Origin of the sequence: Streptomyces sp. NPDC001668, assembly GCF_042893155.1 — a bacterium.
Taxonomy (GTDB): domain Bacteria; phylum Actinomycetota; class Actinomycetes; order Streptomycetales; family Streptomycetaceae; genus Streptomyces.
The window spans coordinates 56417-112409 of the sequence record NZ_JBIAUQ010000008.1; the positions used below are offsets into that span (position 1 = coordinate 56417).

The window sequence follows — 55993 nt, forward strand, 5'->3', positions numbered from 1 at the left end:
CAGGACTCCTTCGTGCACGGGCTGCACGTGACCTTGCTGGTGAGCGCGGGGTTGTTGCTGCTGGGCGCGGTGATGGCGCTGCGGCTGCCGCGCACGATGCAGTGCGGCGAGGCCCCGGGGGCGGTCGAGCTTCCGGCGCCCAGGGAAGTCGCGGAGTCGCGCGTCTCGGCCTGACGGTTGTCTGGCTGTGCGGGAGGCCGCGCGGTAACGTCGCCCACGAAGCTTAATTAGCGCTGCTAGTTTCGAGTCGCCCGTCTGCCGGAGGATGTGCCATGCCCCCGTTCGACCCCGCCGACCCCCTCGGCATCGACGACCTGCTGGAACCGGAGGACCTCGCGATCCGCGAGACCGTGCGGACCTGGGCCGCCGACCGTGTCCTGCCGCACGTCGCCGACTGGTACGAGAAGGGCGAGCTGCCGCAGATCAGGGAACTGGCCCGGGAACTCGGGGAGATCGGCGCCCTCGGGATGTCGCTCAGCGGATACGGGTGCGCCGGCGCCTCCGCCGTGCAGTACGGGCTCGCCTGTCTGGAACTGGAGGCCGCCGACTCCGGGATCCGGTCCCTCGTCTCGGTGCAGGGCTCGCTCGCCATGTACGCGATCCACCGGTTCGGCAGCGAGGAGCAGAAGCAGACCTGGCTGCCCCGCATGGCCGCCGGCGAGGTGATCGGCTGCTTCGGGCTCACCGAGCCCGACCACGGCTCCGACCCCGGCTCCATGCGGACGTACGCCAAGAAGGACGGCACGGACTGGGTCTTGAACGGGCGCAAGATGTGGATCACCAACGGGTCGGTCGCCGGGGTCGCCGTGGTGTGGGCGCAGACCGACGAGGGGATCCGCGGGTTCGCGGTGCCGACCGGCACGGCCGGTTTCTCGGCGCCGGAGATCAAGCACAAGTGGTCGCTGCGGGCCAGCGTCACCAGTGAGCTGGTCCTGGACGACGTACGGCTGCCCGCCGAGGCGGTGCTGCCGGAGGTCGTCGGGCTCAAGGGGCCGCTGAGCTGTCTCTCGCACGCCCGGTACGGGATCGTGTGGGGCGCGATGGGGGCGGCGCGGTCGTGTTTCGAGACCGCCGTGGACTACGCGAAGACGCGGGAGCAGTTCGGGCGGCCGATCGGGGGCTTCCAGCTCACCCAGGCCAAACTCGCCGACATGGCGGTCGAACTGCACAAGGGGATTCTGCTCGCCCACCATCTGGGGCGGCGCATGGACGCCGGCCGCCTGCGTCCCGAGCAGGTCAGCTTCGGCAAGCTCAACAACGTCCGCGAGGCCATCGAGATCTGCCGTACGGCGCGGACGATCCTCGGTGCCAACGGGATCTCCCTCGAATACCCCGTGATGCGGCACGCGACGAACCTCGAGTCGGTGCTGACGTACGAGGGCACCGTCGAAATGCATCAGTTGGTGCTGGGCAAGGCGCTCACCGGGTTGGACGCCTTCCGGTGAAGACTGCCTGGGGCAGGGCCGGCGAGCGGCCCTGCCTCAGCTCTGGTTGAAGAAGCCGTCCGTGCGGTGCGCGGCCGGATCGCCGTTCACGATCTCCGTGTTGGCGGGGGTCAGCAGGAACACCCGGGTGGACACGCGCTCGATGGAACCGCGCAGCCCGAAGATCAGCCCCGCCGCGAAGTCGACGACGCGCTTGGCGTCACCGGCCTCCATCGCGGTGAGGTTCATGATGACGGGGACACCCTCACGGAAGAGTTCGCCGATGGCGCGGGCGTCCCGGAAGCTGTCCGGAGTCACCGTGCCGATCCGGCGGCCCTTCTCCTCGGCGACGTCCGAGGCCACCTTGACCCGGGGGTCGGTGACCCAGGCATCCCCGGGCTCGGTCCCTTCGGAGTATCCGTCGTCGTCGTAGTAACGCTCGTCATCGTTGTCGTCAACGAGGCCCAGCCAGGCACTCGCCTTGCGCACCGATCCCATGGACGCCTCCTCTCGCAGCGGTCTCTCTTGCTTCTGTTTCCCTATGGTCATCCATGATGCGGATCGCGCGCCAAGTGAATAGCCGCCGCGCGGGGGGTTTGTGACGGTACTGGTGCACAGCGAATACGTCGAGAGCCCAGGTACCCCAAGGGTCGTGTCCCATACGGCTGCTGACTGTGAGTGAAATATGATTCTTCACGGCGTACGGGTGAGGGCTGGGGCGTACGGGTGAACGCGGCGGCGGAGCCGAAGCCGCTGCTCAACGCCGTGACGGCCACGGGAGATCGACGTGGCCGCGGTCTCCGGGACCCGCCGTGATCGGCGTGCGGATATCGGTTCTGACGGCGGATCAGGCGGCGCAGATTTCTTTCGGCGGGAGAGACCGGGGCGGGGCCGCACACCGGTACGGCCCCGTGTCCCTAAGAGTGTTTAGCTTCCGGGGGCGAGATCCGGGACTTCGCTATCGCCGAGTCCGTGGTGCCCCACTTCTTGAGGATCCTGGCGTAGGTGCCGTCCTCGATGAGGTCGTTCACCGCCGCCTGGAAGGCCTTGGCCAGCGGGGTGCCCTTCTTGAAGGCGAACCCGACGTCCAGGCGGTGGTACTCGTTGAGGAACTTCACGCCCTGCTGGTGGGCCACCGCGTACCGCAGGCCGTTGATCGTGGACATCACGACATCGCTGCGGCCCTGCTGGAGCGAGGACCAGATGGCGCCCTGTTCGTTGTAGGTCTGCACCTTGTACGGCTTCTCGCACAGGTGCTTGTTGTCCTCCAGCGTGGCTTCGAAGGTCGTGCCCGCGCCGGTCGCCACGTTCAGACCGCACAGCTGCGTCAGGTCGGTGACCTTGGTGAGCTTGCTGTCGCTGCGGGTGGCGAAGCCCTGGCCGTCGTTGATGTAGGTGACGAAGTCGATCGTCCTGCGGCGCTCGTCGGTCACGCCGAAGTTGCCGACGCCGAGGTCGTACTTGCCGCTGTCGAGGGCCGGAAGGATCGCCTCGAAGCTCGCCTGCTCGGTCTTCAGCCTGATGCCGAGGACCTTCGCGACCGCGTTCGCGAAGTCGACGTCCTGGCCGGCCAGGGTCTTGCCGTCGTCCAGGATCGAGGTGCCCGGCGGCTGGCCGGAGACGCTGACCGCGAGAGTCAGGCTCGTGGTGCCGGGCGGCAGCAGTGCGGCCGCGGCCCCGTCCTTCTTGACCGCGGAGACGACGTCGGTGGTGGGGATCGCGTCGGACCGGGCCGACGCGGTGGCGGCGTCGTCCGTGCCGGATCCGCACGCGGTCAGGAACAGGGTGCCCGCGGTGATGAGGGCGAACGGGAAAATCAGTCGGTTGTGGGCATGCGTGAGTGTGCGCACGGTGAAGCGGTCTCCTGGAAGCGGGAACGCCGGGTGAGGGGAGGGCGCGTGCGAAGGCGGGTCGCGTGTGAAGACGGGTCGCGTGTGAAGGCGGAGGAGAACGCGAAAGGCGCCCCGCGAAGGCAGGGCGCGCAGTGGGTCAGCTCAACAGGAAGAGGACCACACGCGACCGAAGTCGATGTGGGAGCGCCTGACCAGCCACTGCTGTGGATGCATGGGGCAAGTGGAACAGGCATCCGGTGCGGCGTCAACCGACTTGAGATGTACCGCTCACAGTGTGGACAGCCTTGACAGCGCGGGGAAACGGCCCCGTAGTCTCGACGGACGCGGCCCTGCTGAGGGGCTCGGCCGCGTCCGTCGTATCCGTCGTGTCCGTGTGAAGGCATCCATCCGAGTTCGACCAACTCGATGTCACGGAGCCTTCGCATGTCCTCCGACACCCTCGCCCAAGCCCCCACCGCACCCGGCCTGACCGAACACGCGGATTCCCTGCGGATCGTCCCGCGCCGCCGGCTCGGCCAGTGGACGGCCGCCGTCGCCGTTCTCCTGCTGCTCGGCCTCGCCGTCAACTCCGTCCTGCGCAACGACGCGTTCCAGTGGGACGTCGTCGCGGACTACTTCACCACCGACGCCGTCCTGCGCGGCCTGTGGCTCACGCTCTGGCTGACCGCGGTGGTGATGACGCTCGGCTTCGTGCTGGGCGCACTGCTCGCCGCGGCCCGGCTCTCCGCCAACCCCGTGCTCAGAAGCGTGAGTTGGGGATACGTATGGCTGTTCCGGTCGATCCCGATCCTGGTGCAGCTGCTGCTCTGGTTCAACATCGGGGCGCTGTACCCGCGGATATTCGGGGTGCGGACGGTCGACCTGCTCGGCCCGGTCACCGTCGCCGTCATCGGCCTGACCCTGCACGAGGCCGCCTACGCCGCCGAGGTGGTGCGCGGCGGCATCCTGTCCGTGGACCGCGGGCAGATCGAGGCCGCGCAGGCACTCGGACTGAGCCGGTGGCGGCGCTGGTGGCGGATCGTGCTGCCGCAGGCGATGCGCTCCATCGTGCCCCCGGCCGGGAACATGCTGATCGGCACCCTCAAGGGCACCTCCATCGTCAGCGTGATCGCCGTGCAGGACCTGCTCTACTCCGTGCAGCTCGTCTACCACCGCACCTACCAGGTCATCCCGCTGCTGATGGTCGCCACCGTCTGGTACACCGTCGTCACCTCGGTGCTCGGCATCGGCCAGCACTACATCGAGAAGCACTACGCCCGCGGTGCGGAGCGCACCCGATGAGGCGCTCGCTGGTGATCGTCGGAGCCGGGCCGCGGGGGACCGGTCTGATCGAGCGGATCGCCGCCAACGCCCCCGAGCTGTACGACGGTTCGGGCCTGGACCTGCACCTGGTGGACCCGCACCCGCCGGGCGCCGGGCGCATCTGGCGCGCGGCGCAGTCGCCGCTGCTGTGGATGAACTCGCACGCCGAGGACGTCACCATGTTCACCGACGAGACGGTGGACATGGCCGGACCCGTGCGCCCCGGCCCCACCCTGCACGAGTGGGCCGGCATCGACGGCCGCACCTTCGCCGACCGGCAGCTCCAGGGCGCCTACCTGCGCTGGGTGCACGAGCAGGCGGTCGCCGCGCTGCCGCCGTCGGTGTCCGTCCACCACCACCCACGGCGGGCCCTGCGGGTCAGCGGACCGCCCGAGGGGCGCCAGGAGGTCTGGCTGGAGGGCCGTCCGCGCCCGCTCCTCGCCGACCTGGTCGTCCTCGCCCTGGGCCACCTCGACGCCGAACTCGACGACGAGCAGCGGGAATTGGCCGAGTACGCCCGCACCCACGGCCTCGTCCACCTGCCGCCGGACTTCACCGCCGACAGCGACCTGTCCGCGCTCGCACCCGGCGAACCGGTCCTGGTCCGCGGGTTCGGGCTCGCCTTCGTCGACCTGATGGCGCTGCTCACCGAGGGCCGGGGCGGGCGGTACGACGAGGACGAGGGCGTCTATGTGCCGTCCGGGCGGGAGCCCGTGCTGTACGTCGGATCGCGGCGCGGAGTGCCGTACCACTCGAAGATCGGCTACGACTGGACCGGCGAGCGGCCGCCGTTGCCCCGCTTCCTGGGGCCGGACCGGATCGACGAACTGCTCGCCCGGCCGGAGGGGTTCGACTTCCGGGGTGACGTGTGGCCGCTGGTGGAGAAGGAGCTCGGGTTCGCCCACTACCACCGGCTGTTCACCGTCCATCCGGAGCGGACCGCGATGTCCTGGGCCGACTTCGAGGAGAAGTACGCGGCCATCGAGGACGCCGTCGAACGGGAGACCCTGGTGGCCTCTGCCGTGCCCGGTCTCCGTGACCGGCTCGACCTCGCCCGGCTGGACCGGCCGCTGGAGGGTGTGCGGTACGCGACGCACGAGGAGTTCCAGGAGGGGCTGCGGCAGTACGTCGAGGCGGATCTGAGCCGCCGTCATGATCCGGAGTACAGCCAGGACTTGGCGGTGTTCCTCGGGCTGCTCTCCGTCTACGGTCAGCTGGTCCGGCTCGGGGACATCGGCGGCTGGTGGCACGGGTTCTTCAGCTATCTGGCCTCCGGGCCGCCCGGACCCCGGCTGCGGCAGCTGCTCGCGCTGTCCCGGGCCGGGGTGCTCAGGTTCGTCGGGGCCGACATGGAAGTCCGCGCCGAGGACGGGGTGTTCCGGGCGTCGAGCCCCACCGTGCCGGGCCACTCGGTCCAGGCGCGGGCACTGGTCGAGGCCCGGCTGCCCGAACCGACCGTCCGGCGGGCCCTCGATCCGCTGCTGCGCGCGCTGCACGCCGAGGGGGCCGCCGAGAGCCCCGACGGGCTGCTGCGCGTGGACCGCGCCGACGGGCGGGTCCTGGACCGGTCCGGCCGGCCGCACCCACGGCGCTTCGCTCTCGGGCCGCACACCGACGGCCGTACACCCGGCGCCTTCACCCGGCCGCGCACCGGCGGGCCCGCGTTCCGGCAGAACGACGCGACCGCCCGGGCCGCACTGCGGTTCCTCGGCGAGCTCGCCGGTCGAGCGGCCGCCTAAGTCACTGGAAGAGCAGGGGAGTACAGCGATGACCGTCATGGTCGACATCAGGTCCGTGCACAAGAGTTTCGGCTCGCTGGAGGTGCTCAAGGGCATCGACCTCGCCGTACCCGCCGGTGAGGTCACCGTGATCCTCGGTCCGTCCGGATCCGGCAAGTCGACGCTGCTGCGCACGATCAACCACCTGGAGAAGGTGGACAAGGGCGTGGTCAGCGTGGACGGGGCGCTGGTCGGGTACCGGCGCTCCGGCGACAGGCTGTACGAGCTGTCCGAGCGCGAGGTGCTCAGACAGCGCACCCGGATCGGCTTCGTCTTCCAGAACTTCAACCTGTTCCCGCATCTGACGGTGCTGGAGAACGTGGTCGAGGCCCCGGTGTCCGCGCTGAAGCGGCCGCGCAAGGACGCCGTCGAGGCGGCGCGACGGCTCCTGGACCGGGTGGGACTCGCCGACAAGGCGGACGCCTATCCGCGGCAGCTCTCCGGCGGGCAGCAGCAACGGGTCGCCATCGCACGGGCGTTGGCGCTGGAGCCCCGGCTGCTGCTGTTCGACGAGCCGACCTCCGCACTCGACCCCGAGCTGGTGGGCGAGGTCCTCGACGTCATCAAGGACCTGGCCCACCAGGGCACCACGATGATCGTCGTCACGCACGAGATCGGCTTCGCCCGAGAGGTCGCCGACACCGTCGTGTTCATGGACGACGGACGGATCGTCGAGCAGGGCCCGCCGGCCGCCGTGCTGGACGACCCGCAACACGCACGCACGCGGTCCTTCCTCTCGAAGGTGCTGTGATGCTGCATCTGTCCGCAGCCGTCGACCAGACCTCCGCCTACGACGCCGCCTCCTACGTGGCCCTCGCCCGGCTCGCCGAGCGCGGCGGGCTCGACTTCGTGACGCTGGACGACACCTTCGCCCGGCCGGGGCCTGACGCGCTCGGCGTGCTGTCCCGGGTCGCACCCGCCACCCGCCGGATCGGCCTGGTGCCCACCGTCACGACCACCCACACCGAGCCCTTCCACGTCCAGGCCGCCGTCGCCACCCTCGACTGGGTCAGCCGGGGCAGGGCCGGCTGGCGGATCGACGTCTCGGCCACCGAGGGCGAGGCCCGCCTCTTCGGCCGCCGGCTCGCGGCACCGGCCGAGGCGCTGTGGCAGGAGGCAGGCGAAGTCGCCGACGTGGCCGCGCGGTTGTGGGACAGCTGGGAGGACGACGCCGAGATACGGGACGTGCCCAACGGCCGCTTCATCGACCGGGACAAGCTGCACCACGTCGACTTCCAGGGCACGTCCTTCTCGGTCAGGGGCCCCTCGATCGTGCCGCGTCCTTTGCAGGGCCACCCGGTCCGGGTGGTCGACGCCACCGACGGGCCCGCCCGCCGGACCGCGGCCCGGTACGCCGACGTGGCCCTCGTCCGGGCCGCGAGCCCCGCCCAGGCAGCCGCCGTACGACATGAACTCCGTGCCGCCGCAGCCGAGTTCGGCCGGCGCCCCGACGAACTGCGGGTTCTCGCCGGTCTCCTCGTCGACCTCGGAGACGGCGAGCGGGCGGCCGAACCGGGCCACGGCGGAGGCGGCCCCCGCCAGACCGTGCAGGGACCGGTCTACCGGGGCGGTCCCGTCGACCTCGCCGAACTGATCGCCACCTGGCACGGCGAGGGCGTCGTCGACGGCTTCCACCTCACGCCCGCCGAACCCCTGCGCGACCTGGAACGGCTCGTCAACGGCACGGTGGCGCTGCTCCAGCACCGCGGACTGTTCCGCACCTTCTACCCGGGCAGCACACTCCGGGAGCACCTGGGGCTCGCCAGACCCGCCAACCAGTACGCCGTGCCCGGGGGAGCGTCATGAGCCGCAAGCAGATGCACCTGGCCGCGCACTTCCCGGGCGTCAACAACACCACCGTGTGGGCCGATCCGCGGTCCGGGTCCCAGATCGAGTTCTCGTCCTTCGAGCACCTGGCGCGGACGGCCGAGCGCGGTCTCTTCGACTTCTTCTTCCTCGCCGAGGGGCTGCGGCTGCGCGAACACAAGGGCCGTATCCACGACTTGGACGTGGTCGGGCGCCCCGAGTCGCTCACCGTGCTGGGCGCGCTCGCCGCCGTCACCGAACACCTCGGCCTCGCGGCCACCGTCAACGCGACCTTCAACGAGCCGTACGAACTCGCCCGCAGGTTCGCCACCCTCGACCACCTGAGCGGGGGCCGGGCCGCCTGGAACGTGGTGACCTCCTCCGACGCCTTCACCGGGGAGAACTTCCGGCGCGGCGGCTTCCTCGACCGGGCCGACCGCTACCCCCGTGCCGCCGAATTCCTGGATGCCGCACGGCAGTTGTGGGACTCCTGGACACCGGACGGGATCCCGCGGCCGTTCGCGCACCGCGGGCGGCACTTCGACATCGCGGGAGAGTTCACCCTGCCGCGCTCTCCGCAGGGGCACCCGGTCGTCATCCAGGCCGGGGACTCCGACGAGGGGCGGGAGTTCGCCGCCCGCGCCGCCGACGTGGTCTTCACCCGGCGGAGCTCGCTGGAGGACGGCCGCGCCTTCTACGCCGACGTGAAGCGCCGCCTCGCCAAGTACGGCCGTACGCCCGACGACCTGAAGATCATGCCCGGGGCCGGTGTCGTCCTCGGGGACACCGCGGCCGAGGCGCAGGAGAGGGCCGCCGAGATCCGGCGGCAGCAGACCTCTCCGCAGACCGCGCTGCTCACCCTGGAGCAGATCTGGGGCGTCGACCTGTCGGGGTACGACCCGGACGGCCCGCTCCCCGACATCGACCCGGTGGCCGACCCGGCGCTCACCCAGGGGCGGACCCGGCGCGGTGACACCGTGGTGATCGCCGAAAAGTGGCGGGCCCTGTCCCGGGAGAAGGGGCTGTCCATCCGGGAGACCGTGATCGAGGCGGGCGGGCGGCAGTCCTTTGTCGGAACCCCGGAGGCGGTCGCCGCCGAGCTCGACGCGTTCGTGCGGCGCGAGGCCGCCGACGGCTTCATCCTCGTCCCCCATCTCACCCCGGGCGGGCTCGACGAGTTCGTGGACAGGGTGGTTCCGCTGCTCCAGGAACGCGGTGCGTTCCGCACGGAGTACCGGGGAACGACCCTGCGCGCGCATCTCGGGCTCCCCGATCCCGCGGGCGACGGCTGACCGCCGGGGCGGACCGTCGGGGGCGGTTTTCGGCGATACGGCGAGCGGGGACGGAAACCCCCGATTCCGGTTTCCGTGGCCCTCCGTGCCGGACGCCTACGGTCGTACGACGGCCGACTCCGACCGGGCACCGTCGGCATCCCGCGCCGTCGCCGACCACGGCATCTGTCCTTGCCCGCCGCTCGGGGACGCCTTCGGTGCCGCCGTCGCGAAGGGGGAGCTGGACGTGATCCAGGGCGGGTCCGTTCCCTCCGAATGACAAAGGTCTTTCAAAGGTTGACGGCCGAAAGGCGCCCTTGCGCCGACCGTCCGTTCGGCCGAATACTCCCCCTCAGCGCTTGTCAGGAGCACGGCGTGTTCGAAAACCGGACGGCCGGGCCGCTGACTGCGCCTCACGGGCCCCGACCCCACGCGGGCCCCCGACTTCCCTTGGAGGGAACGAAACGTGAGGATCAAGCGCACCAACCCCCGCAGTGGCATCACGAGACGGACCCGGCTGATCGCCGGTACCACCGGCCTCGTGGCCGCGGCCGCGATCGCGGTCCCCAGCGCCAACGCGACCGCTGCGAGCCCGTTCAGCACGGCCGAACTCAAGAGCGCCAGCAGCTCGGTGCTCAAGGCGGACATCCCGGGCACCGCCTGGGCCGTCGACAGCAAGACCAACCGTGTGGTCGTCACCGTCGACAGCACGGTCTCACAGGCGGAGATCGCCAAGATCAAGGAGCAGGCGGGCAGCAACGCCGACGCGCTCACGATCAAGCGGACCCCGGGCAAGTTCAACAAGCTGATCTCCGGCGGCGACGCCATCTATGCGAGTAGCTGGCGCTGCTCCCTCGGCTTCAACGTCCGCAGCGGCAGCACCTACTACTTCCTGACCGCCGGTCACTGCACCGACGGCGCGGGCACCTGGTGGTCGAACTCGGGCCACACGACCACCCTCGGCTCGACGGCGGGGTCCAGCTTCCCGACGAACGACTACGGCCTCGTCAAGTACTCGTCGAGCTACCCGGTCTCGTCGATCTCCGGCACCGTCGGCAGCGTCGACATCACCAGCGCCGCCACCCCGTCCGTGAACACCACGGTCTACCGCCGCGGTTCCACCACCGGCATCCACAGCGGCCGGGTCACCGCACTGAACGCGACCGTCAACTACGGCGGCGGCGACATTGTCTACGGCCTGATCCAGACCACGGTCTGCGCCGAGCCCGGCGACTCCGGCGGCCCGCTCTACTCCAACGGCGGTGTCGCCTACGGTCTGACCTCCGGCGGCAGCGGCAACTGCTCCTCCGGCGGCACGACCTTCTTCCAGCCGGTCACCGAGGCGCTGAGCGCGTACGGCGTGAGCGTCTTCTAGAACCGCACCGGCCTGTGCAGCGGCCGGCACCTGGTGAGCCCTCGTACGCGTCCGTCGTACGGGGGCTCATCGCGGTCAGGGCGCGGCCGGTCCCGGGCCGGCGCACAGCCAGTCCAGTACGGCCGGCAGGGCTTCCAGAGCTCCGAAATGCCCGGTGTCCCGCTGGAGGACGGGGCGGACCCGGGGGATGCGGTCCGCCAGCCACGTGAAGTGGCCGACCGGGGAGAACCGGTCCTGGTCGCCGTGCCACAGCAGGACGGGCCGGGTGACGGCCGCCGGGTCGAAGCCCCAGTTGCTGAGCAGCGCGAGGTCGTCGTCCAGCCAGCCGTACGACGAACCCCGCACCGCCTCCCGGTAGCCGCGCAGCAGCGGCTCGCCGACCGCCGGGGTGGACACGATCCGCCGGTCGGAGTCGGTGAGCCCGTCGCGCAATGAGACCAGCAGCTGCGCGGGGTCGCGGCGGATGTCGGCCGCGCGGGCGGCGAGGCGCTCGGCGAAGGCGAGCGGGTCGGTGAGCGCCCGGGTGAACTCCTCGACGTGGGACGCGGCCATGCCGTCGAACCAGCTCAGGTCCCTGGCGTCCGGGGGCGCGGGTGACGCCAGCACCGCCGCCCGCCGCACCCGGGTGGGCAGCAGCGCGGCGCAGGCCAGGGCGTGCGGTCCGCCGCCGGCGTGGCCGAGCACCGAGAAACGGCCGAGCCCGAGGGCGCCGGCCAGCTCCGCCACGTCCCGGGCGGCGTCGGCCACCCGGCGGCCCGGGAGCCGGTCGGAGTCGCCGTAGCCGGGGCGGTCGTAGGCGATGAACCGGATGTGCGGGTGCGCGGCCACGACCTCCGGGGGTACGACGCCGAAGCGGCAGCCCGGGGTGGCGTGCAGCAGTACCACCGGCGTGCCGTCCGGGTCGCCGTACTCCTCGACCGTCAGCCGGCGGCCGTCTCGCGTCCTGATGCCGTGGACCACCCGTGTCCTCCGTCTCCCTTTGTGTACACAGCGGAGTTACCGTCGAAGTACACACCTTGAGCGCCTGGTTCGGACCCTGGGGGTCGCGATGGTCGAGGAGCTGGTGGCGGCGGGCGTGACGCTCGTGTCCGCCGGAGCGGTGTACGTGATGGCGGCCGCGCGGGTCGTCAAGCAGTACGAACGGGGCGTGGTCTTCCGCCTCGGAAAGCTCCGGCCGGAGGTGCGCGGGCCGGGGTTCACGATGATCGTCCCGGTCGTCGACAAGCTCCGGAAGGTCAACATGCAGATCGTGACCATGCCGGTGCCGGGGCAGGAGGGCATCACCCGGGACAACGTCACGGTGCGGGTGGACGCCGTCGTCTACTTCAAGGTGACCTCACCGGCCGAGGCGGTCGTCCGGGTCGAGGACTACCGGTTCGCGGTCGCGCAGATGGCGCAGACCTCGCTGCGGTCGATCATCGGCAAGAGCGAGCTGGACGATCTGCTGTCCAACCGCGAAAAGCTCAACCAGGGACTGGAGTTGATGATCGACAGCCCCGCGGTGGAGTGGGGCGTCACGATCGACCGGGTCGAGATCAAGGACGTCTCCCTGCCCGAGACCATGAAGCGGTCCATGGCCCGGCAGGCCGAGGCGGACCGGGAGCGGCGGGCGCGGGTCATCAACGCGGACGCGGAGCTCCAGGCGTCGAAGAAGCTGGCCGAGGCGGCCAAGGAGATGTCCGAGCAGCCGGCCGCGCTGCAACTGCGGCTGCTGCAGACGGTGGTGGCGGTGGCGGCGGAGAAGAACTCGACGCTGGTGCTGCCGTTCCCCGTCGAGCTGCTGCGGTTCCTGGAGAAGGCGCAGCAGGGGGTGGGAGCCGCGCCTGCCGCTGTTCAGCAACCAGTGCAGGAGCAACGTCCGTCTCTTGAGCCCCGGCCGGATCCGGATCCGGAAGGGTCGAATTCAAGACAGGACTAGACCTCGCGGGCTGATGAGGTGTTACTCGCTCGTAGCGTTTGCGGTGTGAACGGCCTGGGGTGACCGTGCTCTGTCAAAAATGGTGGGGGCGCGCAACCGCGTTCTACGCGCGTCCGGAAGTCACCCTTGTGCGCTCCCTGTGGGGTTCGGAAGAGTAAGGCCTCGTCAACCAGCCTTCCGGCCCCGAGATCCCCACAATCTCCCAGGCCGACCCCCCACAGGAGGACGCGAGTTGAAGCACCGACGCATACCCGGGCGGCGGATCGCCGTGACGGGTGCGGGCATTGCCGCACTGGTCGCCGCGGGAGTCACCTTGCAGACTGCGAACGCCAGCGAGACGCCGGCCTCGCCCGACGTCAAGACCCTCTCGGCCGTCGCGGCCGGAAAGCTCGCCTCCACGCTCGGGGCGGAACTCGGCGCGGACGCGGCGGGGACGTTCTACGACGCGAAGACCAGGAGTCTCGTGGTGAACGTGCTCGACGAGGACGCGGCGCGGACCGTGAAGGCGGCCGGGGCCTCGGCGAGAGTCGTCTCGAACTCCCTTGCCGAACTGAGGAGCGCGCGTACGGCGCTCGCCGACGAAGCGGCCGTTCCGGGGACCTCCTGGGTGACCGACCCGACGACCAACAAGGTCGTCGTCACCGCCGACCGCACGGTCTCCGCCGCCGAGTGGGCCAAGCTCACCAAGGTGGTCGACGGGCTGGGTCAGGTGGCCGAACTCCAGCGTACGAAGGGGGAGTTCAAGCCCTTCGTCGCGGGCGGCGACGCGATCAGCGGGTCCGGCGGACGGTGCTCGCTCGGGTTCAACGTGGTCAAGGGCGGCGAGCCGTACTTCCTGACCGCGGGGCACTGCACCGAGGCGATCTCGACCTGGTCGGACGCGAGCGGGAACAAGATCGGCACCAACGCGGCGTCCAGCTTCCCGGGCAACGACTACGGGCTGGTGAAGTACACGGCCGGCGTCGACCACCCCAGCGAGGTGGACCTCTACAACGGCTCCGCGCAGGCGATCACCGGAGCGGCGTCGGCGACGGTCGGCCAGTCGGTGACGCGCAGCGGGTCCACGACCCAGGTGCACTCCGGGAAGGTCACCGGCCTGGACGCGACGGTGAACTACGGCAACGGCGACATCGTGAACGGGCTGATCCAGACCGATGTGTGCGCGGAGCCGGGGGACAGCGGCGGCTCGCTGTTCTCCGGGAGCAGCGCGATCGGGCTGACGTCCGGTGGCAGCGGTGACTGCACCTCCGGCGGGGAGACGTTCTTCCAGCCGGTGACGGAGGCGCTGTCGGCGACGGGTACGTCGATCGGCTGACGGTCGCCCGGTGGTGCGTGGAGTCCCGTCCCCCCTTGCGCGCAGGGGTGGGGCGGGGCTTCCGCTTTGTGTGTCTCGGGTGGGCGTCTCGTGTGGGCGTCTCGTGTGGGGTCCGAAAGGTCGTTTTCGCAGGTGGGGGGCTGCTCGCACACGGTCGTACGCATGTTCGGTTTTTGGTCTATGGTGGAGGTGAGGCGATAGGGAACTGATGTTCGAGAGTGGGAGGTGCGGATGCCTGGCTTCACTCATCTGCACACCGTCTCCGGGTTCTCCCTGCGCTACGGCGCCTCCCACCCGGAGCGCCTCGCCGAGCGCGCCTCCGAGCGGGGGATGGACGCCCTCGCCCTCACCGACCGCGACACCCTCGCGGGTACGGTCCGGTTCGCCAAGGCCTGCGCGAAGGCGGGGGTGCGGCCGTTGTTCGGGGTGGAGCTGGCCGTGGCGGAGGCCGAGCCCGTACGGCAGGAGCGGCGCCGTGCTCCGGTGCGCGGCGGCGCCTTCGTCGACGAGTCGGCTCCCCGGGTCACCTTCCTCGCCCGGGACGGCGCCCGCGGCTGGGCCGACCTGTGCCGGCTCGTCACGGCGGCACACGCCGACAAGGGGGAGGGGGGCACGCCCCTGGTGCCCCGGGCCGAGAACCGGGGGGACGGGCTGACCGTGCTACTCGGACCCGCCTCCGATGTCGGCCGTGCCCTTGCCGCCGGCCGCCCCGACCGGGCCGCCCGGCTCCTCGTCCCCTGGCGGGAGACCTACGGCGACGCCCTGCGCCTCGAAACCGTCTGGCACGGGCGCGAGGGCACCGGGCCCGGCTCCCTGCGGCTGGCCGCCCGTACCGTCGGATTCGCCGCCGAACAGCGGATCCGGCCCGTGCTCAGCAACGCCGTGCGGTACGCCGACGCCGGCCAGGGCCCGGTCGCCGACATCCTGGACTCCGCCCGCCGCCTCGTCCCCGTCGGCGCCGTCAAGGAACTGGACTCCGGTGAGGCCTGGCTCAAGGACGCGGACGCCATGCTGGCCGCCGCCGAGCGGATCGTGGAGGCCGCGGGCTTCCGGCGCGAGACCGCGTACCGGCTGCTGGAACAGACGCGGGCGACGGCCGCCGAGTGCCTGGTCGACCCCGAGGACGACCTCGGGATCGGCACCGTCCACTTCCCCGAACCGCATCTCGTCGGCGCGGGCCGGCGCACCGCCCAGCGGGCGCTGGCCTCACGGGCGGCGGCCGGGATGGTGCTGAAGGGATACGCGGGCAGGCGCGCCTACTGGGAGCGGATGCACGAGGAACTGGACATCATCGCCCACCACGGCTTCGCCTCCTACTTCCTGACGGTCGCTCAAGTAGTGGACGACGTACGGGACATGGGCATCAGGGTGGCCGCCCGGGGCTCCGGCGCGGGCTCACTCGTCAACCACCTCCTCGGCATCGCCCACGCCGACCCCGTCGAGCACGGGCTGCTGATGGAGCGGTTCCTGTCCACGCGGCGGCTCGTGCTGCCCGACATCGACATCGACGTGGAGTCCGCGCGCCGCATCGAGGTCTACCGGGCGATCATCGGGCGGTTCGGGACCGAACGGGTCGCCACCGTCTCGATGCCGGAGACGTACCGGGTGCGGCACGCGATCCGGGACGTGGGGGCGGCCCTGTCCATGGACCCCGCCGACATCGACCGCATCGCCAAGTCCTTCCCGCACATCCGGGCCCGGGACGCCCGCGCGGCGCTGGAGGAACTGCCCGAACTCAAGGCGCTCGCGGAGGAGTTCCGGCGTGAAGGGGCGCGGTACGGCCGGATGTGGGAGCTGGTCGAGGCCCTCGACGCGCTTCCCCGGGGGATCGCCATGCACCCGTGCGGGGTGCTGCTCTCCGACGCGTCCCTGCTGCGCCGTACGCCGGTCGTGCCGACCAGTGGTGAGGGGCTGCCCATGTCGCAGTTCGACAAGGAGGACGTCGAGGACCTCGGACTGCTCAAGCTCGATGTACTGGGTGTGCGGATGCAGTCGGCGATGGCGCACGCGGTCGCGGAGGTGGAGCGGGCGACGGGGGAGCGGGTCGACCTGGACGCCGTACCGCCGGGCGACCCGGCGACGTATCGGCTCATCCGGTCCACCGAGACGCTCGGGTGCTTCCAGATCGAGTCGCCGGGGCAGCGGGATCTGGTGGGGCGGCTCCAGCCGGCCACCTTCCACGACCTCGTCGTCGACATCTCGCTCTTCCGGCCGGGACCGGTCGCCGCCGACATGGTGCGGCCGTTCATCGAGGCACGGCACGGGCGGGCGCCCGTCCGGTATCCGCACCCGGATCTGGAGCCGCCGCTGCGGGAGACGTACGGGGTCGTCGTCTTCCACGAGCAGATCATCGACATCGTCGACATCATGACCGGGTGCGGGCGCGGCGAGGCGGACCGGGTGCGGCGCGGGCTGTCCGACCCGGAGTCGCAGGGGCGCATCCGGTTCTGGTTCGCGCAGCACGCGGCGGCGAACGGCTACAGCGCGGAAACGATTCAGCGGACCTGGGAGATCGTCGAGGCCTTCGGGTCGTACGGCTTCTGCAAGGCGCACGCGGTCGCGTTCGCCGTACCGACGTACCAGTCGGCGTGGCTGAAGGCGCACCATCCGGCCGCCTTCTACGCCGGGCTGCTCACGCACGACCCCGGGATGTATCCGAAGCGGCTGCTGCTGGCGGACGCGCGGCGGCGCGGGGTGCCGATCCTGCCGTTGGACGTGAACAAGTCGGGGGTCGCACATCGGATCGAACTGGTGTCTGAATCACCTTCGGTGTGGGGACTGCGACTGGCCCTCTCCGACGTGCACGGCATCAGCGAGGCCGAGGCGGCGCGGATCGCCCAGGGGCAGCCGTACGCCTCGCTCCTGGACTTCTGGGAGCGGGCGCGTCCGAGCCGGCCGGTGGCCGGGCGGCTGGCCCAGGTCGGCGCCTTGGACGCGTTCGGCGCCAACCGGCGTGATCTGCAACTGCACCTGACCGAGCTGCACCGGGGCGCCCGCGCCGGCCGCGGGGGCCAACTCCCCTTGTCCGGTGGGCGCAAGACCGCCCCGGCCGGGCTGCCGGACCTGTCCTCCGTGGAGCGGCTCAGCGCCGAGCTGGGGGTGCTGTCGATGGACGTCTCACGCAACCTGATGGACGACCACCGGGAGTTCCTGGCGGAGTTGGGCGTGGTCAGCGCGCGGCGGCTGCGGGAGGCGCGGCACGGCGAGGCCGTGCTGGTCGCGGGCGCCAAGGCGGCCACCCAGACACCGCCCATCCGGTCCGGCAAGCGGGTCATCTTCTCCACCCTGGACGACGGCACGGGCCTGGTCGACCTCGCCTTCTTCGACGACTCCCACGACGCCTGCGCGCACACCGTCTTCCACTCCTGGCTGCTCCTGGTGCGCGGGGTGGTGCAGCGGCGCGGCCCGCGCAGCCTCAGCGTGGTGGGCGCGGCCGCCTGGAACCTCGCCGAACTGGTCGAACTGCGGGACGGCGAAGGCCTCGACGCGGTGGCGGCACGGCTGGCAGAGCCCTTGCCGGGGCGGGCCGGTGACGGGGCCGGTGACGCGGTCGGTGACGCGGCCGGTGACGCGGCCGGGGGTCCGACCGGCGATCCGACCGGCGGCAGGCGAATCCACATGCCGACGGGATACGAACTGCATCCGTGGGCCGATCTGCGACCGGCGGGTCAAGAGGCATCACAGGTACGGAAGTTGTGGCACCAGAGTCCGGGGAGTGCGGGATGACCATCCTCTGCGTACGTTTCCAGCTGCCGCCGACGCGGGAGGCGGCCCTGCCCGAACTGCTCGGCCTCCTGGAGGAGTTCACACCGGTCGTCGAGGCGCTGCCACCCGACCGGGCGCTGGCCGATCTGCGGGGCGCCGAACGCTACTTCAAGCGGGACGCCGTCGAACTGGCCTCGGTGATCCGGGTCCGCGCCCTCGCCCTGCACGGCGTCGACTGCGCGATCGGCGCCGGGCCCGGGCCGATGCTGGCCCGCATGGCGCTGAAGGACGCCCGCCCGGGGCTGACCTGCGCGGTCCCCGAGTCCATGGTCACGGACTTCCTCGCCGACCGGCCCGTCGCCGCGCTCCCCGGCGTCGGCACCGCGACCGCCCGCACCCTGTGCGAGTACGGCCTCGACACCCTGGGCCGGGTCGCCGCCGCCCCCCTGTCCACACTCCAGCGCCTGGTCGGCGCCAAGGCCGGCCGCGAACTGCACGAGAAGGCGAACGGCGTGGACCGCGGCCGGGTCGTCCCGAACGGCGTCTCCCGCTCCCTCGCCACCGAACGCCCCTTCACCCGCGACGAGTTGGACCCCGACCGGCACCGCCGCGCCCTGCTCTCCGCCGCCGAGGAACTGGGCTCCCGGCTGCGCGCCCTCGACAAGGTCTGCCGCACCCTGACCCTCACCGTCCGCTACGCCGACCGCACCGCGACCACCCGCAGCCGCACCCTCGGCGAACCGACGGCCCACTCGGCGGCCCTGACCAGGGCGGCCTACGGCATGTACGAGGCGCTCGGGCTCCAGCGCGCCCGGGTCCGCTGCATCGCCCTGCGCGCCGAGGGCCTCGACCCCGCCGAGCAGGCCTCCCACCAGCTCACCTTCGACCCCACCGACGACAAGCTCCGCCGCATCGAGGAGGCCGCGGACCGCGCCCGGGCCCGGTTCGGACCGCTCGCGGTACTGCCGGGGACGCTGGCCGCGTAGAGCGCGTAGAGCGCGTAGAGCGCGTAGAGCGTGTAGAGGTCGCACCTGGTCGCCGAGGAGGGTGCGCGAGGTCTCGGGGCGGGCCACCTCGCCTCCGGCCTCACCCGCCTGGCCCGGGTCGCGGAGGACTGTGCCGGTCAGCGCCTCCGTCCGCGAGGGTCTGCCTGGGCCCGGACCGCGCACCGGACGCGCGTCGTCACCCCGGCGAGTACCCCGCGGGTGGGCTGGACCAGGACCGTTCGGGGCGCGCAGTTGAGCGGACTCACGTTCGCTCGGTCCGCGGAAACGGTCAGTTGGCCCACGGCGGGGTGATGCGGGTGCCGTCCGCCAGTGTCGCCTCCAGGCCGATGGAGGTGGTGACCCAGGTGAGGGCGGTGTGATCGGTCGGGTTCTCGACGGCGAAGGTCACCCCGGGGGTGACGATCACCGTGTCGCCCGCGGTGATCCGGTGGCTGTCGCCGTCGAGGGTGATCAGGAGCTCGCCGATGAGCAGATGGAAGATCTCCTCGCGGCTCACGGTGTGCGCCGGCGCCTTCGTCCCCGCGGGGATCTCGCCGCGCCAGGCGCAGAGCTCCTTGGCGCCGCTGAGGGGAGTGGCGTACGAGACGAAACGGGCGCCGTGGATCTCATGGGTGACGGCTTCGGACGAGCGGACTACGGGCATGCGGGACCTCCGTGAGAATGGTCAAGCGAGAAATGGTCAAGCAGCTTGACTATATGACTCCATGGTCAAGCTGCTTGACCAATTCGTCAAGGGTGTTTCAATGCCTGGGTGCAGAACTCCGAAGCCCTCGCCCTGTCCGCCGTCCTGCTCGCCGCCGCCGGCGATCTGACCCAGCGCATCAACGACGGGGTCGTCGCCCGAGGGTTCGAGGCGCGGCCCGCCTGGGGCTTCGCGTTCACACGGCTCGCGCCGGACGGGGCCACGGTCACCGAGCTGGCCGCCCATCTCGGGGTGACCAAGCAGGCCGCCAGTCAGCTGGTCGAGGAGATCGTGCGCAAGGGATACGCCGAGCGGCGGCCGCATCCCGGGGACGCGCGGGCCCGGCTCGTCGTGCTGACCGAGCGGGGCTGGGCCTGCACCCGGGCGGCGGAGGAGGCCGCCGCGGAGGCCGTGCGGGCGTGGGTCGACGTACTCGGTGAGAGTGAAGTGCGCGCGTTGCGCGAGCGATTGGGGCGGATTGCTCCCTATGGTCCCATCAGGCCTGCCTGGTGACGGTTCATCAATGGGTGCACCCGACGTGGTTACCACTGGAAGTTTTTACTGACGCGTAACTTCACAAGTGCACTACCCGTCCGTAACTTTCGAATTGAACAGCATCCTCGTGATCCGGGTCACAGGGCGTAAGGCCATCGCAACTCCCTTGAGCCGCAAGGAGATCACCCGATGCTGCCCTGGAAACGACTGCTCAGACCCCTCGCCGCCCTGCTTCTGACCGCCGCGGTCGCCGTCGTCCCCGCCGCCGGAGCCGCCCAGGCGGCAGACGCCCCGAGCAGCGGCTGGAACGACTACTCCTGCAAGCCCTCCGCCGCCCACCCCCGCCCCGTCGTCCTCGTCCACGGAACCTTCGCCAACTCCGTCGACAACTGGCTGGCCCTCGCCCCCTACCTGGAGAACCGCGACTACTGCGTCTTCTCCTTCGACTACGGCCAGCTCTCCGGCGTCCCCCTCTTCCACGGCCTCGGCCCCATCGACAAGTCGGCGGAGCAGCTGAAGACCTTCGTCGACAAGGTGCTCGCCGCCACCGGCGCGCCCGAGACCGACCTCGTCGGACACTCGCAGGGCGGCCTGATGCCCCGCTACTACCTCAGGTTCCTCGGCGGGGCCGCCAAGGTGAACGCCCTCGTCGGCATCGCCCCCGACAACCACGGCACCACCCTGTCCGGCATCACCAACCTGCTGCCGTACTTCCCGGGCATCCAGGACCTGCTCACCACCAACACCCCCGCCCTCGCCGACCAGGTCGTCGGCTCGCCCTTCCTCACCAAGCTCAATGAGGGCGGCGACACCGTCCCCGGCGTCAAGTACACGGTCCTCGCCACCAAGTACGACGAGGTCGTCACGCCGTACCGGAGCCAGTTCCTCAGCGGGTCCGGCGTCCACAACGTCCTGCTCCAGGACCTGTGTCCGCTCGACCTCTCCGAGCATGTGGCCATCGGGCTGTTCGACCGGATCGCCTTCCACGAGGTGGCCAACGCCCTCGACCCCACCCACGCCACCCCCACCACCTGCGCGTCGGCCTTCAACTGACCGATGCCGGGGCCTGTCCGACCTGAGCCGCCGGTCAGGCCCCGGAGTTCATGTCGTCAACGGCCGTGCCGCCCACCGCGGCTCCCGGAGCGCTCCGGGGGCGTGCCGACTGCGTCGGGTCGTAGCCCGGCTTGGTCGCACGCTCGTCGCCGGCCAGTCAGCGCGGGCCAGGTCCAGCCCCTCCGCGGAGCACTGCGGGACCCGGCTGACCGGGTCGCCGATCGAGCCGTGCGCCGACGCGGGTGCGGTGTGCGGGCATGGGGGATCTCCTCGGAACCGGTACTGATGGGTGCCGGATCAAAGAAACCCTGAAATCCCCAGCCTGTGACGGTCGGTGGCGATCTTTATGGCCCTCTTAAGGGAGCGCTGAGACGGAGATCAGGTAGATAGCGTGCGCGCATGACGAACGAGGAGATCCGGCCCGCCGACGCGGGCGACGTGCCCGCCGTGAAGGCCGTGACCGACGCGGCGTACGAGCACTACATCGAGCGCATCGGACGGGTGCCACGGCCCATGGAGCGGGACCACGCGGCGAACGTGGCCGCGGGGCAGGTGTTCGTCACGGGCGACCCCGTGGTCGGGCTCGTGGTGGTCGAGGAGTACCCGGACCATCTGTACCTCGACAACATCGCCGTCCGGCCCGATGCCCAGAGACAGGGCGTGGGCGGACGGCTGCTCCGGTTCGTCGAGGCACGCGCGCGGGCGCTGGGGCTGCCCGAGGTCAGGCTCTTCACGAACGCGATGATGTGGGAGAACCAGGAGATCTATCCGAAGTTCGGTTATGAGGTCGTGGATCGGCGAGTGGACGGGCCCTACGACCGCGTCCACTACCGCAAGCGACTGGTCTGACACGGAGCATGCCTGCCACCGTCAGCCGTCGGGCCACCAGGTCCGCGCGATGTCCTTGCGGACCTCGGGTCGTCCCGCCGGGCGCTCGTCGGCCTCCTCGCGGATCCGGCGCGCGTCAGTCCTCTTCAGGGGCTTCTGCACGGTGGTACGGCGCATGGCTGCCTCCTTCAGTGCCTACCGTGTTCCGCGATTTCACGGAGGTAGACCCTTTGGGGGAGAGTTCCTCATCGGTCACTGGTCTGTCAGTGGCGGCTGTCACGATTCGAGTGTCAGTGGCGGGTGTCACTCTTGGGTGCATGACGGAGAACGGTGACAGCAGGGGCGGGGCGTCGGACGTGGACTGGGACGCCGAGGCGGCGTCCTTCGACGAGGAGGCGGACCACGGGTTGCGCGACCCCGACGTGCGGGAAGCCTGGGCCGAGCGGTTGCGGGGGTGGCTGCCGGAGAGAGCGTCCGACGTCCTCGACCTCGGGTGCGGGACCGGAAGCCTGTCGCTCCTCGCGGCCGAGCAGGGACACCGGGTGACCGGGGTGGATCTTTCCCCCGCCATGGTGGAGCTGGCCCGCGCGAAGCTCGCCGGGCGTGACGCGGTGTTCCTGGTCGGTGACGCCGCGGTACCGCCGGTCGGGGAGCAGCGGTTCGATGTCGTCCTGGTACGGCATGTGCTGTGGGCGCTGCCGGATCCCGGGCGGGCGCTGCGGCGGTGGTGGGGGTTGTTGCGGCCGGGCGGGCGGCTGGTGCTGGTGGAGGGGGTGTGGGGGGCGGTCGGGATACCGGCCGAGGTGGTGAGCGGGTTGGCGGAGCCGCTCGGTGGTCGTGTGCGGGTGGAGCGGTTGTCGGGGGACTCCCTGTTGTGGGGGAAGGACGTGGACGACGAGCGGTATGCGGTGGTGGTGACGGGCGGCTAGAGGGGTGGGAAGCGGCCCGCGCCCGTGGGGTGGGTCAGCTGCTCCAGTTCGTTCAGAGCCGCCCATGCCGCTGACGCCGCCTCGGGGTCCCTCTCCCTCAGACCGCTCTCCTCGAACTCGTCCTCGTCCAGGCGCAGCACTTCCGTGCCGTCCGCCGAGACCCACAGGTCGAGGTCCAGGTCCTCGACGGCCAACTCCGTGCCGTCGAGAGTCGCCGGGCGGGTGATGTCGCAGTACCAGCCCTTCAGGGTGCCGTCCGAGGAGCGGACCTCCTTGACGGCGTACCAGCGGTCGCGCCAGTAGTGCTCGGTGAAGACGTCGCCGGGCTCGAAGCGGACGAAGCCGAAGTCGCGGACGCCCTCCCCGGCCCAGCGGGCGCGGACCGTGACGCGGGTGCCGTCGTCGGTGAGGAGCTCGGCCGGGTAACGGATCTTCGTGCGGCCCGCCTTGAGCAGGACCACGTCCAGGAAGGGCTTCGGCTCAGGTGAGTTCGCGGACATGGCGTACCTCCGTGGCGCAGATCTCGTATCCGAACCACTTGTTGATCGCGAGCATGGGTTCGTTGGCGGCGTCGTTGCCGGTGAGGGCCTCCGTGCAGCCGGCGGCGCGGGCGCGGTGCAGGGAGGCGTTCTTGGCGAGCTTGGCGAGACCGCGGCCGCGGAAGGCGCGGGCGGTGCCGGTCATGGCGGTGGCGTAGCGGCCGGCCCCGTCGGTGTGGGCGGCGCTGAAGGCGGCCGGGCGGCCGTCGACGAGGGCGATCGTGGTCAGGGCGTGGTCGAGGAGAGGGTGCTTCCAGTTCTCCTCGAGCCACGCCTTGTAGTCCGTGAGCTCGGTGCCCACGTCGCTCGGTTCGTCCCCCGCGGTCTCCGCGTCCAGCCGGAAGAAGGGCAGTGGGTCGTCCGCGAAGTCGGCGGCGGTGCGCAGTTCGACACCCGGGGGAGGGGTCTGGAGCGGGGGCAGTGCGGTGTTCGCCAGGTCCAGGCGCAGGAAGTGCGCGGAGCGGCTGGGGCGATAGCCGTGCCGCTCGGCGAAGACACGGTTCTGCGGCTCGTCCAGGACCCAGGAGAACAGCTTGGTCGCCCCGTGCGCCGCCAGGTGCTCCTCGGCGGTGCGGACGAGGAGGGCGCCGGCGCCGCGCCGGACGCGGTCCGGGCGTACGTAGATGTTGTGGTAGCCCTGGCCCGGCTCCGGGCTGTCATGGGCGAGGCCGATCTGGGCCGTGCCGATCACCTCGCCGTCCTCCTCGGCCACGAGGGAGCGGTAGTGCGCGTCCGGGTGGGTGTGGAGGAGGCGGTGCAGCACGCCGGCCGGGGTCCACAGCGCGAAGGGAAGGGCCCGATGGCGCGCATGGGCGAAGCTCTCGACGTCGGCCGGGTCCTGGGGGCGAAGGTCACGCACGATCACAGTCATGAAGGCGCACGTTACGGGGGAGGCCTGCCCGGGTGCCTCTCATTTTCCGGTGGGTGCGGGACAATCGGCTCGTGACCTTGAAGATCCACATCGATGACAGCGCACCGCCGTACGAGCAGGTGCGGGTGCAGATCTCCGAGCAGGCGCGGGCGGGGGTGCTGCCGGTCGGGTACCGGCTGCCGACCGTGCGGGGGCTCGCCGAGTCGCTCGGGCTCGCCGCCAACACCGTCGCCAAGGCGTACCGGGTGCTGGAGGGCGACGGGGTGATCGAGACGCGGGGGCGCAACGGCACGTTCGTGGCCGCCGCCGGCGGGGCCGCGGCACGGGAGCTGGCGTCCGCCGCTCAGGCCTATGTGGAGCGCGCCAGGCGGCTGGGGGTCACGGAGGACGACGCCTTGGCGGCGGTACGGGATGCGTTGCGGGCGGTTTACGGGGCGGGAGGAGCGTGACGCCGGGCCGTAACGGCATGGCCGTCGCCGCGGCGGAACAGGAGCCGGCGTCCGCCGCGCAGGCGTACGTGGAGCGGGCCCGGCGGCTCGGGCTGACGGAGGACGACACCCTGGCGGCCGTACGGGACGCGCTGCGGGCGGCCTACGGGGGGGCTGAGCAAGAGGCGGCCTACGGGGCGGGCTGAGCAAGAGCGGCGAAGGTTTTCGCGTTCCGTACCGCGGCACCGTTCGGGTCGTTGTTGAAGTACACGTACACGTCCTCGCCCCCCGCCCAGGTCGTCCCGATCCGCTCGGCCCAGGTCTCCAGGGACCGTCTGCCGTAGTGCGGCCAGGGCTGCGCCCGGCCCTGGTGGAAGCGGACGTACCCCCAGTCGGTGGTACGCCACAGCGGGCTCACCGGGCGGGCGCGGACGTCGGCCCAGCACAGGGCCGCGCCGCGGGCCTCCAGGACCTCGCGGGTCTCGGGTGTCCACCAGGACTCGTGGCGGGGTTCGACCGCGACCCGGGTCGAGGCGGGGAAGCAGGCCAGGCAGGCGTCCAGCAGGTCCGTGTCGGCGCGCAGGGTCGGGGGGAGCTGGAGGAGCACCGGGCCCAGACGGTCGCCCAGTCCCTCCGCGTGGCTCATCAGGCGGTCCACCGGTTCCCGCGGGTCCTTCAGCCGCTTGATGTGGGTGAGGTACCGGCTCGCCTTCACCGCGACCACGAAGTCCCCCGGCACCCGCTTCCGCCACGCCTCGAAGGTCTCCCGGGTCGGCAGCCGGTAGAAGGCGTTGTTGATCTCGACCGTCGGGAAGTGCGCCGTGTACTCCTCCAGCCAGAGCCGCACGGGGACACCGTCGGGGTAGAGGACGCCCCGCCAGTCCTTGTACTGCCACCCCGACGTGCCGACGAACAGGGTCATACACCCATCAAAGCACTACAGATACAGCCCCGCGTCCGGCCCGGGCCGCGGCTCCGGCACCGACGTCGGAGACGTCCCCCGGCGCAGCGCGTACAGCTCCGCCAGGGTGGCTCCCTCGCGGCCGACGCCCTCCTCGGTGCCGAGCCAGCCCACCGCCTCCCGGCGGGTGAGCGGGCCCACCTCGATACGGGCCAGACAGCGGCCGGGGCGGACCACGGCGGGGTGCAGGCGCTCCAGGTCCTCGTTGGTCGTGACACCGACCAGGACGTTGCGGCCCTGGCCCAGCAGACCGTCTGTCAGGTTGAGCAGGCGCGACAGGGCCTGGCCCGCGGTGTGCTTGGCCTCGCCGCGGATGAGTTCGTCGCAGTCCTCCAGGAGCAGCAGCCGCCAACGGCCCTTGCCCGTCGAGTCGTCCTCGCCGATCGCGATGTCCATCAGATAGCCGACGTCGTTGAACAGCCGCTCCGGGTCCAGCACGCAGTCCACCTGGCACCAGTCCCGCCAGGAGCGGGCCAGTGTGCGCAGGGCGGAGGTCTTGCCGGTGCCCGGCGGCCCGTGGAGCAGCAGCAGGCGGCCCGCGATGTCCTCGGGGGTCGTCTTCATCAGGCGGTCCATAGCCTCCGCGACCGGCGCCGTGTAGTTCTCCCGGACGTCGTCCCAGGTGCCCGCGGAGATCTGCCGGGTGGTGCGGTGCGGGCCGCGCCTGGGGGAGACGTACCAGAAGCCCATCGTCACGTTCTCCGGCTGCGGTTCGGGCTCGTCCGCCGCGCCGTCGGTGGCCTGGTCGAGGACCTTCTTGGCCAGCTCGGCGTCGGTCGCCGTGACGGTGACGTCGGCGCCGCGGTTCCAGCGGGAGATCAGCAGGGTCCAGCCGTCGCCCTCGGCGAGCGTCGCACTGCGGTCGTCGTCGCGGGCGACGCGCAGCACCCGGGCGCCCGCAGGCAGCAGGGTGGCGCCGGTGCGGACCCGGTCGATGTTGGCCGCGTGGGAGTACGGCTGCTCGCCCGTCGCGAAGCGGCCGAGGAACAGCGCGTCGACGACGTCGGACGGCGAGTCGCTGTCGTCGACGTTGAGCCGGATCGGCAGCGCGTCGTGTGGGTTCGCAGACATGCGGCCCATGATCCGGCACGGGACCCCCGGACGCACCCGGTTTCTGTGGTGCGTCGCTTGTGTCGCGTCTGTTCCCTCTTTCCGGTCTGTCCTCTACCTCCTGTTACAGAGCTGTGCATCTACGGCATCTGCCCCCACAGGTGTGTTCGCGGATACCGTTGCCCTCGATGGGACGTCATGGGTGGTACACGGGGGCACGGCGGTGGCGGCTCACCGCTCTGCTCGGTGTGGGCGCGGCGGCTCTGGCGCTGATCGTGACCCTCCTCAACACGCTGCCGGGCAGCGGTGCGGGCACCGACGGCACCTCGCGCAACGGCGACAGGGTCCACGGCACTCCGACGACCACGCCGGACGCGGACACCCCGGAGGTCGGCTGGGGGTTCACCCACACCCAGTTCAGCGCCGACGAGGGCAGCTCCGCGGCCACCGAGCGGGTCGGGCAGGAGCTCAAGGGCGTCGGCGGGCTCCCGCAGAACCAGCACATCATGGGCTGGGGCGCCGACAACCCCGAGCCGGTCAAGGGGCGTTACGACTTCGAGGACCTGGACCGGCGCGTCGACTTCATCCGCGCCTCCGGCTCCACACCGGTCCTCACCCTGTGCTGCGCGCCCGACTGGATGAAGGGCGGCAAGGCAGGCGTCGGCAACACCGACTGGAGCAAGGCGGCGCTGGAGACCGCGCCGGACCCCGCCCACTTCAAGGACTACGCGGCACTCGCCGCGACCGTCGCCAAGCGCTACCCCGACGTACGGCACTTCATCGTCTGGAACGAGTTCAAGGGCTTCTGGAACAACGGCAGGGCCCGCTGGGACTACGAGGGTTACACCCAGCTCTACAACCTGGTCTACCAGGCGCTGAAGAAGGTCGACCCCAAGATCATGGTCGGCGGTCCGTACCTCGTGATGGACAGTGTCGACCCGCGCTCCGAGGACGCCTCCGCGACCTTCAAGGGCCCCTGGGGCGCGATGGACCAGCGGATCCTCGACGCCTTCGACTACTGGAACAGGAACAAGGCCGGCGCCGACTTCGTGGTCGTGGACGGCTCCAGCTACACCAACGACGACGAGATGCTGCCGAACGAGTTCGCGGCCACCGACAAGTTCACCGCGGTGAGCCGGTGGGTGCGGCAGCGGACCGGGAACCTGCCGCTGTGGTGGGCCGAGTACTACGTCGAGCCCGCCGACAGCAGGGACGAACGCGAGGGCTGGTCCGAGGACCGCCGGGTCGCGGTGCAGGCCGCCGGGATGATCGCGCTGGCCAGGGGCGGCACCACGTCCGCCCTCTACTGGAACCCGGAGAACGAGAAGGGCACCGCCTGCGCGGGCTGTCTGTGGACACCGACCAGCGGCAGCGGCGGAGGCCAAAAGCTGCCGATGTTCGACCTCGTCAGCCGCTTCAGCAGGGCCTTCGAGCCCGGGAGCACGTACGAGAACGTCTCCGTCGCCGCCGACGACGTGCCCAACGTCCGGGTCCTCGCCACCGGCACAACAGTCCTGGTGGTCAACACCCTCAACCGGAAGATCAGCGCGCAGGTCGACGGGAAGCGGTTCGACATGCAGGCGTACGAGGTCAAGTGGCTCACCCGCTGAGCCACTTGACCTCCGAAAGAACCTCCGAAAGAACCTCCGAAAGAACCTCCGAAGGCGTCACTTCATCGTCAGGAACCGCTGCACCAACGCCGCCAGGAACACCGCGAGCAGCGGCAGCGCGAACCAGAAGGTGCTCTGCAGCCACCGCAGCTGCCGCACACTCGGCCGTACCGCGACCCGTACCACCTCTCGGGCCGACAGCAGCAGGATCAGCGCCAGCGCGGCCAGTGCCCCCACCACCGACCACGGTGTCCAGGTCACCTGCGGGCCGATCGGTCCCGGGTCGGCCTTCGGGACCTTCCCGGCGGGCTGGTCCCGCAGGGCGTACATGGTCACGTCGTCGTTGGTGAGGACCCGCTTGAGCTCCTTGCGGCTGTCGAGGTTGTCGAGCAGCCGCGGCTCCCACGTCCCCGAATAGCCCACGTCCAGGCGCAGATACGTGACCTGGCTGACGTTGACCATCAGATACGAGTTCGGGCCCGCGTCCTTGAGCGCCTTGACCAGCCCGGACACCAGCACCGGGTCGGTCGGCGCCGGCGTGGGCACATAGGACACCTTCTCCATGTCCCTCGCACCCCACGGCATCGCCGGCGTCACGTTGTTCACCGTGTCGTTGGACAGCCACAGCAGCCGGACCGTCGGGTCGTCGTGGGCGTACACGTAGTCCATGGCGGCGACCTCGCCGGGCTGGATCCGCTCGAACGGCTCGTTGCCCCACCGGGCCACCAGGAAGCCGCCGACGAGCAGCAGACCCGCCATGAGCGCGGCCACCGGGGCGAGACTGACCCGGTCCTTCTCGCGCTCCTTCGCGGTGACCCCGGTACGCGGGAAGAGCGCCAGCGCGGCGAGCAGGCCCGCGCCCGGCAGGGCGAACATGAAGACCCGCAGGGCCATTTCACCGCCGTACGACTGCATGCCGAAGCCGAGGAACGGCACGAAGGTCAGGACGAGCAGGGCGGCTTCCCGGTACTTGTGGTCGCGGCGGCGCCACCAGCCGTAGCAGGCCAGCGCCATGACCCCGCCGGCCAGCAGCACGCGGACGTACAGGACCAGCTTGTGGGTCGAACTGCCGCCCTCGATACGGCCGGATACCGACGAGGAGACGTTGCCGCCGACGCCGCCGACCCCGCCGAACAGGTCGTCGAAGTGTCCCGACCAGTACGGCTCGGCCATCCAGCCGATCCAGGCGGCCACCATGACGGCGAACAGCACGGGCAGACCGCGCAGTTCGCTGCGGCCGATCAGGACGAGCACCGCCAGCACGCCGAGCATCACGAACGGGGTGAGCTGGTGGGCGGGCACGCTCGCCGCGAACAGACCGATCACCACCCCGAGCAGGACGGCCCGTTGGCGGCGGTTCGTGGGTTCGACCTCGGCCTCGCCGGGCCGCCGCTTCGTCCAGATCACGCGCGGGGCGCGGAACCAGACGAGCAGGACCGCCACGAACACCAGGTACAGCAGATAGGTGAAGCCCTGCGGGGAGAAGTAGTCCTGGCCGACCCAGCCGCTGAGCACGAAGATCCAGATGCCGGTCCACTTGGCCCGCCAGCTCGCCCGCATGTGCCGTACCAACAGGAACATCGGGACCAGGTAGGCGAGTTGGATCGCCGTCGGCCACCAGCGGATGACTTCGGTGAAGTCCGTGACCCCGCAGGCCCGCGCCACGAAGGCGGCCACCGCGAAGAAGCCCGGCCAGCTCCAGCGGGCGTCCAGGTCGGGCACCGCGGAACCGGTCCGGTCGATGTAGTCGATGAACCCGAGGTGCTGCCAGGCCGTCGCGAACCGCGGCTCGGCCTCGATCACCGCGGGCAGCGCGTGCAGCGAGAACACGGTCGCCACCAGCGTGATCAGCAGCAGCGCCTTGTGCTCGCGGCCCAGCCAGAGCAGCGAGGCGAAGACCACGACCAGCAGGGCCGCGCCGGCCAGTGTGGGCAGCGGCAGGACCGAGATCAGCCCGAGCCCGCCCATCCGGTCCAGGTCGCTCTCGCCCAGGCCGAGCGCCGGCACCCAGTACAGGAGCAGCGCGACGGCCAGCAGGCAGCCGAGGAACACCCCGAGCCAGGTCGGTTGCAGCCGTTCCCGCAGGGACGGCGGCCGCGGCGGCTCCGCGGGCAGCGGCATCTCCTCCGGTACGGCGGGCTCGTCCGGTACGCCGATCTCCTTGCCCGCGTCGAAGGCCACCTCGAACGGGGCGTCCACCTCGGGCTCGGAGGGCCCCACGGAGGACTCGGACCCCGGCTCCCGCTCTTCCACGGGCAGCCCGAGGTCGGGCAGCTTCTGCAGGGCCCAGGTCGGCCGGTCGCGTGTCACGCCCGGCACCGGAGTGCCGGTGGGCGGGGTACCGGGTCCGGGGCGTACGTCGGGCCGGCGTTCCTGGTGGTCGAAGTCGACGTGGATGCCCAGCGCGAGGGTGTCCTGGTCGAGCGCCCAGCCGGGGCGGCGGGTGCGGCCGGCGGCCGGTACCTCACGCGCCCCGAGGTCGGCGAGGTCACCGTCGGGGGCCGCGTCCGCGGGGACCTCGGCGGCCGACGCCTGCCGGACCGTCCGGTACAGCCTGGGCGCGGCGATCGCGACGATCACCGCGAGCGAGGAGATCTCGGCGACGCCCGCTCCGGTCAGCCCCATACGGGGCAGGAGCAGCAGCGTCAGACCGAGCACCAGCACGCACAACAGGCCCTGCAGCCAGGCAAGTCCGGAGGTGCGGCTCTGGGCGCGCAGCACGGCGAAGTACGTCTCCATGACGACCCGGAGCACCGCGCCGACGGCGAACCAGCGCAGCAGCGGGGTGGCCGCGTCCGCGTAGCCCGATCCGAACACACCGAGGATCCAGGGCGCCCCGAAGAACAGGATCCCGGCCACCGGCAGCATGATCCGTGCCATCCGCTTCAGCGCGGCACGGGTGTTGGCGGCCAGGCGTGACGGGTCGTGCGAGCCCTCGACGGTCAGCGAGGCGCCCATGTTGATGGCGAGCAGGTTGCAGGTGCCGCCGATCGTCGTCGTGATGTAGAAGTACGCGTTGTCCTGGGAGCTGACCTGGGAGGCCACGATCACCGGGACCAGATAGACCACGGCGAGCGAGAACAGCGAGCCGGTGTAGTCGCCCGCGAGGAAACGCCCGATCTCCCTGAGGGAAGGCGGCTTCGCGTGCTCCTCGGTCGCCTTCACATGGCGGGGCGCCAGGCGCCGGAACACCATCCAGCCCAGCGGAAGGACGGAGACGGCGATCGCCGCGACCCACGACACGAAGACACCGGCGGTCGGGATCGCCACCGCGAACGCGACCAGCAGCCCCAGCTTCACCGCGGAGAACACGGTGTTGCCGACCGGCACCCACAGCGCGCTGCGCAGCCCGGTCAGCACGCCGTCCTGGAGCGTGAGCACGTTCCAGGCGACGACGGCGGCGATGAAGCCGAGGCCGTTCACCGGTCCGTGCAGGAACCGGTACGACGGCCCCCACGCGTCCAGGGTGAGCAGGAAGACGGCCGCGGCGATCGCCACGAGCACCGAACTGCCCATGTAGGTACGGGCGATGAGACGCCCGGTGGCCCGGCCCGCGACGGGGATGAAGCGGGCCAGCGCTCCGGTCAGGGTCACCGCGGTCAGTCCCGCGAGGAGTTTCATCGCGGCGATCGCGGCGGAGCCCTGGCCCACCGCCGACTCGGAGTAGTAGCGGGCGGCCGCCAGCCAGAAGCCGAGGCCAAGGACCGCGGAGATACCGGTGTTGAGCATCAGCGCGTAGGCGTTGCGGAACAGCTGGTTGCCGCCGCCCGCACCCTTGCCCAGTCCGGGCAGCCCCTTGCCCAGTCCGGGCAGCCGAAGACGGCGCCCCGGCTGCGCGGGCGCCTTCGCCGCGGTCGACTCGGGCTCGGTCGTGGTCGTCGTGTCAGACACGGGAACGGGAGACCTTCCGGCGGACCTGTCGTGCTCTTCGGACCAACGCGTACCCCTTGGTGAGGGCACGGTCCCTGGCGAAGTCCCGGGCGATCGCCCGGCCCTGGACGAGCCGCTCGAACTCCTCGGCCGTGGTGGCGCGGCGCACGGTCAGCCGGGTCAGCGCGTACGGCCCCTGGCGGCGCCGCGCGAGGCCGTTGTTCACGGCGAGCGCCTGGCCGTACCCGGTCTCGCGCACCGCCTCGCGCACCCGGCGGCTGGAGTAGCCGTACGGGTAGGCGAGCGAGGCCGGCGCGGTGCCGAGCTCGTCGGTGACGATCTCCCTGGAGTGGATCAGCTCGTGGCGCAGCGCGGTGTCGTCGAGCTGGTCCAGCTGCGGGTGGGTGTGGGTGTGGCCGCCGATCTCGACGTCCGCCGCGGCCAGTTCGCGCACCTGGTCCCAGTCCAGCATGGTGTCCAGGCCGCCGCCCATGTCGTACGGCCCCCTGATCCAGCCGGTGGAGACGAACACCGTGGCCGTGAAACCGTGCTTGGCGAGCACGGGCAGGGCGTGGCGGTGGACGCCCTCGTAGCCGTCGTCGAAGGTGATCAGGACGGGCCGCCCGGGCAGCGGGCGGCCGTCACGCCAACAGGCCGCGAGCTCGGCCGCCTTGACCGGAGTGAGCCCCAACTCGCCGATGAGTTCCATCTGCCGGGCGAAGGACTCGGGGGACACCGACAGCACGCGGGTGGCGTCGTTCGGGTCGGCGGCGACCGCGTGGTACATGAGGATCGGAACGGGCGGCTCAGCCATCTCTGTCCCCCTGTATCTCCTGTATCTCCGCGACCGAGAACGTGGCCCCTCCGCGCCGCGCCCGCACCGTGCCCACGACATACCCGCCGGCCGCCGTGAACACCCCGGCGACGATCGCGCCCGCCCGGCCCGCGCCGCCCGGCCGGGCCAGCGCGGCGTCCCGCAGCCCGCGCACCACACCGGACGGCAGCACCCTGGTGGCGTACCGGCGCTCCGACTCAAGTCCCTTGTCCGCGCCCACACTTCGGGCCACCAGCGCCTTGGACAGGCCCTCCGCGTACGCGCGCGTGCGGAAGTACCCGAAGTGCTCGCGCGCCTCGGGCACCCGGTGGTGGATCACCGCCCGGTCGTCGATCAGCAGGACCGCGTCCGGTCTGGCCCGGCTCAGCCGGATGCACAGCTCCGTCTCCTCGCAGCCCAGCGGACGCTTGTCGCCGTCCCGTCCGATACCGGTGGCGAAGCCGCCCGCCGCGTCGAAGGCGCTGCGGCGGAAGGAGGCGTTGCCGCCGAGGACGTTGCGCACCCGGACCAGGCCGGACGGGATGCCCTTGTAGGTGCAGCCGACCACCCAGTCGAACTCCTCCGGGAACCAGGCAGGGCGGTGGCCGGACGCCCAGATCGGCACCGTACGGCCGCCGACCGCCATGACGTGCGGATCGGCGTATCCCGCGGCGAAGTGCCGCAGCCAGTCCCGCTCGGCGACGGCGTCGTCGTCCAGGAAGGCGATCACCTCGCCGCGCGAGGCGGCGATCCCGGTGTTGCGGCCCGCGGACAGGCCGCGGGGGCCCGCGTTGGCGAACACGCGGACCTCCCCGCTCTCCAGGAAGTCCTTGTACTCCTTGGTCAGCCGGTCCAGGAGCACCGGATTGTGGTCGACGACCAGCAGCGTCTCCAGGGCCGGGTACGACTGCGTCCGCACCGAGGCGACCGCCGCGAGGATGTCCTCCCAGCGGTCCTCGGTGTACACGCAGATCACGACCGAGATGTCGGGACCGCTCAAGACACCTCTCCCCGGCGTGAGTCGAGCATCGGCGAGTGGTGGGCCCGGCGCCGCAGCGCACGCCGGTTGGACCGCTCCCCGAGGATCACCTTGAGCACCCGGAGCCCGTCCCGGACCGCCCGCAGGTTGCTGGCGCCGTGGATGCGCAGGTACTCGTAGCTCGGGATCTCCTGCACCTTCAGCCCCGCCTTGACGACCCGGATGTTCATCAGGGTCTCCACCTCGAAGCCCGTGCAGTCGAGGTCGATCTTGTCGAGGCAGTGCCGCCAGAAGGCGTTGTAGCCGTAGCAGAGATCCGTGTAGCGGGCGCCGAACTTGCGGTTGACGATGGTGCACAGCGCCCAGTTGCCGAGCTTGCGGATGAAGGTCATGTCGTCGGTGCCGCCGCCGTTGGCGAAGCGGGACCCCTTGGCGAAGTCCGCGCCCGAGACCAGGGCGGACACATAGGAGACGATCTCGTTGCCGTCGGCGGAGCCGTCCGCGTCGATCATGACGACGATGTCACCGGTGCAGGCCTCGAACCCGGTGATCAGGGCGTCCCCCTTGCCCTTGCCGTGCTGCTTCACGACCTTGACCTCGGGCCACAGCTCACGGGCCACCGCGACGGTGTCGTCCGTGGAGTTGCCGTCCACCAGGACCACTTCGTGGATCCAGTCGGGCAGGGTCTTGAAGACGTACGGAAGGTTCTCCGCCTCGTTCATGGCTGGTATGACGACACTCACCGGTGGCGTGATGGCCAGGTGAGTGGAGATGGGCCGGTACTGGCTGGCTGTCGGCACATCCTGGCCCGCAGTCGCCGGGCGCAGAACTGAACTCATGAGTCTGGTTCCCTCTCGTCCGGTGGACCGCCCGCCCCTGGGCGGTCCGGCTTTTTGCTCCGGTTCGAAAGGGGGGTTCTCACTCACGGCATGCCGGAAAAGATCTCCGTACCTGCCGGGTGAGCTGGCAAAGCTGGCCGATCGCCGTCGTGCTGTGCTTGTTCTCCAAGAGACGACAGCCGGTCGCGCGGCACGACTCGGTCACAAGTGCGGTCACCGAGCACGGCACCCCCCTACCGCGCCCCGCGCCCCCCGTCGCGGTCCTTGAGCCCTCCCCTAGAGCCGCTCGATGACGGGACGGTGCGGGTGTGATGTATGACGGTATTGACGTTTGGACCTGTATGGCAAGACCTGGAACGAGGCCTCACGTTTTTGTTGGTTTGACCGTTACAGACGCACCGGAACGGATCTTTCCCACTTTCTTCAACAGCCGGTCGGCGGGTTCGAACAGCTCCGGCCGCGCCACCACGGCGTTGCGCAGTGCCCGCACCGGAACCCGGCGGACGCGGTGTCCGACCGCGACCGGGTGCCGGCGGGTCACCCACCCCTCCGACACGGTCAGTTCCCGTGTCTTCAGGGAATCCTTGTACTCCTTCTGCCCCCGGCCCAGATCGAGGTGGGCGATGCCGTCGGCGGCGGCCGCCTCGGCCATGCGCAGATGCAGGATCAGGCCCGGGGAGTACTTCGCGTACTCCGGGTCGTACGCCGGGAACCAGCAGGCGAGAACGCGTTCGGTGCGCAGCCCGAAGTGGGCGGCGACCGGCTTCCCGTCGGCGTACAGCACCGAGAGGATCCCGGCGAACGGGTCGGAGCGGGTGTGGAACAGCTGCTCCACCAGCCGGGTGATCCACTCGTGCGCGAAGCGGTCGCTGCGGCCGGTCCTGCGGTACTGGGCGGACTTCCAGCCCATCAGGGTGCGCAGGGCGGCCGGGTCCCGCTCGTCGTGGACGTAGCGCACCCCGCTCGCGGTGCGGGCCAGCTTGCGCTCCTTGGCGAGCGTGGTGCGGGCGAACTTCGGTGAGCGCTCCCGCAGTCCGATCAGATATGTCTCGTACCCCTGGTCGACGTCCATCACCGGGGAGGCGAACCTGCCGGAGGCCCCGGCCTCGAACGGCCCCTGGCCCTCCACCAGATGATCGAACTCCCAGACGGCGAGCCCGCAGGCGCGCAGCAACTCCCGCGCGTCCCAGGTGAACCCGGGTCGGTGCACCATTCCCTGGGCGTCCGAGATGCCGAGGCCGACGGCCCGGCCGACACCCGTGGCCGTCCTCTGGAAGGGGAAGAACGCGGCGGGCTCGCCCCGCTCCCGTACGACGGCGATCCGCACCCCCCGCCTGCACCGGCCCACCGCGAGCGCGAACTCGGGGGACAGGAACGGGTTCGCGAGTCCCGGCGAACCCTGGAGATGGGCCTTGGACTGCAGAGCGGTCCACGCCACCCGGTCGGCCGCGCTGAGCTCGCCGGGGCGGTACACGCTGATGTCCACGTCAGAGGCCCCGGCCCTTCGCCGTACGGCGGCGCCGCATCAGCACCAGCAGGAGGATCAGGGCGCTGATCACGGCCATCGCCATGACGCCGCCGCGCGCCGACCAGCGGTGCGTGGCCAGCATGCCCTGGGCCACCAGCATGTTGAGGACGACCGAGCCGGCCAGCGAGGTCAGCACCCGGGCGAACGGATCGAAGCCGCGCAGGGCGGCGGCGATGCCGGCGGCGGGTGCCGCGAGCAGGAAGAAGAGCGTGAGCGGGGCACGCAGCGGCGAGTCGGAGCCGGAGAGCGCGAGCAGCGCGCCGAATCCCCCCACCGCGGTCGCGGCGCCCGCGAGCAGCGGCGTCAGGTCTCTGCCGGACTCGGTCGAGGATGTCCCGGTACGTGTGGTGTGCATGGGCGACGTTTCCCCCCAGAAAGCGCCGGATGCCGGGCTTCAATGTCGCGCAGTGCCGTGGGAGCCGTCAAGGCCGTCTGGTACGTACGTGGACATGGGTGTTCCCCGGAGACGCAGAGCGCCTCCGGGGAACGGGCGTTGACGTCGTACGGGTGTGCAGGTCCTACGGGACGAGCTTCAGGAGCTTGTTGGGCGAGCCGGTGCCCGGGCTGGTGACCGCGTTGGACGTGGCGCCGCCCACCAGGGCCGTGGCGACCTGGGCGGGGGTGGCCGAGGTGTGGCCGGCGAGGTAGACCGCGGCGGCGCCCGCGACGTGCGGGGTCGCCATCGACGTACCGGAGATGGTGTTGGTCGCGGTGTCGCTGGTGTACCAGCCCGCCGTGATGGAGGAGCCGGGGGCGAAGATGTCGAGCACCGAGCCGTAGTTGGAGTAGCCGGCCCGGGCGTCGGTGCTGGTGGTGGCGCCGACGGTGATCGCCTCGGTGACGCGCGCGGGCGAGTACGAGGAGGCGTTGGCGCTACTGTTGCCCGCCGCGACGGCGTAGGTGACGCCGCTCGCGATGGAGTTCCTGACGGCGGTGTCCAGGGTGGTGGACGCGCCGCCGCCGAGCGAGAGGTTGGCGACCGAGGGACCGGAGTGGTTGTCGGTCACCCAGTCGATGCCGGCGATGACGCCCGCGGTGGTGCCGGAGCCGGCGTTGTCGAGCACGCGCACCGCCACGATCTTCGCCTTCTTGGCGACGCCGTAGGTGGAGCCCGCGATCGTGGTGGCCACATGGGTGCCGTGGCCGTTGCCGTCGGAGGCGGTGGTGTCGCCGTCGACCGCGTCGTAGCCGTAGGAGGCGCGTCCGCTGATCTGGGTGTGGGTGATGCGGACGCCGGTGTCTATGACGTACGCCGTGACGCCGCTGCCCGCGGTGTCCGGGTAGGTGTAGGTGCCGGAGAGCGGGAGCGCGGCCTGGTCGATGCGGTCCAGGCCCCACGGGGCGCTGGACTGCGTGGTGTCGGCCAGGTGAACGGTCTGGTTCTGCTCCACGGCGGCCACCGACGGGTCGGCGGCGAGTCTCTTCGCCTCGGTCGCGGAGAGCGTGGCGGTGTAGCCGTTGAGCGCGGAGCCGAAGGTCTTCCCGACGGTCCCGCCGTACTCCTTGATGAGCTCATTGCCCTCGCCGGACGAGGCCTTGAAGCCCGCGGTCCTCTTGAGCGTGACGATGTAGCTGTCCTTGACGGCCGTGGGGGAGCCGGCGGCGAGGACCTTGCCCTCGGCCGGGGCGGCCTCGGCGGGCAGGGCGGTGAGCCCGCCGACGAGGGCGGTGGCCGCCAGCGTCGCGTTCCGCTCCGGGCCGAGGTAAAGGCTGGGTCATCTACACGGGCAGAACAAGGGAGTTGAGGAGGAGTCAACAAACCTGTCATGTCCACGAAATCAACGTCACTTTTGGCATGGACACTTCCCGTCGATGCACCTGCTTGCTACGACAGATGTGGCAGAGATCCTGCTAAAGGGAGGTTCCATGAGACGTTCCCGATTTGCCGCGTACGTCGGCTCGCTCCTCCTCGCCCTCGCCGCCGTCCTCACCGGGACGGGCACCGCCCACGCCGCCGAAGGCCCCTATGTGGCCCTCGGTGACTCCTATTCCTCGGGTGTCGGCGCGGGCAGTTACATCAGTTCAAGCGGCGACTGCAAGCGCAGCACGAAGGCCTACCCCTACCTCTGGGCGGCCGCCCACTCACCCTCGTCGTTCGCGTTCACGGCCTGCTCAGGCGCTCGTACGGGTGATGTTCTGGCGAACCAGCTGACCCCGCTCAGCTCCGCCACCGCGCTCGTCTCCGTCAGCATCGGAGGCAACGACGCCGGCTTCGCCGACGTCATGACGACCTGTGTGCTCCAGTCCGACAGCTCCTGCCTGTCCCGCATCAACACCGCCAAGGCCTACGTCGACTCGACCCTCCCGGGCCAGCTCGACTCCGTCTACTCGGCGATCAGCGGCCGGGCCCCCAACGCCCACGTGGTCGTCCTCGGCTACCCACGCTTCTACCAGCTCGGCACCACCTGCCTCGGCCTCTCCGAGACCAAGCGGAAGGCCATCAACGACGCCGCCGACTACCTCGACACCGCGATCGCCAAGCGGGCCGCCAACCACGGCTTCGCCTGGGGCGACGTCCGCTCCACCTTCACCGGACACGAACTGTGCTCCGGCAGCGCGTGGCTGCACAGCCTCAACCTGCTCAACATCGGCGAGTCCTACCACCCGACCGCGGCCGGCCAGTCCGGCGGCTATCTCCCGGTCCTGAACAGCGCGGCCTGATCCCCGCTCACGGGGACGCAGTGGGGGAGGCCTCGCCGGTGTCGGTGCCGGTCGGGGTCTCCGCCACGCAGGTCAGCGAGAAGGGGACCGAGTTGGACGTCTTCCCGACGGGGTCGCGGACCTCCACGCTGATGGTGTCCTGGAACGTCCCGCTGTCGTCCTGCGTGGTGACGAACCGCCTGTCCTCCTGGGTCTTCCCGCCACCGGCGGGGAAGGAGAGCGTCTTCCAGTTGCCGTTCACCGAGCCGTTCTTCGACACCCAGCGGTAGGTCACCGTCGCCGGGAGCCGGCCGACGGTGAGCGTGACCGTGAAGGTGGGCGCCGCGGACCGGTCCGGCGGACAGGAGCCCGTGTAGTCGGTGTTCGAGCCCGCCAGCGAGACGTCCACCGACTGCGGCGGAGGGGCGCTCGTGGTGCTCTTGCCCGGACTCGGGGACGGGGTGTTCTCACCGGTCTCGTCCGTCCTGGTCGGCGCGGGCGAACTCACCGCCGGAGTGGTGTCCTTGGCGGTCTCCCCGTCCTTGTCGCCGTTGTCATGGTTCAGCAGCGCGTACGTCAGGCCCGCGATCGCCAGCGCCAGGGCCAGCACACCGGCGACCAGGACGGCACCGGCGCGACGGTTGCGCTCCGGGGGCCGGGAGGCCGCGGTGGGCGTGGAGGTCGGCGTGGGCGCGGGCCGGTACGGGGCCGTCGGCGGCTCCTGCGGGAAGGGCGCGGCGACGGTCGGTGCGTACGGCCCCGCCTGCACGGCGTCCGCCCGGGGCGTGCCTCCCGCCCCGATGATCCGCAGCTCCTGCTCGGCCCGGTCGGCCGGCATCCGCTCCGCCGGATCCTTGCGCAGCAGCCCCTCGATCACCGGCGTGAGCGGCCCGGCCCGGTACGGCGGCGGCAGCTCCTCGTCCACGATCGCGCGCAGGGTGCTCAGCGGGGTGTTCTGCCGGAAGGGGGAATTGCCCTCGACGGCGGCGTACAGCAGCACACCCAGCGACCACAGGTCGGACTCGGGGCCCGGGGTACGGCCGAGCGCCCGCTCCGGCGCGAGGAACTCGGGCGAGCCGATGACCTCGCCGGTCATCGTCAGCGCCGAACTGCCCTCGACCTGGGCGATGCCGAAGTCGGTCAGCACCACCCGGCCGTCGTTCGACAGCAGGACGTTGGCGGGCTTCACATCCCGGTGCAACACCCCTGCCTCGTGCGCGGCCCGCAGCGCGGAGAGCACCTCGGCGCCGATGTGCGCGGCCCGCTGGGGACTGAGCGGACCCTCCGCGTCCAGGAGTTCGGCGAGCGAGATACCGCGCACCAGCTCCATGACGATCCACGGGCGGCCGTCCTCGGTGGCCACGTCGTACACCGTCACCACGTTGCGGTTGGCGACCCGGGCCGCCGCCCACGCCTCGCGTTCGAGGCGGGCGTACAACCGCTCGACCTCGTGGGTCGCCAGTCCGTGCGGCGCGCGCACCTCCTTGACGGCGACCTCGCGGTGCAGCACCTCGTCACGGGCGCGCCACACGGTTCCCATGCCGCCCTCGCCGAGCGGGGACAGGAGACGGTAGCGGCCCGCGATCACTCGTTCACTGCCCGGTTCTTCGGACACGGGCATCCCCCATTCGCATCCGGGCGAAATCTCCACTCCGCGTGATGTTGCACGTGAATTCTGTACAAAAGTAGCTCAGCCGAGTGCGGATGCCGCCCCCTTGAGCACCAATCCCGCCCCGAGAGCCACCACGACGAACGCCGACATCAGGGGCGCGGTCCTGCGCACCAGGGCGGCCATCGGGCTCGCGGCCAGGCGGGGGCGCCTGTCCAGCAGCCGTGTGACTCCACTGCCCAGCCTGACGACGGCGAATCCGGCCGCGGTCAGGGTCAGGGCGAGCCCGACACCGTAAGCCACGACGAGCAGCAGCCCGAACCACGCCTGTCCGAGCGCGGCGGCCCCGACGAGCACGACGACCGCGGAGGGGCTGGGCACGAGGCCGCCGGCGAAGCCGAGCAGGATCGTGCCGCGGAGGGTGGGGGCGACGGCGTGGGTGTGGGTGAAGCCGCCGTGGGTGTGCTCCAGGGCGTGGGAGTGGTCGTGGGGGTGCGGGTGGTCGTGGTCGTGGTCGTGGGGGTGCCCGTGCCCGTGGGGGTGCCCGTGCCCGTGGGTGTGCCCGTGATCGTGGTCGTGGGTGTGTCCGGGCGTGTGGGGGTGGCCGTGCGTCTCCGCCGTCGCCGGGGCGGTCTCCGCGTGGGCGGCGACCAGGACCAGCGAGCGTTCCTCGGCCTTCTGGGCATCGGGCGCGTGGTCGTGTGCGTGGTCGTGTGCGTGGTCGTGAGGGTGCCCGTGTCCGTGCTGGTGCGCGCGGGTGCGCAGGGCCCGGCGCAGCAGGGTGACGCCCGCCGCGGTCACCATCACCCCGCTCGCGATGCCCAGCCAGGCGATCACGGAGGGAGCGGCCGCCGAGCCGGCCGTGACGAGGAGGCCCAGGGCGACGACGCCCAGGGTGTGGGTGACGGTCACGGAGGCGGCCAGCGGCAGGACGTCCTTCATGCGCGCCTTGCCGCCGCGGGCCGCGGCCACCGCGGCCATCAGGGTCTTGCCGTGCCCCGGGGCCAGCGCGTGCATCGCGCCGAGGACGACCGCGATCAGCAGGGCGAGCGCCGCGAAGCCGACGGTGAGGTCGTGCCGGGCGACCAGGGAGTCCAGGGCGCGCGTCCAGCGGTCGGCGCCACGGGGCAGCACGGAGGCGGCGGGGGCGTCCGACCGCTCCTCGGTGAGGGCGGGGCCGCCGGGCCGCACCCGCAGCGAGGCGGTCACGGTGTCGGCGGGGGAGGAGAGCAACTCCTTCGGATACGTGGTCAGTTCGTCCGAGACCGACGTGGCGGGTACGTCCGAGCTCGTGAGCGTCATCCGGTCGCCACGCGCGGTGATCTCGCGCCAGCCGGGCCCGGAGTCGGTGCCCGCGCTGTGGAAGCCGAGGGTGACGGTGGCGTCCTCGGGCAGCGGGGCGGTCAGCCGGCACTCCACGCGCAGGGTGTTCAGGCCGGCCTGGCCGGGACGCACGCGCGCGTGGCTGCTCTTCACGGTCAGGGTCGCCGTACGGCCGTCCACGGTGACCTTGCCGCCCTCAGCCGCCTTCCGGCACCGCTGGACGGCCCATTCGGTCATGCCGAGCTTCTCGATGTCCGGCTTGGCCTGGGTGGCCGGGATCTCGGCCAGGTCCTCGACGTGGTCGACGCGGAGCAGGCCGGGGGCGGCGACGAGACCGTCGTAGCGGTTGACGGTGAAGTTGCCGAGGGGGTGGGCGCTCGCGCTGCTGGAAGGGAGCAGCGCGAGCGCACAAGCCGCCGTCAGGACGGCCGTGAGGGACGCGAACAGACGGCGGGGCTTCACTTGGACGCCTCCTTGAGAGCCTTGCGGGCCTCGCGGGCGCCGAGGGGGGAGAAACCGGGGTTGAGCTTCAGGGCGGAGCCCAGATGGCTCCGGGCCTCCTTCTTGTCGCCCGCGGCCAGTTCGACGATTCCGCGGTGGTAGAGGAAGGAGGCGTTGCGGTAACCGGTGGCGGTGGCCTGCCGGGCGTACGGCAGGGCCTCCTTGTCACGGCCGTTCACATGCAGGGCCCAGGCGAGGGCGTCCGCGGTGTGCACGGTGTGCCGGCGGGCCCACTCGGCGCGGGCGGCCTTCAGCGCGGCGGTCTTGTCTCCGTGGTCGGCGGCGGCCATCGCGGTGTCGAGGTCGGCGTTGACGCCGTTGGCGCGGGCGAGGGCCGTCCAGGCGTCCACGAGCGCGTACTGGTCCTGGGCCTTCGTTTTGTCGCCGTCGGCGCCCCGGTCCTCGTACAGCTCCCCGAGCGCGACCAGCGGCCCGGGCAGCGGATACCTGGCCACGACGGCCTCCATGCCCTTGATCGCGGCGGTGCGGTCCCCGCTCGCGGCCTGGGCGCGGGCCCTGCCCTCCAGAGCGGGGAGGTAGGCGTCGTCGGCGGCCAGGGCGCGGGCGTAGTCGGTCAGGGCCGTGTCGTAGTCGCCCTGGTTCCAGGCGAGTTGGCCCAGCGCGGAGGCCACGTAGGCGATGTCGCCCGGGGTGGTCGCGGTGGCCAGGGCCTGCTCCAGGACGGTGCGGGCGGTACGGACGTCACCGCGGAGTTCGTGGACGTAGGCGTAGCGGGTGAACACCGGGATGCCGGGCCGCCGTTCGTCCGCGAGGTCGGCGGCCTTCGACGCCTCCTCGTAGCGGCCGAGTTCGACCAGGGCGTCGATCCGGGAGGAGAGGGCGCGCTCGTTGTAGGGGTTCTGCTTCAAGGTCTTGTCGGCGTAGGTGAGGGCGCCCTTGAAGTCGTGGCGGGCGGCGGCCAGCGCGGCGAGACCGGCGAGGGCCTGCTCGTTGCCGGCCTCCAACTCCCTTGACTTCTTCAGTGCTTGCTCGGCCTGCGGATAGCGCGAGGGGTCACCCTTGGTCCGGGCCTGCTCGACGTAGGCGAGTCCGAGGGTGGCCCAGCTGCCGAAGTCCCTGGGCTGGCTGCGCAGATGGGCCTGGATCGCCCTGATGCTCGTGTCGAGGTCCCCGCTCGCCATGAGTCCGGGCGAGACCGCCGACGACGAACTGGCGACCGTGGCGGTGCCGCCACCGTCCCGCAGCGCCCCGAGGGCGATCGACCCACCCGTCAGCGCGACGGCCAACAGTGCCGCGCACCCGGCGAGTTGAGCGGCCCGCCAACGCCTTCCGGCCTCGGAGACCCGCCGCACGGCGGCGACCTTCTCGTCATCGGCCTGAGCAGAGGGCTCCACGGCCTCCGACGAACCGCTCTGCTCGTCCTCGGATGCGCTGTCGGTCGTAGACCCGGACATGCCCTCTCCTGATTCGCTAGTGATCGTGTACTGCGGCGCGGCCCGCACCGTGGGGGATGAGTTGCGCGGGCCGCGCCAGTAAAAAGGGGGGGTGAGGTGAGGGCCTTCAGGGGCGCGGGGAACTGGACGACCAGCCCCCGCACACCCGCAGCCGCCATACGACAGGCCGAGGCACCTTAGTAGGCACGCCCCCGCACCCGGCGCCACCACATCAGCGCCACCCCGATGAGCGCGATACCCGCCGCCCCCGCACCCGCGGACCCGGCGATCAGACCCATGTTGTCCGACCCGGAGGACCCCGCGGGGGACAGCGCGTCCCCGAGCTGGTTGCGGACGTCGTTCCCACCGGACGTGCCCTTGGCGAGCGGGCCTCGCGAACCCTCCGTGGGCAGCGCCACGTAGGGGAACGACTTCTCGAAGTCCTTGTCGTTCTTGTCGACCGCGTCACCGAGGTCGTTCTTGGACCCGACCAGTTCACCCTCGACGACCTGGAGCGAGGCGTCGATCACGTCGTCGGTGAGCCGGCGGCCGTTCGGGAATCCGGCGTTGTCGCCATCAAGCACACCGAGCCGCTTCGGAGAATCGGTGGGCTTGATGGACGTGTTGAGGCGCAGCTCCTCCGCGGGGCGGACGTGGGGCGGCTGGTTCAGCCCCTTCACACCCTTGAGGAAGACGTCCACGAGGTCGTTGCGGGGCTCCTTCGGGGCCGGGATCTTGTAGATCGCCTCGATGAGCTTCGGCAGTTCGGGGTTGGTCACGTTCTTCAGGAACTGCCCGTCATCCCACGGCGAGGACGCGTTGAACTTGTCCTTGTCCTTGAGCGGGTTGACGACCTCGTTGACGAGCGGGTTGCCGAGGCGCGAGACCTGGGAGTAGTACCCCTGCGCGTTCCTGCGCTGGGTCGTCGACCAGATGCCCACGACCGGCTGGTGCGAGGACTCGGCGATCATCTCCGTCGGGACCTGCAGGGCGATCGAGTTGACGTTGTAGCCCTTGAGCGTGTCGTTGCCGACCTCGCTGAGGTTCCCGCCGTACAGCAGGTCGAAGACGCGCAGGTCCGCGAAGAACGGGTCGTCGGCCTGGCCGGCGAAGGCCGTCGAGTCGCCGGGAAGCTTGTAGACCGCCTGGTCGCGCAGCTTCTCGTAGTTCGGCATGGACGCCTTGCCGACGTTCGACGGGGCCACCGGGATGTCGTCGGCGACCTTCGTCTTGTACTCGACCTTCTGGTGCTTCAGCCGGAAGAGCTCGATGTCGTACGTCTGGGTGACGTTCAGGTCCGGGTCGTCGAGGCTGTCGACCACGCCCGTGTTGTACAGGAACGACTTCTTGTTCTTGACGTGGGTCTTGAACGTGAAGCGGTACAGCAGGTCGCCCTGTCCGTCACCGTTGTTGTCGATGTGGAGGTCGTACTGCGCGTCCTCGGCGAACTGGTAGAAGTTCGGCCCGCCCCCGGGCTCCTCGAACGGGATCCAGTTGGCCACGATCGTCGTCGAGTCCGGCTTGTCGGGGCTGACGAACGCGTACACGTCGGTGTTGTCGTACTGGGGGTCGCCCGAGATCAGGGGGGCCTCCCGGTGGCTGGAGGCGGAGGCCGCCCCCGGTTCCAGCGTGGCCACACCGGCGGCTGCGAGCCCGCCGGCGGCCAGCGCGCCACATACGAGGGTCGCAAGGCTCCTGCGTCGCGAGCCACTCCTGGAGATAGGTGTCATGCCGTCCGTCCTCAGTCCAACTTGCCTGACGCTCGGTGATTCGGAGCGGTGGGCGGGCCGGATTGGTCGAATCTCAAAACTTCTTTTCTGCTGCTCGACCCGCGTTTTCGGCGTTCTGATCCGTAACCCCATCCGGAGGTGTGTTCGTTGCGAATACCTCGTGGGACGGGACGGCCCAGGTGCGGCTTTGCGGGAGGGGGCGACGAGTTGGAAGCGGATGAGCTTCTGATGCTCGTGGCGGGTGGGGACCAGAGGGCGTTCGAGGAGCTCTACGGGCTCGTCGCCGGGCCGGTGTTCGGGCTGGTACGGCGGGTGGTGCGTGATCCGGCGCAGTCGGAGGAGGTGTCGCAGGAAGTGCTGCTCGAGTGCTGGCGGTCCGCCGCGCGGTTCGACCCGCGCCGGGGCAGCGCGCTGTCCTGGATCCTCACGCTCGCGCACCGCCGTGCCGTCGACCGGGTGCGCAGCGCCCGCGCGGCCGGTGAACGCGAGCAGCGCGAGGCACAGCGGGCCCATCACCCCGCCTTCGACCAGGTGACCGAGGAGGTCGAGGCGGGCCTCGAACGCGAGTGGGTGCGCCGGTGCCTGGAGCGCCTGACGGAACTTCAGCGCCAGTCCGTCACCCTCGCCTACTACGACGGCTACACGTACCGTGAAGTGGCCGAGCGGCTCTCGCTGCCGCTGGGGACGGTGAAGACGCGGATGCGTGACGGACTGACCCGCTTGCGGGAGTGCCTGGGAGGTGCGGCATGAGCCTCTTCCGCCGGGAAGACCTCCACTCCCTCGCGGCCCCCTACGCCCTCGACGCGCTGGAGCCCCCCGAGCGGGCCCGCTTCGAGAGGCACCTCAAGGACTGCGACAGCTGTGCGGCGGAAGTGCGGACGCTCTCCGAGGACGCGGTACGGCTCGCGTGGTCGGCTGCCGCGCCGCCGCCGTCGGCGATGCGCGACCGGGTGCTGGCCGCGGTGCGCACCATCCCGCAGGAATCCGCCGCACGGCCGGAGCCGGCCCGCGCGCGGCCCGAACCGGTACGGGCGCGCAAGTCGCAGCTGCCGCCTCATGTGTGGGGCTTCCAGCCGCCGCCCAGGCAGCGCCAGCGGCGTTCCCTGTTCGTGCCCTTCGCCACCGCCACGGCGGCCGCGGCCCTTGTCGTCGCCTCCCTGTTCGCCGTCCAGGCCAACCGGACCCAGGACGAACTGGACGCGCAGAGAGCCCAGGCCAGTGAGATCGCCCACGTTCTCCAGGCCGCGGACGCGCGGGCGACCCGGGGTCAGGACGCACAGGGGCGAAGTATCGGAGTAGTCGCTTCCGCATCTGAGGGGCGCGCGGTCATCACCCTGAGCGGGTACAGCGCGCCCCCGAGCGGCCGCGTGCGCCAGCTGTGGCTCATGCGCCCCAACGAGCAACCGCGCTCCCTGGGGCTCTTCGCCGCCGACACGCCCTTGGTCGCGAGCGGACTCGACAAGTCGGCGACATCACTCGCTGTGACCGTCGAACCCGACGGGGGCTCACCACAGCCCACTACCCAGCCGGTTGTCCAACTCGCCCTGAAATCTGTTGGATTCGGAGAGTAATCATGGAGGGGTCGTCAACACCCTTACGGGGAAGGTGAATCCTGTGACGCCGATACACGTGTGCCCCGCAGGGGCGATAGGGTTACCCTGCCCGGGCCGGGTGGACTCGTACGGGTGGGGAGTGACATGGAACAGATAACAGTGCGCAGGGCGAGGGTCCCTGCGATCACCTGCGGGAGCAGCGCGACCAGTTCGCGCCTCGACCGCCATCTCTCGGTGCTGTCGGGACCGGCCGTCCCGCAGCGCGAGGCGGCCGAGGCGACGTCACTGATGCGCGAGCTGACCGCGCGTGACACCAGCAAGCAGGAGCGCAGTGACAGGGGTGCGCGGGTCCGCCGCGTCTCGCTGTTCGCGCCTCTGCGCCGACTGCGCCGTTCGCTGTTCGGCGGCCGCTGAGCCCTCGCCGCCCGGTATCGTGCTGCGTCCTGTCCGTCATCCCCACGGCATGCAGCACGATCCAGGCAGTGCCTTGACTCCCCTCCCGGCAAGAGGCGTTCACCCTTCCCCGTGTGCGTACCTCCGTACGGCCAGCGGCGCGAAGACCGCGAGCAGCACCCCGCACCACAGCAGTGACCCGGCGACCGGATGTGCCACCGGCCAGGCCGCTCCCTCCGGCACGGGCGCATTCCCGAACAGATCCCGCAGGGCCGTGGTCACCGCGCTGATCGGGTTCCACTCGGCGAGGGTGCGCAGCCAGCCGGGCAGTCCCTCGGTCGGGATGTACGCGTTGGACAGCAGCGGCAGGACGAAGGTCGCCCCGCCCAGCTGACCGGCGGCCTCCTCGCTGCGGGTGAGCAGACCGAGGAAGATTCCGATCCAGGTGGTCGCGAACCGGAACAGCAGCAACAGCCCGACGGCGCCCACCGCTTGCCCGGCGGGCCCTTCGACGCGCCAGCCCACCGCGAGCCCCACCAGCAGGAACGGCACCATCCCGGCGGCGGTGACCACCACGTCCGCGACCGACTGCCCCAGCGGCACCGCCGCCCGGCTGATCGGCAGCGTGCGCAGCCGGTCCGTCACGCCCCGGTGCACGTCCTGGGCCGCCTGGAACATCCCGGTCATGATCCCGTTCGCCGCCGTCGCCACCAGCAGCCCCGGCACCAGGAAGGACCGGTACTCCTCGCCCGGCATCGCCAGCGCGCTGCCGAAGACGTAGCCGAAGAACAGCAGCATGGTGATCGGCATGGTCTGGGTCAGGATCAGCAGTCCGGGGTTGTTCCGGACCCGCCGCAGTTGACGGCCCAGCATCGCGGTGCCGTCGTAGGCCAGCACGCTCATGTCGCAAGCTCCTTGGTGAGTCGCAGGAAGACGTCGTCGAGGGTCGGCGGCCGGATGCTCGCGTCGAGCAACGGCACGCCCGCCGCGTCCAGTTCGCGCACCAGCCGGGGCAGGGTGAGCGTGGTGTCCCGGGTGGCCGCGCCGACCGAGTGGCGCTCGGGGTCGAACGACGGTTCTCCGCCGGTGAGTTGGTCGAGGACCTCGGCGGCCCTCACCAGGACGTCCGGGTCCGCGACGACGATCTCGACGTACGCCCCGATCAGCGCCTTGAGCTGGGCCGGCGAACCCGTGTGCGCGACCCGCCCCTGGTCCACCAGGGCGATGTCGTGGGCGAGTTGGTCGGCCTCCTCCAGGTACTGCGTGGTCAGCAGCACGGTCGTGCCGTCCGCCGTCAGGTCGCGTACGGCGTCCCGGATGAGATTGCGGCTGGCCGGGTCGAGCCCGGTCGTCGGCTCGTCGAGGAACAGGATCTCGGGGCGGCGGATCAGGCTCGCCGCCAGATCCAGGCGGCGGCGCATCCCGCCCGAGTAGGTGGCCGCGGCCCGGTCGGCGGCCTCGGTCAGCCCGAAGCGGACCAGCAGCTCGGCGGCCCGCTCGGCCGGTCCCCGCACCCGGTGCAGCCGGGCGAACAGCCGGAGGTTCTGCCGTCCGGTGAGGTCCCCGTCGACCGAGGCGTACTGCCCGGTGACGGCGATGGCGCGGCGCACCGCCTCCGGCTCCCGGACGAGGTCGTGCCCGGCGACCCGCGCGGAGCCGGCGTCCGGCCGCAGCAGCGTGGTCAGCAGCCGTACGGCCGTGGTCTTGCCCGCGCCGTTGGGGCCGAGGATGCCGCAGACCGTGCCCGGAGCGACCGCGAGGTCGAGACCGCGCAGCGCGTGGACCTCCCCGAACCGCTTCTCCAGACCTTCACTAAGTACAGCGTACGTAGAAGTCATGGCAGGACCATAGCGCACTACGTACGCTGTACGTAACTAGGATGGTGGCCGAGGTGATGACCGATGGCGGGCCGAGCGGCCGTACCCGAAGTGATCTGGGCCCGTCCCGAGCGGACGGGACGCGGGCCGAAACCCGCGTTCACCAGGGCGGACATCGCGGCGGCGGCGGTGCGGCTGGCCGACGCGGGGGGTCTGGACGCGGTGTCGATGCGCCATGTCGCGGCCGAGATCGGCTGCGGAACCATGTCGCTGTACAACTACGTCCCCCGTAAGGAGGATCTGTACGAGCTGATGGTGGACGCGGTCAGCGGCGAGCACGAGCTGTTCGAGCCGACGGGTGACTGGCGGGCGGACATGCTGCGCAACGCCCGCCAGACCAAGGAGCTCATGCACCGGCACACCTGGATGGCACGGCTGATGTCGGGGGTGTACGGCTTCAGCCCCAACGCCCTGCGCTACCTGGAGCACTGCCTCGCCTGCCTCGACCCGCTGGACGCCCCCTACGGCACGAAGATCGAGCTGGTCGCGATGCTCAACGGGTGCGTGACGACGTACGTCTCGAACGAGCTGTCCACGGCCGAGCGGGTGCGGTCGCTGCCGTGGTCCGAGGAGCAGGAGAACGCGGTGCGGATCGCGTACCTGGGCAGTCAGGTGGCGTCGGGGGCGTATCCGCGGCTGGCGGCGGCGTTCATGGAGGACGCGGGGCCGATCGATCTGGACGCGGTGTTCGAGCGGATGCTGGGGCGGGTACTGGACGGGTTCGCGCCCAGAGCCTGAAGGAGCGCCTAGATGAGCGTGAGCTGGCCCTCCGGCCCCTCCTCGTGCCCGTCCAGGACCGAGGCGGGCCTGCGGGCCGAGTCCGGGACCGGCAGGACTCCCGCCTCGCGCAGGCCGCCCGCCGTGATCTGCGAGGTCAACTCGTCCTGGAAGGGCTGGAGATCGGCCAGCAGGGCCAGGACGGTGATCAGTTCCAGCAGTTCCGACGTCCAGGTCTGCGGCCAGGTCGTGGGGCGGATCGCCGCCAGCGTGCCCGGCTCCGGTTCCGCGACACGGGCCGCGAACCACTGCTCAAGCACCCGTACCCCGCCCGCCTCGAAGTCCCAGGCTTCCGGTGGCACGGGGGAGACGCGGCCCTCGTCCAGCAGGAGCGCCTCCTCGTCGCGGTCGTAGTCCAGGGTCAGGGGACGGGACGGCAGGGGCGCGCGGACGTACGGACGGCGGCCCCCGGGGAGCTTCGGGCGGTCCCCGTCGCGGCGCATCAGCCAGAGCGTGCGGTGGCCCGACTCGACACCGCGCGACCACAGTTCGGGGTCGTCGGTGAGCGGGACGGTGAGGTCCGGGCGGACCGCGGCCATGATCCAGGCGAGGACGTCCAGGGGTTCCACCGGGACGCCGAGGCGGGTGCGCAGGTGCTCCAGCAGGCCCGGGGCCAGGTTCGGTTCGGTGCCGCCCGGGCGGCGGTACAGCGGGCGGACGCGGCCGGGGCGGAACAGCGGGAGCAGCGAGGTCGCGAGGAGCTGGGGACCCCGGCCGTCCGTGGGCGTCTCCACCACGAACACCTGCTCCTCGTCCGCCACCCGCCACAGCTCGGGACGGGCCGCGTCGATCAGCCGGTGGTCCGGGATCAGCCACTGTTCGTCGAAGGGCGCGTGCAGGACCCGTACCGGCTCCGGACAGGGGCCCGAGGCGCGCACGAGCTTCTCCGTGCCGCCCGTCCGTCCCGGCAGCTGTCCCACCGCCGAGCGCACGGTGCGGGAGCGGGTGGGCTCGAACAGGGCCTCCCGGTCGGGCCCCTCGGCCTTCAGCAGGGCGTCCCAGCGGGCCTTCAGGGAGGCCGCGTCGGGTCCCGTCGGCCACCCCCGGCCGAGCCGCGGCGGTGCGACGGACCACGGCATGAGGTCCGCCAGTGGCGGAGCGTCGTCGTGCGTCACGCTGGGCATCGTACGACCAGTGACGGACAGCGGGTTCACGTGGCGTCCAGAGTCACCGAGAAGGAGAACCGGTCGCCCCGGTAGTGGATCACTGCCGCGTCGAGCACCCGGCCGCCCGGGTCGTAGGTGACCCCCGTGTAGTGCAGGATCGGGCTGAGCAGCGGGACTTGGAGCAGCCGGGCGGTCTCCGGGTCCGCGAGCCGCGCCTGAACCGTGTCCGTGATGCGGCTGATGTCCACCCCGACGACATCCCGCAGCACCTTCGTCATCGGCCGGCGCGCCAGGTCCGACGGGTCGATACGGGCGGCCAGTTCGGGGCGGACGTAGTTGCGGGCGTGGTTGGTCGGCTCGCCCGTCGTCTCGTCGCTGCGCAGCCGGTGGTACGACGCCACCTCGTCCAGGTCCGGGAAGTGCTCGGCGAGTTCGGGCGGCACGGGCGACTTGCCGTGCTCCAGCAGTTCGGTCGTCATGCCGGACTGCTGGGCCACGATGGCGTCCACGGAGCCGAGCAGCCGGACCGGGGCACCCCTTCGCGCGTCGGGCTCGATGAAGGTGCCCCGGCGGCGGTGGCGGGTGATGAGCCCCTCGTCCTCCAGCTCCTTCAGTGCCTGCCGCATGGTCAGCACGCTCACGCCGTAGTGGCCCGCCAGTTGTTCCTCGGTGGGCAGGCGGAGCGGGTCCTGGAGGGAGCGGCCGAGTATCGAGGCGCGCAGGGACTGCGACACCTGGTACCAGAGCGGCAGCTTGCGGTTCAGGACGATCGAGTCCGGGGCGAAGGAGGTCACGGGCTATCCGTACCTTTCGCGGATCGGTCAGTGCAACGGGCGGAAGTGGCGTTCCAGGCCCCGCCACACGTCGTCGTAGTGCGGCTGGAGGTGGTCCGCCCGGGCCGCGTGCGCGGTCAGCGTCACCGGCCAGCGCGTCTCGAACATGAACGCCAGCCCGTCGTCGACCTTCTGCGGCCTCAGTTCGGCCGCGCTCGCCCGGTCGAAGGTCTCCTTGTCGGGTCCGTGCGCCGACATCATGTTGTGCAGCGAGCCGCCGCCGGGCACGAAGCCCCCCGCGCCCGCGGTCTTCGCGTCGTAGGCGCCCTCGATCAGGCCCATGTACTCGCTCATCACGTTCCGGTGGAAGTACGGCGGCCGGAAGGTGTCCTCGCCGACCAGCCAGCGCGGCGCGAAGACCACGAAGTCGACGCCGGCCAGTCCCGGGGTGTCCGACGGGGAGGTCAGCACGGTGAAGATCGACGGGTCGGGGTGGTCGTAGGAGATGGAGCCGATGACATTGAATCGGCGCAGGTCGTAGGCGTACGGCACATGGTTGCCGTGCCAGGCGACGACATCGAGGGGGGAGTGGTCGTAGGTCGCGGTCCAGAGGTTGCCGCAGAACTTGTTGACCACCTCCACCGGCCCTTCGACGTCCTCGTACGCGGCGACCGGGGCCCGGAAGTCGCGGGGGTTGGCGAGGCCGTTGGCGCCGATCGGGCCGAGGTCGGGGAGCTGGAAGGGGGCCCCATAGTTCTCGCACACATAGCCCCGGGCGGACTCATCCAGGAGCTCCACACGGAAGCGCACCCCACGAGGGATCAGCGCCACCTGGCCCGGCTCCACATGCAGCAGCCCGAACTCCGTGCGCAGCAGCAGCCCGCCGCGCTCCGGGACGATCAGCAGCTCGCCGTCGGCGTCGCTGAAGACGCGGTCCATGGAGTCGGTGGCGTGGTAGAGGTGCACGGCCATGCCGGTGCGCTGGGTGACGTCGCCGTTGCCGCCGAGGGTCCACAGTCCGGCGAGGAAGTCGGTGCCCTCGGGCGGCTCGGGCAGCGGGTCCCAGCGCAGTCGGTTCGGGTCCGGGACCGACTCCGTGAAGGGGGCCGTGCGGATCCGGCCGTTGTGGGTGTGGGTGAACGCCGGGTGCGCGGCGGAGGGACGGATCCGGTACAGCCAGGAGCGGCGGTTGTGGGCGCGGGGCTCGGTGAACGCCGTACCGCTGAGCTGTTCCGCGTACAGGCCGAGGGGGGCGCGCTGCGGGGCGTTGCGGCCCTCGGGGAGGGCGCCCGGGACGGCCTCCGAGGCGTGCTCGTTGCCGAAGCCGGAGAGATGGGTCAGGCCCTCGGCAACCTTGCGTGCGTCGGCGCGCGTGATCGCTGCGTCCCCGTTCATGATCGCTCCCTTGCGGTCTGATTCCTATGGAACACCGTAGGATTGCGGTGTGATCGGCGCAAGAGGCCGTTCCCTGGAACCGATCTTCCGCCCGTGACCTCCTCAGGGAGGAGGATGAGAACCAGACCCCAGGGGGATTCGCGGTGTCGGACCTGTGTTCTACGCTCCCGGGCATGTCGTGGACGCGGGGACTCCTCGCCGCGCTCGCGGTCTGTGTCGTGCTGGTGACCGGATCCGTGAGCTGTGGCACCAGTGGGCAGGAGCAGAAGGAAGGCCAGTCGGTCTCGCCGGTGGGCAAGGTCCTCGACGACACCGACCACGAAGGCCGGCACTACCGCGAGGTCGACAAGGACAACGCCCCCGATGTCGGCATCGAGGTGCAGCCCAACCCCGACGACAGCTGGTCCGTACGCCTGACCGTCGAGAACTTCGACTTCTCGCCCGGCAACACCAAGCACCGGGCGGTCTCCGGCCGGGGCGTCGCCGTCCTCTTCGTGGACGAGCGCCCCGTCAGCACCCTGCGCACCCCCGAGTGCCGTCTCGCGGCCGCGTACGTCCCGCAGGGCACCCACAAGGTCACCGCCCGCCTCTACGCCGACGACGGCACGGTGTGGGCCGTGGACGGGCACCCGGTGGAGAGCACGGCGGACGTGACGGCGTCGGAGCCGCAGCCGACGGGGAGTGCGGGCGGTGTCCCGGGGGCGGGGTCGTGACGGTGTTCTTTTCCCGGGGCGGCGCCTCGCCGTCGCGGCCCGTCAGGAGGATGGGCAACGATGTCACGGGGACGCGACCCGTGGCGGGCAACAGTGACAGCGTTACCCTCCCGGCAGGTCGCCCGCACCGTCGACGGCGCAGACCTGAAATCGCGGCCCCGGTCCCCGCGGGCCGGCCCCAGCACCCGCGCGGACACCACCGTCACCGCCGGTGTCCGATGAGTGCCGCAGGCTCCCCGCCCCGTACCAGGTGGCAGGGTTCACCGGACCACCGCGGAAAGGCATCATGAAGCCCGTGCCCCAAGCGACCTCGCTCCGCCGCGCCCCCGTGCAGCGGCGCAGTGCCGAACGGCTGACCAGAATCCTCGACGCCTGCGCCGACCTGCTCGACGAGGTCGGCTACGACGACCTCAGCACCCGCGCCGTCGCCCTGCGCGCCGGCGTGCCCATCGGCTCGGTCTACCGCTTCTTCGGCAACAAGCGGCAGATGGCCGACGCCCTCGCCCAGCGCAACCTGGAGCGTTTCACGGCCGGCGTCACCGAGCGCCTCAAGGAGTCGCACGAGTCGGGTGCGGAGGGCGGCTGGCGTACGGCGATGGACGTGGTCCTCGACGAGTACCTCGCCATGAAGCGCACCGCCCCCGGCTTCTCCCTCGTCGACTTCGGCAACCAGATCCCCGTGGGGGCCCGGCACGCCGAACCCAACCACCGCGTCGCCGACCGCCTCGCCGAGCTCCTGTCCGGCTACCTCTCCCGCGAACCGGACGACGACCTGCGCCGCACCTTCCTCATCGCCGTGGAGACCGCCGACACCCTGGTCCACCTTGCCTTCCGGATGGCACCCGAGGGGGACGAGCGGATCATCAAGGAGGCCAGGGAGATGCTGCGGGCGTATCTGGCCAGGGTTCTGGACTGATCCCGCGCACCCCCTCCCCTCCATCCATACCGGTCGGTATGCTCACCCGGACAGGCACCGCTGCCCCGGGAGGACCCGTGTCCCGCACCGCTCTGCGTATCTGCCCCCTGTGCGAGGCCACGTGCGGTCTCACGCTCACCCTTGAGGGGACCCGGGTCACCGGCGCCCGCGGGGACCGTGACGACGTGTTCAGCAAGGGGTTCATCTGCCCGAAGGGAGCCGCCTTCGGGGCCGTCGACGGGGACCCGGACCGGCTGCGCACACCCCTCGTACGACGGAACGGGGAACTGCGCGAGGCCACCTGGGAGGAGGCCTTCGACGCCGTCGCCGCCGGCATCCGGGGCGTGGTCGACGGGCACGGGGCGAACTCCGTCGGAGTCGTCCTCGGCAACCCCAACGTCCACACCATGGCCGGCGCCCTCTACCCGCCCGTGCTGCTCGCCGGGCTCGGCACCCGCAGCGTCTTCACCGCGTCCACGGTCGACCAGATGCCCAAGCACGTCTCCAGCGGGCTGCTCTACGGCGACGCCAACGCCATCCCCGTGCCCGACCTCGACCACACCGACCATCTGCTGCTCCTCGGCGCCAACCCCCTCGAATCCAACGGGAGTCTGTGCACCGCCCCCGACTTCCCCGGCAAGCTCAAGGCGCTCAAGGCCCGCGGCGGCACCCTCACCGTCGTCGACCCCCGCCGCACCCGCACCGCCAGGCTCGCCGACCGGCACATCGCCATCCGGCCCGGCACCGACGCACTGCTGCTCGCGGCGATGGCGCACGTCCTCTTCGAGGAAGACCTGGTGGACACGGGGGAGTTGACCCCGCACCTCCAAGGGCTGGACGAACTCCGGGCAGCTGTGCGGGACTTCACGCCCGAGGACGTCGCCGCCGCCTGCGACGTGGACGCCGGCGTCACGCGCACCCTCGCCCGCGAACTCGCCGCTGCCCCGACAGCCGCCGTATACGGCCGTATCGGCAGCTGCACCGTCCCGCACGGCACCCTCGCCAGCTGGCTCGTCGACGTGCTCAACATCCTCACCGGCAACCTCGACCGACCGGGCGGCGC

Annotated in this window: 53 protein-coding genes (2 of these 53 cut by a window edge); 28 read left to right on the top strand and 25 right to left on the bottom strand. The window is 71.1% G+C overall.

The features are described 5' to 3' along the window. Positions 1-174: the 3' portion of an MFS transporter gene (locus ACFYZ8_RS24455; protein WP_359031906.1), read on the top strand. The gene continues 1428 nt to the left of window position 1, outside the view; 174 of the gene's 1602 nt are visible here — the last part of the coding sequence; its start codon lies off the left edge, out of view; its stop codon occupies positions 172-174. A 98-nt stretch (positions 175-272) separates the two neighbouring features. Continuing rightward, positions 273-1445: an acyl-CoA dehydrogenase family protein gene (locus ACFYZ8_RS24460; RefSeq protein WP_388536270.1), complete on the top strand. Its 1173-nt coding sequence runs from the start codon at positions 273-275 to the stop codon at positions 1443-1445. A gap of 36 nt (positions 1446-1481) precedes the next feature. Here ACFYZ8_RS24460 and ACFYZ8_RS24465 read toward each other — a convergent pair whose 3' ends face one another. After that, positions 1482-1922 carry a cell division protein SepF gene (locus ACFYZ8_RS24465; RefSeq protein ID WP_007381008.1) on the bottom strand — a complete coding sequence of 147 codons (441 nt, stop codon included), beginning with the start codon at positions 1920-1922 and terminating at the stop codon, positions 1482-1484. A 419-nt stretch (positions 1923-2341) separates the two neighbouring features. Further along, positions 2342-3274, bottom strand: coding sequence for an ABC transporter substrate-binding protein (locus tag ACFYZ8_RS24470; RefSeq protein WP_388536269.1), 933 nt, complete (start codon positions 3272-3274; stop codon positions 2342-2344). 426 nt (positions 3275-3700) lie between these two features. On the opposite strand from ACFYZ8_RS24470, the gene ACFYZ8_RS24475 reads away from it, so the two are divergent. The 7 genes from ACFYZ8_RS24475 to ACFYZ8_RS24505 all read left to right on the top strand — a co-directional run bounded on the left by ACFYZ8_RS24475 (position 3701) and on the right by ACFYZ8_RS24505 (position 10809). Then, the gene (locus tag ACFYZ8_RS24475; RefSeq protein ID WP_388536267.1) at positions 3701-4558 is read left to right on the top strand and encodes an amino acid ABC transporter permease; all 858 of its coding nucleotides are present in this window, start codon (positions 3701-3703) and stop codon (positions 4556-4558) included. Further along, positions 4555-6318, top strand: coding sequence for an FAD/NAD(P)-binding protein (locus ACFYZ8_RS24480; protein WP_388536266.1), 1764 nt, complete (start codon positions 4555-4557; stop codon positions 6316-6318). Before ACFYZ8_RS24475 ends, ACFYZ8_RS24480 begins: the two co-directional genes overlap by 4 nt. A gap of 28 nt (positions 6319-6346) precedes the next feature. Beyond that, positions 6347-7108, top strand: a complete 762-nt coding sequence (locus tag ACFYZ8_RS24485) for an amino acid ABC transporter ATP-binding protein (protein ID WP_388536264.1) — start codon at positions 6347-6349, stop codon at positions 7106-7108. Then, on the top strand, positions 7108-8163 hold the full coding sequence (locus ACFYZ8_RS24490; RefSeq protein ID WP_388536262.1) for an LLM class flavin-dependent oxidoreductase: 1056 nt from the start codon (positions 7108-7110) through the stop codon (positions 8161-8163). The genes ACFYZ8_RS24485 and ACFYZ8_RS24490 overlap by 1 nt, the downstream gene beginning before the upstream one ends. Then, a complete protein-coding gene (locus ACFYZ8_RS24495; protein ID WP_388536260.1) occupies positions 8160-9455 on the top strand; it encodes an NtaA/DmoA family FMN-dependent monooxygenase in 1296 nt (431 codons plus the stop codon). The genes ACFYZ8_RS24490 and ACFYZ8_RS24495 overlap by 4 nt, the downstream gene beginning before the upstream one ends. 85 nt (positions 9456-9540) lie before the next feature. Then, positions 9541-9714, top strand: coding sequence for a hypothetical protein (locus tag ACFYZ8_RS24500; protein WP_388536259.1), 174 nt, complete (start codon positions 9541-9543; stop codon positions 9712-9714). A 186-nt stretch (positions 9715-9900) separates the two neighbouring features. Further along, positions 9901-10809 (top strand): S1 family peptidase, encoded by a 909-nt coding sequence (locus ACFYZ8_RS24505; RefSeq protein ID WP_388536257.1) that lies wholly within the window; start codon positions 9901-9903, stop codon positions 10807-10809. A gap of 75 nt (positions 10810-10884) precedes the next feature. Here the strand turns inward: ACFYZ8_RS24505 and ACFYZ8_RS24510 are convergent, their stop codons facing one another. After that, a complete protein-coding gene (locus tag ACFYZ8_RS24510; RefSeq protein ID WP_388536256.1) occupies positions 10885-11769 on the bottom strand; it encodes an alpha/beta fold hydrolase in 885 nt (294 codons plus the stop codon). A gap of 88 nt (positions 11770-11857) precedes the next feature. On the opposite strand from ACFYZ8_RS24510, the gene ACFYZ8_RS24515 reads away from it, so the two are divergent. From ACFYZ8_RS24515 to ACFYZ8_RS24530, 4 genes are all read left to right on the top strand, one after another. Then, positions 11858-12727, top strand: a complete 870-nt coding sequence (locus ACFYZ8_RS24515) for a slipin family protein (RefSeq protein ID WP_388536254.1) — start codon at positions 11858-11860, stop codon at positions 12725-12727. A 232-nt stretch (positions 12728-12959) separates the two neighbouring features. Further along, positions 12960-14042, top strand: coding sequence for a S1 family peptidase (locus ACFYZ8_RS24520; RefSeq protein ID WP_388536252.1), 1083 nt, complete (start codon positions 12960-12962; stop codon positions 14040-14042). 231 nt (positions 14043-14273) lie between these two features. Continuing rightward, positions 14274-17768: a DNA polymerase III subunit alpha gene (locus tag ACFYZ8_RS24525; protein ID WP_388536251.1), complete on the top strand. Its 3495-nt coding sequence runs from the start codon at positions 14274-14276 to the stop codon at positions 17766-17768. Then, positions 17765-18733 carry a hypothetical protein gene (locus ACFYZ8_RS24530; RefSeq protein WP_388536249.1) on the top strand — a complete coding sequence of 323 codons (969 nt, stop codon included), beginning with the start codon at positions 17765-17767 and terminating at the stop codon, positions 18731-18733. Before ACFYZ8_RS24525 ends, ACFYZ8_RS24530 begins: the two co-directional genes overlap by 4 nt. A 289-nt stretch (positions 18734-19022) precedes the next feature. Here the strand turns inward: ACFYZ8_RS24530 and ACFYZ8_RS24535 are convergent, their stop codons facing one another. Beyond that, entirely contained in the window at positions 19023-19397 is a 375-nt protein-coding gene (locus ACFYZ8_RS24535; protein ID WP_388536247.1) for a cupin domain-containing protein, read from the bottom strand. A 108-nt stretch (positions 19398-19505) separates the two neighbouring features. Here ACFYZ8_RS24535 and ACFYZ8_RS24540 point away from each other — a divergent pair, with 108 nt between their 5' ends. From ACFYZ8_RS24540 to ACFYZ8_RS24550, 3 genes are all read left to right on the top strand, one after another. Continuing rightward, the gene (locus ACFYZ8_RS24540; protein ID WP_359031922.1) at positions 19506-19949 is read left to right on the top strand and encodes a MarR family winged helix-turn-helix transcriptional regulator; all 444 of its coding nucleotides are present in this window, start codon (positions 19506-19508) and stop codon (positions 19947-19949) included. A 171-nt stretch (positions 19950-20120) separates the two neighbouring features. Further along, positions 20121-20984, top strand: a complete 864-nt coding sequence (locus tag ACFYZ8_RS24545; protein WP_359031923.1) for an alpha/beta fold hydrolase — start codon at positions 20121-20123, stop codon at positions 20982-20984. Positions 20985-21383: 399 nt separating this feature from the next. After that, positions 21384-21833, top strand: coding sequence for a GNAT family N-acetyltransferase (locus tag ACFYZ8_RS24550; protein ID WP_388536245.1), 450 nt, complete (start codon positions 21384-21386; stop codon positions 21831-21833). Between the two features lie 21 nt (positions 21834-21854). On the opposite strand, the gene ACFYZ8_RS24555 is transcribed toward ACFYZ8_RS24550, so the two are convergent. Further along, positions 21855-21989, bottom strand: coding sequence for a hypothetical protein (locus ACFYZ8_RS24555; protein ID WP_123759758.1), 135 nt, complete (start codon positions 21987-21989; stop codon positions 21855-21857). Positions 21990-22129: 140 nt separating this feature from the next. On the opposite strand from ACFYZ8_RS24555, the gene ACFYZ8_RS24560 reads away from it, so the two are divergent. Continuing rightward, positions 22130-22741, top strand: a complete 612-nt coding sequence (locus ACFYZ8_RS24560; protein WP_388536243.1) for a class I SAM-dependent methyltransferase — start codon at positions 22130-22132, stop codon at positions 22739-22741. Here the strand turns inward: ACFYZ8_RS24560 and ACFYZ8_RS24565 are convergent. Together ACFYZ8_RS24565 and ACFYZ8_RS24570 are read right to left on the bottom strand one after the other, a co-directional pair. Continuing rightward, positions 22738-23241, bottom strand: coding sequence for a DUF402 domain-containing protein (locus ACFYZ8_RS24565; RefSeq protein WP_388536241.1), 504 nt, complete (start codon positions 23239-23241; stop codon positions 22738-22740). The genes ACFYZ8_RS24560 and ACFYZ8_RS24565 overlap by 4 nt on opposite strands. Further along, positions 23222-24151: a GNAT family N-acetyltransferase gene (locus tag ACFYZ8_RS24570; protein ID WP_388536239.1), complete on the bottom strand. Its 930-nt coding sequence runs from the start codon at positions 24149-24151 to the stop codon at positions 23222-23224. Before ACFYZ8_RS24570 ends, ACFYZ8_RS24565 begins: the two co-directional genes overlap by 20 nt. A gap of 71 nt (positions 24152-24222) precedes the next feature. Here ACFYZ8_RS24570 and ACFYZ8_RS24575 point away from each other — a divergent pair, with 71 nt between their 5' ends. Next, complete coding sequence (locus tag ACFYZ8_RS24575; RefSeq protein WP_359031928.1) at positions 24223-24600, top strand: GntR family transcriptional regulator; 378 nt, start codon at positions 24223-24225, stop codon at positions 24598-24600. Continuing rightward, positions 24597-24785, top strand: coding sequence for a hypothetical protein (locus ACFYZ8_RS24580; protein WP_388536237.1), 189 nt, complete (start codon positions 24597-24599; stop codon positions 24783-24785). Before ACFYZ8_RS24575 ends, ACFYZ8_RS24580 begins: the two co-directional genes overlap by 4 nt. On the opposite strand, the gene ACFYZ8_RS24585 is transcribed toward ACFYZ8_RS24580, so the two are convergent. Next, the gene (locus ACFYZ8_RS24585) at positions 24770-25501 is read right to left on the bottom strand and encodes a DUF72 domain-containing protein (RefSeq protein WP_388536235.1); all 732 of its coding nucleotides are present in this window, start codon (positions 25499-25501) and stop codon (positions 24770-24772) included. The genes ACFYZ8_RS24580 and ACFYZ8_RS24585 overlap by 16 nt on opposite strands. A 15-nt stretch (positions 25502-25516) precedes the next feature. Continuing rightward, on the bottom strand, positions 25517-26611 hold the full coding sequence (locus tag ACFYZ8_RS24590) for a DUF5925 domain-containing protein (RefSeq protein ID WP_388536233.1): 1095 nt from the start codon (positions 26609-26611) through the stop codon (positions 25517-25519). Between the two features lie 167 nt (positions 26612-26778). On the opposite strand from ACFYZ8_RS24590, the gene ACFYZ8_RS24595 reads away from it, so the two are divergent. Continuing rightward, on the top strand, positions 26779-28200 hold the full coding sequence (locus tag ACFYZ8_RS24595) for a xylan 1,4-beta-xylosidase (RefSeq protein ID WP_359031931.1): 1422 nt from the start codon (positions 26779-26781) through the stop codon (positions 28198-28200). A 57-nt stretch (positions 28201-28257) separates the two neighbouring features. On the opposite strand, the gene ACFYZ8_RS24600 is transcribed toward ACFYZ8_RS24595, so the two are convergent. The 7 genes from ACFYZ8_RS24600 to ACFYZ8_RS24630 form a co-directional block, all read right to left on the bottom strand. Continuing rightward, positions 28258-32091, bottom strand: a complete 3834-nt coding sequence (locus ACFYZ8_RS24600; protein ID WP_388536230.1) for a lipopolysaccharide biosynthesis protein — start codon at positions 32089-32091, stop codon at positions 28258-28260. Beyond that, positions 32084-32884, bottom strand: a complete 801-nt coding sequence (locus tag ACFYZ8_RS24605) for a polysaccharide deacetylase family protein (protein ID WP_388536228.1) — start codon at positions 32882-32884, stop codon at positions 32084-32086. Before ACFYZ8_RS24605 ends, ACFYZ8_RS24600 begins: the two co-directional genes overlap by 8 nt. Then, entirely contained in the window at positions 32877-33884 is a 1008-nt protein-coding gene (locus ACFYZ8_RS24610; protein ID WP_388536226.1) for a glycosyltransferase family 2 protein, read from the bottom strand. Before ACFYZ8_RS24610 ends, ACFYZ8_RS24605 begins: the two co-directional genes overlap by 8 nt. Beyond that, positions 33881-34702: a glycosyltransferase family 2 protein gene (locus ACFYZ8_RS24615; protein WP_359031935.1), complete on the bottom strand. Its 822-nt coding sequence runs from the start codon at positions 34700-34702 to the stop codon at positions 33881-33883. Before ACFYZ8_RS24615 ends, ACFYZ8_RS24610 begins: the two co-directional genes overlap by 4 nt. 364 nt (positions 34703-35066) lie before the next feature. Further along, on the bottom strand, positions 35067-36188 hold the full coding sequence (locus ACFYZ8_RS24620; RefSeq protein WP_388536224.1) for a GNAT family N-acetyltransferase: 1122 nt from the start codon (positions 36186-36188) through the stop codon (positions 35067-35069). A 1-nt stretch (position 36189) separates the two neighbouring features. Next, on the bottom strand, positions 36190-36585 hold the full coding sequence (locus tag ACFYZ8_RS24625) for a hypothetical protein (protein WP_359031937.1): 396 nt from the start codon (positions 36583-36585) through the stop codon (positions 36190-36192). Positions 36586-36748: 163 nt separating this feature from the next. After that, positions 36749-37909, bottom strand: coding sequence for a S8 family peptidase (locus tag ACFYZ8_RS24630; RefSeq protein ID WP_388536337.1), 1161 nt, complete (start codon positions 37907-37909; stop codon positions 36749-36751). A gap of 187 nt (positions 37910-38096) precedes the next feature. Here ACFYZ8_RS24630 and ACFYZ8_RS24635 point away from each other — a divergent pair, with 187 nt between their 5' ends. Continuing rightward, complete coding sequence (locus ACFYZ8_RS24635) at positions 38097-38891, top strand: SGNH/GDSL hydrolase family protein (RefSeq protein WP_388536222.1); 795 nt, start codon at positions 38097-38099, stop codon at positions 38889-38891. A gap of 7 nt (positions 38892-38898) precedes the next feature. Here ACFYZ8_RS24635 and ACFYZ8_RS24640 read toward each other — a convergent pair whose 3' ends face one another. From ACFYZ8_RS24640 to ACFYZ8_RS24655, 4 genes are all read right to left on the bottom strand, one after another. Continuing rightward, a complete protein-coding gene (locus ACFYZ8_RS24640) occupies positions 38899-40485 on the bottom strand; it encodes a protein kinase (protein WP_388536221.1) in 1587 nt (528 codons plus the stop codon). A gap of 75 nt (positions 40486-40560) precedes the next feature. Next, complete coding sequence (locus ACFYZ8_RS24645; protein WP_388536219.1) at positions 40561-42264, bottom strand: sulfite exporter TauE/SafE family protein; 1704 nt, start codon at positions 42262-42264, stop codon at positions 40561-40563. Next, complete coding sequence (locus ACFYZ8_RS24650) at positions 42261-43718, bottom strand: tetratricopeptide repeat protein (protein WP_388536218.1); 1458 nt, start codon at positions 43716-43718, stop codon at positions 42261-42263. Before ACFYZ8_RS24650 ends, ACFYZ8_RS24645 begins: the two co-directional genes overlap by 4 nt. A gap of 176 nt (positions 43719-43894) precedes the next feature. Beyond that, positions 43895-45427 (bottom strand): DUF4331 domain-containing protein, encoded by a 1533-nt coding sequence (locus ACFYZ8_RS24655; protein WP_359031942.1) that lies wholly within the window; start codon positions 45425-45427, stop codon positions 43895-43897. 207 nt (positions 45428-45634) lie between these two features. Here ACFYZ8_RS24655 and ACFYZ8_RS24660 point away from each other — a divergent pair, with 207 nt between their 5' ends. From ACFYZ8_RS24660 to ACFYZ8_RS24670, 3 genes are all read left to right on the top strand, one after another. After that, entirely contained in the window at positions 45635-46177 is a 543-nt protein-coding gene (locus ACFYZ8_RS24660) for a sigma-70 family RNA polymerase sigma factor (protein WP_359031943.1), read from the top strand. Continuing rightward, positions 46174-46998: an anti-sigma factor domain-containing protein gene (locus tag ACFYZ8_RS24665; protein WP_388536216.1), complete on the top strand. Its 825-nt coding sequence runs from the start codon at positions 46174-46176 to the stop codon at positions 46996-46998. Before ACFYZ8_RS24660 ends, ACFYZ8_RS24665 begins: the two co-directional genes overlap by 4 nt. 126 nt (positions 46999-47124) lie before the next feature. Continuing rightward, entirely contained in the window at positions 47125-47394 is a 270-nt protein-coding gene (locus ACFYZ8_RS24670; protein WP_359031945.1) for a hypothetical protein, read from the top strand. Positions 47395-47493: 99 nt separating this feature from the next. Here the strand turns inward: ACFYZ8_RS24670 and ACFYZ8_RS24675 are convergent, their stop codons facing one another. Both ACFYZ8_RS24675 and ACFYZ8_RS24680 read right to left on the bottom strand, forming a co-directional pair. After that, complete coding sequence (locus ACFYZ8_RS24675) at positions 47494-48276, bottom strand: ABC transporter permease (protein WP_388536214.1); 783 nt, start codon at positions 48274-48276, stop codon at positions 47494-47496. Next, on the bottom strand, positions 48273-49211 hold the full coding sequence (locus ACFYZ8_RS24680; RefSeq protein ID WP_388536213.1) for an ATP-binding cassette domain-containing protein: 939 nt from the start codon (positions 49209-49211) through the stop codon (positions 48273-48275). Before ACFYZ8_RS24680 ends, ACFYZ8_RS24675 begins: the two co-directional genes overlap by 4 nt. 63 nt (positions 49212-49274) lie before the next feature. Here ACFYZ8_RS24680 and ACFYZ8_RS24685 point away from each other — a divergent pair, with 63 nt between their 5' ends. Beyond that, positions 49275-49988 (top strand): TetR/AcrR family transcriptional regulator, encoded by a 714-nt coding sequence (locus ACFYZ8_RS24685; protein WP_359031948.1) that lies wholly within the window; start codon positions 49275-49277, stop codon positions 49986-49988. Between the two features lie 8 nt (positions 49989-49996). Here the strand turns inward: ACFYZ8_RS24685 and ACFYZ8_RS24690 are convergent, their stop codons facing one another. Genes ACFYZ8_RS24690 through hmgA form a run of 3 tightly spaced genes read right to left on the bottom strand, consistent with a single transcriptional unit; the run spans position 49997 to position 53301 of the window. Then, positions 49997-51151 (bottom strand): type ISP restriction/modification enzyme, encoded by a 1155-nt coding sequence (locus ACFYZ8_RS24690; protein WP_388536211.1) that lies wholly within the window; start codon positions 51149-51151, stop codon positions 49997-49999. A gap of 26 nt (positions 51152-51177) precedes the next feature. Beyond that, complete coding sequence (locus ACFYZ8_RS24695) at positions 51178-51927, bottom strand: GntR family transcriptional regulator (RefSeq protein ID WP_359031950.1); 750 nt, start codon at positions 51925-51927, stop codon at positions 51178-51180. A 27-nt stretch (positions 51928-51954) separates the two neighbouring features. Continuing rightward, on the bottom strand, positions 51955-53301 hold the full coding sequence (gene hmgA / locus ACFYZ8_RS24700; RefSeq protein ID WP_359031951.1) for a homogentisate 1,2-dioxygenase: 1347 nt from the start codon (positions 53299-53301) through the stop codon (positions 51955-51957). 173 nt (positions 53302-53474) lie between these two features. Here hmgA and ACFYZ8_RS24705 point away from each other — a divergent pair, with 173 nt between their 5' ends. From ACFYZ8_RS24705 to ACFYZ8_RS24715, 3 genes are all read left to right on the top strand, one after another. Next, a complete protein-coding gene (locus ACFYZ8_RS24705; protein WP_359031952.1) occupies positions 53475-54014 on the top strand; it encodes a hypothetical protein in 540 nt (179 codons plus the stop codon). A gap of 286 nt (positions 54015-54300) precedes the next feature. Beyond that, a complete protein-coding gene (locus tag ACFYZ8_RS24710) occupies positions 54301-54930 on the top strand; it encodes a TetR/AcrR family transcriptional regulator (protein ID WP_359031953.1) in 630 nt (209 codons plus the stop codon). A gap of 77 nt (positions 54931-55007) precedes the next feature. Then, positions 55008-55993 carry the 5' end (the start) of a molybdopterin oxidoreductase family protein gene (locus ACFYZ8_RS24715; protein ID WP_388536209.1) on the top strand. Its footprint extends 1252 nt past the window's final position, so the window shows 986 of its 2238 coding nt (coding positions 1-986); it begins with the start codon at positions 55008-55010; its stop codon lies off the right edge, out of view.

Bases quoted from the DNA above. Each gene is read 5' to 3' on its own strand.
- ACFYZ8_RS24525 (WP_388536251.1), top strand. From the start codon at position 14,274: ATGCCTGGCTTCACTCATCTGCACACCGTCTCCGGGTTCTCCCTGCGC.
- ACFYZ8_RS24570 (WP_388536239.1), bottom strand. From the start codon at position 24,151: ATGACTGTGATCGTGCGTGACCTTCGCCCCCAGGACCCGGCCGACGTC.
- ACFYZ8_RS24685 (WP_359031948.1), top strand. From the start codon at position 49,275: ATGGCGGGCCGAGCGGCCGTACCCGAAGTGATCTGGGCCCGTCCCGAG.
- ACFYZ8_RS24625 (WP_359031937.1), bottom strand. From the start codon at position 36,585: ATGCACACCACACGTACCGGGACATCCTCGACCGAGTCCGGCAGAGAC.
- ACFYZ8_RS24490 (WP_388536262.1), top strand. From the start codon at position 7,108: ATGCTGCATCTGTCCGCAGCCGTCGACCAGACCTCCGCCTACGACGCC.
- ACFYZ8_RS24495 (WP_388536260.1), top strand. From the start codon at position 8,160: ATGAGCCGCAAGCAGATGCACCTGGCCGCGCACTTCCCGGGCGTCAAC.
- ACFYZ8_RS24480 (WP_388536266.1), top strand. From the start codon at position 4,555: ATGAGGCGCTCGCTGGTGATCGTCGGAGCCGGGCCGCGGGGGACCGGT.
- ACFYZ8_RS24460 (WP_388536270.1), top strand. From the start codon at position 273: ATGCCCCCGTTCGACCCCGCCGACCCCCTCGGCATCGACGACCTGCTG.
- ACFYZ8_RS24670 (WP_359031945.1), top strand. From the start codon at position 47,125: ATGGAACAGATAACAGTGCGCAGGGCGAGGGTCCCTGCGATCACCTGC.
- ACFYZ8_RS24545 (WP_359031923.1), top strand. From the start codon at position 20,121: ATGCTGCCCTGGAAACGACTGCTCAGACCCCTCGCCGCCCTGCTTCTG.
- ACFYZ8_RS24675 (WP_388536214.1), bottom strand. From the start codon at position 48,276: ATGAGCGTGCTGGCCTACGACGGCACCGCGATGCTGGGCCGTCAACTG.
- ACFYZ8_RS24550 (WP_388536245.1), top strand. From the start codon at position 21,384: ATGACGAACGAGGAGATCCGGCCCGCCGACGCGGGCGACGTGCCCGCC.
- ACFYZ8_RS24475 (WP_388536267.1), top strand. From the start codon at position 3,701: ATGTCCTCCGACACCCTCGCCCAAGCCCCCACCGCACCCGGCCTGACC.
- ACFYZ8_RS24585 (WP_388536235.1), bottom strand. From the start codon at position 25,501: ATGACCCTGTTCGTCGGCACGTCGGGGTGGCAGTACAAGGACTGGCGG.
- ACFYZ8_RS24605 (WP_388536228.1), bottom strand. From the start codon at position 32,884: ATGGCTGAGCCGCCCGTTCCGATCCTCATGTACCACGCGGTCGCCGCC.
- ACFYZ8_RS24705 (WP_359031952.1), top strand. From the start codon at position 53,475: ATGTCGTGGACGCGGGGACTCCTCGCCGCGCTCGCGGTCTGTGTCGTG.
- ACFYZ8_RS24595 (WP_359031931.1), top strand. From the start codon at position 26,779: ATGGGACGTCATGGGTGGTACACGGGGGCACGGCGGTGGCGGCTCACC.
- ACFYZ8_RS24515 (WP_388536254.1), top strand. From the start codon at position 11,858: ATGGTCGAGGAGCTGGTGGCGGCGGGCGTGACGCTCGTGTCCGCCGGA.
- ACFYZ8_RS24590 (WP_388536233.1), bottom strand. From the start codon at position 26,611: ATGTCTGCGAACCCACACGACGCGCTGCCGATCCGGCTCAACGTCGAC.
- ACFYZ8_RS24530 (WP_388536249.1), top strand. From the start codon at position 17,765: ATGACCATCCTCTGCGTACGTTTCCAGCTGCCGCCGACGCGGGAGGCG.
- hmgA (WP_359031951.1), bottom strand. From the start codon at position 53,301: ATGAACGGGGACGCAGCGATCACGCGCGCCGACGCACGCAAGGTTGCC.
- ACFYZ8_RS24650 (WP_388536218.1), bottom strand. From the start codon at position 43,718: ATGTCCGGGTCTACGACCGACAGCGCATCCGAGGACGAGCAGAGCGGT.
- ACFYZ8_RS24690 (WP_388536211.1), bottom strand. From the start codon at position 51,151: ATGCCCAGCGTGACGCACGACGACGCTCCGCCACTGGCGGACCTCATG.
- ACFYZ8_RS24710 (WP_359031953.1), top strand. From the start codon at position 54,301: ATGAAGCCCGTGCCCCAAGCGACCTCGCTCCGCCGCGCCCCCGTGCAG.
- ACFYZ8_RS24615 (WP_359031935.1), bottom strand. From the start codon at position 34,702: ATGAGTTCAGTTCTGCGCCCGGCGACTGCGGGCCAGGATGTGCCGACA.
- ACFYZ8_RS24535 (WP_388536247.1), bottom strand. From the start codon at position 19,397: ATGCCCGTAGTCCGCTCGTCCGAAGCCGTCACCCATGAGATCCACGGC.
- ACFYZ8_RS24465 (WP_007381008.1), bottom strand. From the start codon at position 1,922: ATGGGATCGGTGCGCAAGGCGAGTGCCTGGCTGGGCCTCGTTGACGAC.
- ACFYZ8_RS24635 (WP_388536222.1), top strand. From the start codon at position 38,097: ATGAGACGTTCCCGATTTGCCGCGTACGTCGGCTCGCTCCTCCTCGCC.
- ACFYZ8_RS24680 (WP_388536213.1), bottom strand. From the start codon at position 49,211: ATGACTTCTACGTACGCTGTACTTAGTGAAGGTCTGGAGAAGCGGTTC.
- ACFYZ8_RS24560 (WP_388536243.1), top strand. From the start codon at position 22,130: ATGACGGAGAACGGTGACAGCAGGGGCGGGGCGTCGGACGTGGACTGG.
- ACFYZ8_RS24485 (WP_388536264.1), top strand. From the start codon at position 6,347: ATGACCGTCATGGTCGACATCAGGTCCGTGCACAAGAGTTTCGGCTCG.
- ACFYZ8_RS24665 (WP_388536216.1), top strand. From the start codon at position 46,174: ATGAGCCTCTTCCGCCGGGAAGACCTCCACTCCCTCGCGGCCCCCTAC.
- ACFYZ8_RS24655 (WP_359031942.1), bottom strand. From the start codon at position 45,427: ATGACACCTATCTCCAGGAGTGGCTCGCGACGCAGGAGCCTTGCGACC.
- ACFYZ8_RS24565 (WP_388536241.1), bottom strand. From the start codon at position 23,241: ATGTCCGCGAACTCACCTGAGCCGAAGCCCTTCCTGGACGTGGTCCTG.
- ACFYZ8_RS24555 (WP_123759758.1), bottom strand. From the start codon at position 21,989: ATGCGCCGTACCACCGTGCAGAAGCCCCTGAAGAGGACTGACGCGCGC.